The sequence below is a fragment of the Peribacillus sp. S4 genome (assembly GCF_046715815.1).
In the GTDB taxonomy this organism is placed as follows: Bacteria; Bacillota; Bacilli; order Bacillales; family DSM-1321; genus Peribacillus; species Peribacillus frigoritolerans.
Map to the genome: position 1 here is coordinate 3,702,618 of NZ_CP175708.1, position 57,671 is coordinate 3,760,288.

At 42.0% G+C, this 57,671-nt stretch carries 60 protein-coding genes and 1 other annotated feature (2 of these 61 cut by a window edge); of the genes, 10 read left to right on the forward strand and 50 right to left on the reverse strand.

Going from position 1 to position 57,671, the window contains the following annotated elements; all coding sequences use genetic code 11:
* From pstA to ACJ9PY_RS17595, 5 genes are all read right to left on the reverse strand, one after another.
* A protein-coding gene (gene pstA, locus ACJ9PY_RS17575) for a phosphate ABC transporter permease PstA (protein WP_411738645.1) crosses the window boundary here: on the reverse strand, positions 1-155 show its beginning. It extends 724 nt beyond the left edge of the window; 155 of the gene's 879 nt are visible here — the first part of the coding sequence; it begins with the start codon at positions 153-155; its stop codon lies beyond the left edge, outside the window.
* A gap of 3 nt (positions 156-158) precedes the next feature.
* Positions 159-1,058: a phosphate ABC transporter permease subunit PstC gene (gene pstC, locus ACJ9PY_RS17580; RefSeq protein ID WP_063577668.1), complete on the reverse strand. Its 900-nt coding sequence runs from the start codon at positions 1,056-1,058 to the stop codon at positions 159-161.
* A gap of 138 nt (positions 1,059-1,196) precedes the next feature.
* The gene (locus tag ACJ9PY_RS17585; protein ID WP_411738646.1) at positions 1,197-2,162 is read right to left on the reverse strand and encodes a PstS family phosphate ABC transporter substrate-binding protein; all 966 of its coding nucleotides are present in this window, start codon (positions 2,160-2,162) and stop codon (positions 1,197-1,199) included.
* 209 nt (positions 2,163-2,371) lie between these two features.
* On the reverse strand, positions 2,372-4,540 hold the full coding sequence (locus ACJ9PY_RS17590; RefSeq protein WP_411738647.1) for a peptidoglycan D,D-transpeptidase FtsI family protein: 2,169 nt from the start codon (positions 4,538-4,540) through the stop codon (positions 2,372-2,374).
* 194 nt (positions 4,541-4,734) lie between these two features.
* Positions 4,735-5,955, reverse strand: a complete 1,221-nt coding sequence (locus ACJ9PY_RS17595; RefSeq protein WP_411738648.1) for an MFS transporter — start codon at positions 5,953-5,955, stop codon at positions 4,735-4,737.
* A 1,420-nt stretch (positions 5,956-7,375) separates the two neighbouring features.
* Here ACJ9PY_RS17595 and ACJ9PY_RS17600 point away from each other — a divergent pair.
* Positions 7,376-7,777, forward strand: a complete 402-nt coding sequence (locus tag ACJ9PY_RS17600; RefSeq protein ID WP_411738649.1) for a hypothetical protein — start codon at positions 7,376-7,378, stop codon at positions 7,775-7,777.
* A gap of 7 nt (positions 7,778-7,784) precedes the next feature.
* Here the strand turns inward: ACJ9PY_RS17600 and sodA are convergent, their stop codons facing one another.
* Both sodA and ACJ9PY_RS17610 read right to left on the reverse strand, forming a co-directional pair.
* Positions 7,785-8,393, reverse strand: coding sequence for a superoxide dismutase SodA (gene sodA / locus ACJ9PY_RS17605; RefSeq protein ID WP_034308436.1), 609 nt, complete (start codon positions 8,391-8,393; stop codon positions 7,785-7,787).
* Positions 8,394-8,536: 143 nt separating this feature from the next.
* Positions 8,537-9,022 carry a DUF456 domain-containing protein gene (locus tag ACJ9PY_RS17610; RefSeq protein ID WP_048677991.1) on the reverse strand — a complete coding sequence of 162 codons (486 nt, stop codon included), beginning with the start codon at positions 9,020-9,022 and terminating at the stop codon, positions 8,537-8,539.
* Between the two features lie 162 nt (positions 9,023-9,184).
* On the opposite strand from ACJ9PY_RS17610, the gene ACJ9PY_RS17615 reads away from it, so the two are divergent.
* The 4 genes from ACJ9PY_RS17615 (at position 9,185) to ispG (ending at position 12,040) form a co-directional block, all read left to right on the forward strand.
* On the forward strand, positions 9,185-9,952 hold the full coding sequence (locus tag ACJ9PY_RS17615; protein WP_063575668.1) for a DUF1189 domain-containing protein: 768 nt from the start codon (positions 9,185-9,187) through the stop codon (positions 9,950-9,952).
* A 182-nt stretch (positions 9,953-10,134) separates the two neighbouring features.
* Positions 10,135-10,269, forward strand: a complete 135-nt coding sequence (locus ACJ9PY_RS17620; RefSeq protein ID WP_223255837.1) for an anti-repressor SinI family protein — start codon at positions 10,135-10,137, stop codon at positions 10,267-10,269.
* 113 nt (positions 10,270-10,382) lie between these two features.
* Positions 10,383-10,715, forward strand: a complete 333-nt coding sequence (locus tag ACJ9PY_RS17625) for a hypothetical protein (RefSeq protein WP_057278832.1) — start codon at positions 10,383-10,385, stop codon at positions 10,713-10,715.
* Between the two features lie 212 nt (positions 10,716-10,927).
* A complete protein-coding gene (ispG, locus tag ACJ9PY_RS17630; RefSeq protein WP_187050875.1) occupies positions 10,928-12,040 on the forward strand; it encodes a flavodoxin-dependent (E)-4-hydroxy-3-methylbut-2-enyl-diphosphate synthase in 1,113 nt (370 codons plus the stop codon).
* A 94-nt stretch (positions 12,041-12,134) separates the two neighbouring features.
* Here ispG and ACJ9PY_RS17635 read toward each other — a convergent pair whose 3' ends face one another.
* Complete coding sequence (locus ACJ9PY_RS17635) at positions 12,135-12,605, reverse strand: DUF4190 domain-containing protein (RefSeq protein WP_411738650.1); 471 nt, start codon at positions 12,603-12,605, stop codon at positions 12,135-12,137.
* 168 nt (positions 12,606-12,773) lie between these two features.
* Here ACJ9PY_RS17635 and ACJ9PY_RS17640 point away from each other — a divergent pair, with 168 nt between their 5' ends.
* Positions 12,774-13,358: a 5' nucleotidase, NT5C type gene (locus tag ACJ9PY_RS17640; RefSeq protein WP_063575665.1), complete on the forward strand. Its 585-nt coding sequence runs from the start codon at positions 12,774-12,776 to the stop codon at positions 13,356-13,358.
* A 36-nt stretch (positions 13,359-13,394) separates the two neighbouring features.
* On the opposite strand, the gene ACJ9PY_RS17645 is transcribed toward ACJ9PY_RS17640, so the two are convergent.
* From ACJ9PY_RS17645 to ACJ9PY_RS17655, 3 genes are read right to left on the reverse strand one after another with little or no spacing between them, the layout of a single operon-like run.
* Complete coding sequence (locus ACJ9PY_RS17645) at positions 13,395-13,820, reverse strand: Fur family transcriptional regulator (protein ID WP_034308449.1); 426 nt, start codon at positions 13,818-13,820, stop codon at positions 13,395-13,397.
* A 15-nt stretch (positions 13,821-13,835) separates the two neighbouring features.
* Entirely contained in the window at positions 13,836-14,669 is an 834-nt protein-coding gene (locus tag ACJ9PY_RS17650; RefSeq protein ID WP_034308452.1) for a metal ABC transporter permease, read from the reverse strand.
* 21 nt (positions 14,670-14,690) lie between these two features.
* Positions 14,691-15,455 carry a metal ABC transporter ATP-binding protein gene (locus tag ACJ9PY_RS17655; protein ID WP_034308454.1) on the reverse strand — a complete coding sequence of 255 codons (765 nt, stop codon included), beginning with the start codon at positions 15,453-15,455 and terminating at the stop codon, positions 14,691-14,693.
* 211 nt (positions 15,456-15,666) lie between these two features.
* Between ACJ9PY_RS17655 and ACJ9PY_RS17660 the strand changes: the two genes are divergently transcribed.
* Entirely contained in the window at positions 15,667-15,927 is a 261-nt protein-coding gene (locus ACJ9PY_RS17660; RefSeq protein ID WP_034308456.1) for a DUF2624 family protein, read from the forward strand.
* 109 nt (positions 15,928-16,036) lie between these two features.
* On the opposite strand, the gene ACJ9PY_RS17665 is transcribed toward ACJ9PY_RS17660, so the two are convergent.
* Both ACJ9PY_RS17665 and ACJ9PY_RS17670 read right to left on the reverse strand, forming a co-directional pair.
* A complete protein-coding gene (locus ACJ9PY_RS17665) occupies positions 16,037-16,930 on the reverse strand; it encodes a deoxyribonuclease IV (RefSeq protein WP_411738651.1) in 894 nt (297 codons plus the stop codon).
* A gap of 12 nt (positions 16,931-16,942) precedes the next feature.
* Positions 16,943-18,256 carry a DEAD/DEAH box helicase gene (locus tag ACJ9PY_RS17670; RefSeq protein ID WP_411738652.1) on the reverse strand — a complete coding sequence of 438 codons (1,314 nt, stop codon included), beginning with the start codon at positions 18,254-18,256 and terminating at the stop codon, positions 16,943-16,945.
* A gap of 399 nt (positions 18,257-18,655) precedes the next feature.
* Between ACJ9PY_RS17670 and vrrA the strand changes: the two genes are divergently transcribed.
* Positions 18,656-19,342, forward strand: coding sequence for a VrrA/YqfQ family protein (vrrA, locus tag ACJ9PY_RS17675; protein ID WP_400448339.1), 687 nt, complete (start codon positions 18,656-18,658; stop codon positions 19,340-19,342).
* Between the two features lie 126 nt (positions 19,343-19,468).
* Entirely contained in the window at positions 19,469-20,413 is a 945-nt protein-coding gene (locus tag ACJ9PY_RS17680) for a 4-hydroxy-3-methylbut-2-enyl diphosphate reductase (protein ID WP_411738653.1), read from the forward strand.
* 46 nt (positions 20,414-20,459) lie between these two features.
* Here ACJ9PY_RS17680 and ACJ9PY_RS17685 read toward each other — a convergent pair whose 3' ends face one another.
* The 27 genes from ACJ9PY_RS17685 to rpsU all read right to left on the reverse strand — a co-directional run bounded on the left by ACJ9PY_RS17685 (position 20,460) and on the right by rpsU (position 44,687).
* Entirely contained in the window at positions 20,460-21,578 is a 1,119-nt protein-coding gene (locus tag ACJ9PY_RS17685) for a Nif3-like dinuclear metal center hexameric protein (RefSeq protein ID WP_411738654.1), read from the reverse strand.
* The gene (locus ACJ9PY_RS17690) at positions 21,575-22,282 is read right to left on the reverse strand and encodes a tRNA (adenine(22)-N(1))-methyltransferase (RefSeq protein WP_057278884.1); all 708 of its coding nucleotides are present in this window, start codon (positions 22,280-22,282) and stop codon (positions 21,575-21,577) included. The genes ACJ9PY_RS17685 and ACJ9PY_RS17690 overlap by 4 nt, the downstream gene beginning before the upstream one ends.
* A gap of 216 nt (positions 22,283-22,498) precedes the next feature.
* Positions 22,499-22,867: a cytochrome c550 gene (gene cccA, locus ACJ9PY_RS17695; protein WP_063575660.1), complete on the reverse strand. Its 369-nt coding sequence runs from the start codon at positions 22,865-22,867 to the stop codon at positions 22,499-22,501.
* 235 nt (positions 22,868-23,102) lie between these two features.
* On the reverse strand, positions 23,103-23,384 hold the full coding sequence (locus tag ACJ9PY_RS17700; RefSeq protein ID WP_328145142.1) for a hypothetical protein: 282 nt from the start codon (positions 23,382-23,384) through the stop codon (positions 23,103-23,105).
* 71 nt (positions 23,385-23,455) lie between these two features.
* Positions 23,456-23,632, reverse strand: coding sequence for a hypothetical protein (locus ACJ9PY_RS17705; protein WP_411738655.1), 177 nt, complete (start codon positions 23,630-23,632; stop codon positions 23,456-23,458).
* A gap of 179 nt (positions 23,633-23,811) precedes the next feature.
* The gene (gene rpoD, locus ACJ9PY_RS17710) at positions 23,812-24,945 is read right to left on the reverse strand and encodes an RNA polymerase sigma factor RpoD (protein WP_034308477.1); all 1,134 of its coding nucleotides are present in this window, start codon (positions 24,943-24,945) and stop codon (positions 23,812-23,814) included.
* Between the two features lie 35 nt (positions 24,946-24,980).
* A complete protein-coding gene (gene dnaG / locus ACJ9PY_RS17715) occupies positions 24,981-26,786 on the reverse strand; it encodes a DNA primase (RefSeq protein ID WP_095389827.1) in 1,806 nt (601 codons plus the stop codon).
* Between the two features lie 51 nt (positions 26,787-26,837).
* Positions 26,838-27,293 (reverse strand): YaiI/YqxD family protein, encoded by a 456-nt coding sequence (locus tag ACJ9PY_RS17720; RefSeq protein ID WP_411740294.1) that lies wholly within the window; start codon positions 27,291-27,293, stop codon positions 26,838-26,840.
* A gap of 511 nt (positions 27,294-27,804) precedes the next feature.
* Positions 27,805-28,614, reverse strand: coding sequence for a pyruvate, water dikinase regulatory protein (locus ACJ9PY_RS17725; protein WP_034311346.1), 810 nt, complete (start codon positions 28,612-28,614; stop codon positions 27,805-27,807).
* A 28-nt stretch (positions 28,615-28,642) separates the two neighbouring features.
* Positions 28,643-29,281, reverse strand: a complete 639-nt coding sequence (locus tag ACJ9PY_RS17730; RefSeq protein WP_034308483.1) for a helix-turn-helix transcriptional regulator — start codon at positions 29,279-29,281, stop codon at positions 28,643-28,645.
* 161 nt (positions 29,282-29,442) lie between these two features.
* A complete protein-coding gene (glyS, locus tag ACJ9PY_RS17735; RefSeq protein ID WP_145504662.1) occupies positions 29,443-31,512 on the reverse strand; it encodes a glycine--tRNA ligase subunit beta in 2,070 nt (689 codons plus the stop codon).
* Positions 31,499-32,395: a glycine--tRNA ligase subunit alpha gene (gene glyQ, locus ACJ9PY_RS17740; RefSeq protein WP_054400193.1), complete on the reverse strand. Its 897-nt coding sequence runs from the start codon at positions 32,393-32,395 to the stop codon at positions 31,499-31,501. Before glyQ ends, glyS begins: the two co-directional genes overlap by 14 nt.
* Positions 32,396-32,490: 95 nt before the next feature.
* Positions 32,491-32,667, reverse strand: a binding site (T-box leader).
* Between the two features lie 58 nt (positions 32,668-32,725).
* The gene (gene recO / locus ACJ9PY_RS17745) at positions 32,726-33,478 is read right to left on the reverse strand and encodes a DNA repair protein RecO (protein WP_034308490.1); all 753 of its coding nucleotides are present in this window, start codon (positions 33,476-33,478) and stop codon (positions 32,726-32,728) included.
* Positions 33,479-33,511: 33 nt separating this feature from the next.
* Complete coding sequence (locus ACJ9PY_RS17750) at positions 33,512-33,655, reverse strand: YqzL family protein (RefSeq protein WP_065310843.1); 144 nt, start codon at positions 33,653-33,655, stop codon at positions 33,512-33,514.
* Between the two features lie 99 nt (positions 33,656-33,754).
* Positions 33,755-34,684 carry a GTPase Era gene (gene era / locus ACJ9PY_RS17755; RefSeq protein ID WP_034308493.1) on the reverse strand — a complete coding sequence of 310 codons (930 nt, stop codon included), beginning with the start codon at positions 34,682-34,684 and terminating at the stop codon, positions 33,755-33,757.
* Entirely contained in the window at positions 34,677-35,075 is a 399-nt protein-coding gene (locus tag ACJ9PY_RS17760) for a cytidine deaminase (RefSeq protein ID WP_048685709.1), read from the reverse strand. Before ACJ9PY_RS17760 ends, era begins: the two co-directional genes overlap by 8 nt.
* 39 nt (positions 35,076-35,114) lie before the next feature.
* Positions 35,115-35,492, reverse strand: a complete 378-nt coding sequence (locus ACJ9PY_RS17765; protein WP_034308499.1) for a diacylglycerol kinase family protein — start codon at positions 35,490-35,492, stop codon at positions 35,115-35,117.
* Entirely contained in the window at positions 35,470-35,946 is a 477-nt protein-coding gene (gene ybeY / locus ACJ9PY_RS17770; RefSeq protein WP_034308501.1) for an rRNA maturation RNase YbeY, read from the reverse strand. Before ybeY ends, ACJ9PY_RS17765 begins: the two co-directional genes overlap by 23 nt.
* Positions 35,943-38,108 carry an HD family phosphohydrolase gene (locus ACJ9PY_RS17775; RefSeq protein ID WP_098185692.1) on the reverse strand — a complete coding sequence of 722 codons (2,166 nt, stop codon included), beginning with the start codon at positions 38,106-38,108 and terminating at the stop codon, positions 35,943-35,945. The genes ybeY and ACJ9PY_RS17775 overlap by 4 nt, the downstream gene beginning before the upstream one ends.
* A 189-nt stretch (positions 38,109-38,297) precedes the next feature.
* The gene (locus ACJ9PY_RS17780; protein WP_034308506.1) at positions 38,298-39,260 is read right to left on the reverse strand and encodes a PhoH family protein; all 963 of its coding nucleotides are present in this window, start codon (positions 39,258-39,260) and stop codon (positions 38,298-38,300) included.
* A gap of 3 nt (positions 39,261-39,263) precedes the next feature.
* Positions 39,264-40,451, reverse strand: a complete 1,188-nt coding sequence (gene yqfD, locus ACJ9PY_RS17785; RefSeq protein WP_034308509.1) for a sporulation protein YqfD — start codon at positions 40,449-40,451, stop codon at positions 39,264-39,266.
* Between the two features lie 15 nt (positions 40,452-40,466).
* Positions 40,467-40,751, reverse strand: a complete 285-nt coding sequence (yqfC, locus tag ACJ9PY_RS17790; RefSeq protein WP_034308511.1) for a sporulation protein YqfC — start codon at positions 40,749-40,751, stop codon at positions 40,467-40,469.
* 127 nt (positions 40,752-40,878) lie between these two features.
* Positions 40,879-41,373 (reverse strand): hypothetical protein, encoded by a 495-nt coding sequence (locus ACJ9PY_RS17795; protein ID WP_411738656.1) that lies wholly within the window; start codon positions 41,371-41,373, stop codon positions 40,879-40,881.
* 22 nt (positions 41,374-41,395) lie between these two features.
* Positions 41,396-42,379, reverse strand: a complete 984-nt coding sequence (gene floA, locus ACJ9PY_RS17800; RefSeq protein ID WP_370023731.1) for a flotillin-like protein FloA — start codon at positions 42,377-42,379, stop codon at positions 41,396-41,398.
* Positions 42,380-42,435: 56 nt separating this feature from the next.
* On the reverse strand, positions 42,436-43,755 hold the full coding sequence (locus ACJ9PY_RS17805) for an NfeD family protein (RefSeq protein ID WP_411740295.1): 1,320 nt from the start codon (positions 43,753-43,755) through the stop codon (positions 42,436-42,438).
* Positions 43,756-44,055: 300 nt separating this feature from the next.
* Positions 44,056-44,499 carry a GatB/YqeY domain-containing protein gene (locus ACJ9PY_RS17810; protein ID WP_034308521.1) on the reverse strand — a complete coding sequence of 148 codons (444 nt, stop codon included), beginning with the start codon at positions 44,497-44,499 and terminating at the stop codon, positions 44,056-44,058.
* A gap of 14 nt (positions 44,500-44,513) precedes the next feature.
* Positions 44,514-44,687 carry a 30S ribosomal protein S21 gene (gene rpsU, locus ACJ9PY_RS17815; RefSeq protein WP_028391853.1) on the reverse strand — a complete coding sequence of 58 codons (174 nt, stop codon included), beginning with the start codon at positions 44,685-44,687 and terminating at the stop codon, positions 44,514-44,516.
* A 236-nt stretch (positions 44,688-44,923) separates the two neighbouring features.
* On the opposite strand from rpsU, the gene ACJ9PY_RS17820 reads away from it, so the two are divergent.
* Positions 44,924-45,856, forward strand: a complete 933-nt coding sequence (locus ACJ9PY_RS17820) for a Na/Pi symporter (protein ID WP_098865766.1) — start codon at positions 44,924-44,926, stop codon at positions 45,854-45,856.
* A 539-nt stretch (positions 45,857-46,395) separates the two neighbouring features.
* Here the strand turns inward: ACJ9PY_RS17820 and deoC are convergent.
* The 10 genes from deoC to lepA form a co-directional block, all read right to left on the reverse strand.
* Positions 46,396-47,067, reverse strand: a complete 672-nt coding sequence (deoC, locus tag ACJ9PY_RS17825) for a deoxyribose-phosphate aldolase (RefSeq protein ID WP_048682875.1) — start codon at positions 47,065-47,067, stop codon at positions 46,396-46,398.
* Positions 47,068-47,226: 159 nt separating this feature from the next.
* Positions 47,227-48,564, reverse strand: coding sequence for a tRNA (N(6)-L-threonylcarbamoyladenosine(37)-C(2))-methylthiotransferase MtaB (mtaB, locus tag ACJ9PY_RS17830; protein WP_411738657.1), 1,338 nt, complete (start codon positions 48,562-48,564; stop codon positions 47,227-47,229).
* Positions 48,565-48,570: 6 nt separating this feature from the next.
* Positions 48,571-49,323 carry a 16S rRNA (uracil(1498)-N(3))-methyltransferase gene (locus tag ACJ9PY_RS17835; protein ID WP_034308528.1) on the reverse strand — a complete coding sequence of 251 codons (753 nt, stop codon included), beginning with the start codon at positions 49,321-49,323 and terminating at the stop codon, positions 48,571-48,573.
* A 138-nt stretch (positions 49,324-49,461) separates the two neighbouring features.
* Positions 49,462-50,403, reverse strand: a complete 942-nt coding sequence (gene prmA / locus ACJ9PY_RS17840; protein WP_098185694.1) for a 50S ribosomal protein L11 methyltransferase — start codon at positions 50,401-50,403, stop codon at positions 49,462-49,464.
* A gap of 37 nt (positions 50,404-50,440) precedes the next feature.
* Entirely contained in the window at positions 50,441-51,556 is a 1,116-nt protein-coding gene (gene dnaJ, locus ACJ9PY_RS17845) for a molecular chaperone DnaJ (RefSeq protein ID WP_057278850.1), read from the reverse strand.
* Between the two features lie 287 nt (positions 51,557-51,843).
* Positions 51,844-53,676: a molecular chaperone DnaK gene (dnaK, locus tag ACJ9PY_RS17850; RefSeq protein WP_034308533.1), complete on the reverse strand. Its 1,833-nt coding sequence runs from the start codon at positions 53,674-53,676 to the stop codon at positions 51,844-51,846.
* A gap of 37 nt (positions 53,677-53,713) precedes the next feature.
* A complete protein-coding gene (gene grpE / locus ACJ9PY_RS17855; protein WP_063575648.1) occupies positions 53,714-54,307 on the reverse strand; it encodes a nucleotide exchange factor GrpE in 594 nt (197 codons plus the stop codon).
* A gap of 99 nt (positions 54,308-54,406) precedes the next feature.
* Positions 54,407-55,435 (reverse strand): heat-inducible transcriptional repressor HrcA, encoded by a 1,029-nt coding sequence (hrcA, locus tag ACJ9PY_RS17860; RefSeq protein ID WP_048682856.1) that lies wholly within the window; start codon positions 55,433-55,435, stop codon positions 54,407-54,409.
* A 124-nt stretch (positions 55,436-55,559) separates the two neighbouring features.
* Positions 55,560-56,711: a radical SAM family heme chaperone HemW gene (gene hemW, locus ACJ9PY_RS17865; RefSeq protein ID WP_034308541.1), complete on the reverse strand. Its 1,152-nt coding sequence runs from the start codon at positions 56,709-56,711 to the stop codon at positions 55,560-55,562.
* Between the two features lie 89 nt (positions 56,712-56,800).
* Positions 56,801-57,671: the 3' end of a translation elongation factor 4 gene (gene lepA / locus ACJ9PY_RS17870; RefSeq protein ID WP_057278852.1), read on the reverse strand. It continues 965 nt past the right edge of the window; 871 of the gene's 1,836 nt are visible here — the last part of the coding sequence; the start codon falls outside the window, past its right edge; the stop codon is at positions 56,801-56,803.

The following is a 57,671-nucleotide window of genomic DNA, read 5'->3' on the forward strand; positions in this document are numbered from 1 at the left end:
CTACCAATTCCTTGAGTGAATATCCGATAAAATAAGATGGCCAATACGAGGAGGCCAACCAATGTTGCCAAGAAGAATAATCCTTTAAAAATCGTGTTAACAGCAAGCCTAGCAGGCATTTTTTTTGCAACATGACTTTTGTTTATCAGTTTCATGACTTAATATTCCTCCCTGAACTTGCGAGAGATGAACTGCGCCAGTAAATTCATGACAAGCGTAAAGACGAACAGTGTCATTCCAACCGCATATATACTGTAGTAAATCGTTGTCCCATACCCTGCATCCCCCGAACTGACCTGAACGATATAAGCGGTCATCGTTTGAATCGATGAAGTGACATCCATGCTCATATTTGGGGTCGAGCCACCGGCAACACTCACAATCATGGTTTCCCCGATCGCTCTGGATAAAGCAAGAACGATGGATGCCACAATTCCAGAAATGGCTGCTGGCAATACCACTTTAATTGTCGTTTCAAGTTTCGTTGCTCCTAAAGCATACGCACCTTCGCGAATCGACTTCGGCACTGATACCAGGGCATCTTCCGACAAAGAAGCTATCATCGGCATGATCATGATACCTACGACGATTCCGGGACTCAGGGCATTGAACATGTCAAGGGAAGGAAATAAATCCCGCAAAACCGGTGTTACAAAAGTTAAGGCAAAAAAGCCATAAACGATAGTAGGAATCCCAGCTAAAACTTCTAAAATCGGCTTGATGATTCTCCGTGTTTTCTCTGATGCATATTCACTCAAGAAAATGGCTGTTGCAAGTCCTACTGGAACTGCAACCACCGCTGCTATGACTGTTATCTTCAACGTTCCAACAATAAGGGGCATAATCCCATAGGAAGGTGCAGATGCAAATGGCAGCCATTTAGCTTCCGTAAAAAATTCGACGATGGATACTCTGTCAAAAAAGATGAATGTTTCAAATATAAGGGTCAGGATGATCCCGATTGTAGTAAAAACGGAAATTGCCGCCGTAAGGAACAAAAGTTTAGGCATGACTTTTTCCAAATTGATTTTTTTCTTACTTTTCTTTTCCAGAATCATTTGCTGTACAGAATAGGTTTCTGTTTTTCTAAGTTCCAACTTGCATCCTCCATTTCAGACACGCAATATTTGGATTTACAAGCTGTTACCCCCGCCTCAATCGAGTCAAGGCGGGATTTCAATAGCCTGTAATATCGTTTATTTTTCCAATTCTTTTAATTTATCAAGATCTTTCTGGTACTCTTCTTCCGGCAGGCTGATATAACCCACTTCTTCTGAAAGCTCTCCTGCATTTTCAATGACGAATTGAGTATAATCTGCAACTTGTTCTTTTTCAGCTACCGACTTATTAGCTACATATGTGTAAAGTGGACGTGACAATGGTGCATACTCCCCACTTTTAATCGTTTCATGCGTTGGCTCTACAGCACCTTTGCCGTTGTCGATGGAAATGATCTTTAACTTATCTTTATTTTCAGAGTAGTAGGCATAACCGAAGAATCCAATCGCATTTTTATCGCCTTCTACACCTTGTACAAGAACGTTATCGTCTTCTGAAAGCGTAGCATTTTCCACCATTGGTTTTTCTTCAAGGATCACTTCATTGAAATAATCATATGTTCCCGAATCTGTTCCCGGAGAGTAGAATTTAATTTCTTCGTTCGGCCATTCAGGGCGTATATCAGACCATTTCTTCACCTTTCCATTATCAATCCACAGTTTTTGAAGTTCTTCAACTGTTAGTGAATCGATGAAATCATTATCTTTATTGGCGACGATTGAAATACCGTCAAATGCCAGTTTCAATTCTGTATATTTAACACCCTTTTCATCAAGTAAGGCACTTTCTTCTTCTTTCACTGGGCGGGATGCATTGGCTAGGTCCGTATCACCAGCGATGAATTTCTTGAATCCCCCACCTGTTCCTGATGATCCCACTGAAACCTTCACATCAGGCTGTGTAGCCATATATTCTTCTGCAACTGCCTCCATGATCGGAAAGACCGTTGAAGAACCATCCGTAATAACTTCGCCCTTGAGTTGATTTGAAGCCGCTTCATTTCCTTTACCGCTGTTTGAAGTATCATTAGATCCACATCCAGCTGCCACTGCGATTACTCCACCCATTACTGCGGTCATAGCCATAAATTTGAAACGTCTCATTTGTAAATCCCCCTAAGAATTTTATATGAATATTTTGTCCTACTCTCACATCATACTTTCAGACTGTAAATTCCGTTTAAAGCATTTGTAAATATTCAGTAAATAATTGTGTGCTTATTGTAAAGATGTAAGAACAGTGCTGATCTCTTTCTTAAAATGCAAAAAAACACGTTTCCGGTTTTACCCAAAAACGTGTTTTTAACCTTTTATTATTCATTTTCCTGGCTTTTTCTAACTTCAGCCTGGTCCTTTTGAACGTCTTTACCATTCTCCACCTTCAAATCGGTCGAGGTTTCGGTATTTTCCTTCTTAGCCCGTTCTTTTTTCAGTTCGAAATAAGTATCCATGATTTCTTCACCTATCTCTTTACTCATGCTGTGGCCTGAATGTCCTTGGTATGCCCACGGAACAACGACCGCAAAAGCGACCTCAGGATTTTTGGCTGGGGCATAGCCAACCAACGTGATATTCATCGTATCTTGAGGTTCGCTATAATCCGCTCGGTTCGGACCATCATAGAACGCTTGCGCCGTTCCGGTTTTAGCCGCTACCGTATATGACTTATTCCCAAAGTAAGTATAAGCTGTTCCTCCTTGTTCCATCGAAACTTTCTCGAAACCGCTCTGCACACGTTCTATCCATTCTTCCTTCATCTCAAGACGATTAAGGACAGTTGGTGAAACGTCTTCGGCAACAGGACCCAATTCCTCATTATTATCAACAGGATCACGGATTTCCTTAACCATATGCGGCTTCATGCGGTTACCACCATTTGCAATGGCTGAAACATACTGCACAAGCTGCATCGGTGTGTACGTATCGTACTGTCCGATAGCGAGGTCAAGCAGCTTACCTGGTGACGTTTCCGAACCTTTGAATCCACTCATTTCATTCGGGAGATCAATCCCCGTGCGGACACCCAAGCCAAACTGGGCAAATGAATTCCGCATGGTCGAAAAGGCGCTAGAACTAATATTCAATGGCTCATTCGGCACATAATGCGCACCTGCAATATTAATTGCCGTTCTGAACATATAAACGTTCGAGGATACTTTTAAGGCAGTCAAATCATTAATGTTCCCGAAGTTACTATATGAGCCTTTTTCCTTTGTACCCTTAATCTTCAGCTTCGTATCATAAAAGTATGTACCTGGCTGAATGGCTCCTTGCTGATAACCAGTCAAAACAGTTGCGCCTTTTACTGAGGAGCCCATTGTATAGGAAGTCGTAATATTCCCTAATGCAAAGTCCTCTATGGAAGATTTCCCTGTTTTTGAATCCTTCTCATATTTCTTGCCCGCCATCGTTAAAATTTCCCCTGTATTAGGATCCATCATAACGACAAAAGCTCTATCCAAGAACTTAGTGTTGCCCATTTTTTTCTTGGCAATCAATTGCTTTTCAATGATTTCCTCTGTTGCAAGCTGTAAATCCATATCAACTGTCAATATAAGATCTTTTCCTCGCGAACCTTCAGTAATCACTTCGGAATCGACAACATTTCCTGATTTATCGGTCACATTCCTTACTTTCGCTTTCTGCCCTTGGAGGATATCTTCATATTGCGCCTCGATATAGCTCTTTCCTACTCGGTCATTCCGGCTGTAATCACGTGCAAGGTAGTAGTTCAGGCTTTCACTAGGTAACCCTTCTTCAGATGAGGAAACTTTACCCAATACAGATTTAAGTGTTTTATTATATGTATAAAAACGATCCCAATCTGTAGATATATCGACTCCTGGGAGCGAATCAAGGTTTTCACTCACCTTGGCGAACTCTTCTTTTGTTACTTTCTTGTTTTTCACAATTTGCGGGGTAAGGGCATATCCGCTTGCAAATTCCCTGTAGATGGCAAGGACTTCCAGATCATTTTCCGAAAGCTTTGTTTCTTCATCAGTAATCCGATCAAGCTGAAGCTTATACAAATCACTTTCTTCCATCTCGCCCTCTTCCACTTTTTTGCGCTCTTTATCGGTAATCTTTTTTTCGGCCAGCTTCGGATTCTTCAAAATCCAAAAATCCTTTTTATCGCGTTCAGTCACTTTGTCTGTTTCCTTTTCGATCAACTTCGCGAGTTTCTCAGCCGTTTCCACCATTTCTGTTTGTTTCGTACCTTGCTTTCGTGTATATGTAATTGCATCCAGTGGTTGGTTATCGACCATCAGTTTTAAATTACGGTCATACATTTTCCCACGGGGCACCGAATTATTCACGGTCACTTCCTCTGTTCTTTCAATCTCACGCCGGTAATCATCACCATAAACAATCTGTACAACACCCAAGCGTAAAATTAAAGCGGAAAACAAAACAAACACTAAAAAGAAAAGAATATTCAATCTGAAAGGCACATGCGTCTTTTTCTTTTTCTTTTTATTCACACTAAGCCACACATCCTTTTTACATAGTCATAATAGGTCCTATACCATTCTATAGAACATTTGTCTTTTTTTCTACCTTAGTGTTCTAGAAATATTAAACATCTAACGAACTTTACATAAAAAGTGACTTACGGCTCATAGATCCTAAAACCGTAAGTCCTGATATTGGAAAAGAGGCCTCTAAGGCCTCTTTTTCAATCTTGGTCAATGATATCGATTTTCCGTATAAACCAATATATCACGGTATGCCCTGCCCCGACGATTAACAGATAGATCGGCAGTACTTCCTTTAGGTCGAATAACATGACGGAAAGTATGAATCCTGATATCGATACGATCCTTCCAAGATGAACGAACAGTTCCCGGACAACGATATATTCAATCCTCATTTCCGCTGCCTTCCAAGCACGGCCTATAATGTCATACGTCAACGATATATAAGGGACCAAAAGAATAGGATAAGCGGTAGCGACAATTGCCCCATAAATAAGAAGCTTCCCGAATGTGATATCAAATGCAATCAATAAGACCCCTGCATACAACAGGATTCCTCCAATAAGAATGGCCTTTTTTCGCATCGGCTGTTTTATATATCGTGAAGCAAAAAAATACGCAACGAATGAAATGGCCGAATTTAACAGACCATAGCTCCCTAAGGCAAGTTCACTATCCGTCTGAATGAAAACGTTAATCGAAATGATGAACATGAAGGTGCCCTCTCGTATCCCTTGAAAAAAGTGAGCACGTGTGATCAATAGCCAATTCCGATTATTTTTCCGTTCCTGCAATATCCGAAGGAAACAGTATCTGCCATGTGCTGGACGTCTTTTTAACGAAAAGCTAAGAAACACCGCAACGGAAAACAATAGCAAAGACAATCCGAATACAATGGAATATCCCGTGAATTTTTCAAGCCTCGAAATGATGAACCCTGAAAGAATCGGACCGACCATTCCCCCAAGGGATGATAAAATCCCTAAAAAACCATTGAAGAAATCCCTTGTATCCGGTTCAGTTATCTCAAAAGTCAAGACATTATAGGCAAGCCAATAAAACCCATAACCGATTCCTAACAGTCCACCAAGCAACCAAAGGAAATCCGTTGCCCGTGTGCCGACCAATAGGACTGATAAATAAAATAGGGCCAAAAAGATAACACCCAGACGCAAAACAATGATTCGATCCACTTTTTTCGCCAGCCTGCCAGCAAAGACAAAGGTAAGCGGTTGAAAAAGCACCACGGTTAGATTATATACGGCAATATCAACAATTTGACCGGATTGTTTCCACAAGTACACATTAACGAATGTATTGGATAAAGCAATACTTAGGCTGTACAGCCCGCCAATAAACAAAAGGAGGTGCAAATCCTTCTTCCCGCCCGCTTCACCCAACCATCTCTCTAAAATACCCATTGTTTTAACTCTCCTTTAAATTCCACTCTAGTGTTTGAAAAAACAAAAGAATTTATGTAAAAAAAGGTAAAGAAAACTCTTCGATTGGCGATGACAGAGAAGTAGTTGCCCTTATACTGTTTTCCTTAAAAGCTCTTTCAAATAAAACCAAGAACAGTGTAAAGAAAACTCTTCGATTGGCGAGCCAGAATGGCGATGACAGAGAAGTAGTTGCCCTTATACTGTTTTCCTTAAAATCTTTTCCCTTTAAATCAAGAACAGTATAAAGAAAACTCTTCGACTGGCGAGCCAGGATGGCGACGACAGAGAAGTAGTTGCCCTTATACTGTTTTCCTTAAAATCTTTTCCCTATAAATCAAGAACAGTATAAAGAAAACTCTTCGATTGGCGAGCCAGGATGGCGATGACAGAGAAGTAGTTGCCCTTATACTGTTTTCCTTCTGTACTTGAACAGTAACAGTATAAAGAGAACTCTTCGACTGGCGAGCCAGGATGGCGATGACAGAGAAGTAGTTGCACTTATACTGTTTTCCTTAAAATCTTTTCCCTTTACATCAAGAACAGTATAAAGAAAACTCTTCGATTGGCGAGCCAGGATGGCGATGACAGAGAAGTAGTTGCCCTTATACTGTTTTCCTTCTGTACTTGAACAGTAACAGTATAAAGAAAACTCTTCGACTGGCGAGCCAGGATGGCGACGACAGAGAAGTAGTTGCCCTTATACTGTTTTCCTTAAAAGCTCTCTCAAATAAAATCAAGAACAGTATAAAGAAAACTCTTCGACTGGCGAGCCAGGATGGCGATGACAAAGAAGTAGTTGCCCTTATACTGTTTTCCTTAAAAGCTCTTTCAAATAAAATCAAGAACAGTGTAAAGAAAACTCTTCGACTGGCGAGCCAGGATGGCGATGACAGAGAAGTAGTTGCCCTTATACTGTTTTCCTTAAAAGCTCTCTCAAATAAAATTAAGAACAGTATAAAGAAAACTCTTCGATTGGCGAGCCAGGATGGCGACGACAGAGAAGTAGTTGCCCTTATACTGTTTTCATTCTGAACTTGAACAGTAACAGTATAAAGAAAACTCTTCGACTGGCGAGCCAGGATGGCGATGACAAAGAAGTAGTTGCCCTTATACTGTTTTCCTTAAAAGCTTTTCCCTTTAAATCAAGAACAGTATAAAGAAAACTCTCGACTGGCGAGCAAGGATGGCGATGACAGAAAAGTAGTTGCCCTTATACTGTTTTCCTTAAAAGCTCTCTCAAATAAAATTAAGAACAGTATAAAGAAAACTCTTCGATTGGGAGACGAAGGGGATGTTCATGAATTTGGGGTGTTCACTCGTGAATTCGGACTTTTACTCGTGTATTTCGAGTTTTCACTCATGAATTGGGGTGTTTACTCGTAAATCGATGCTTTTATTCGTGAATTTTGAGCTTTTACTCAGGAAATGGAGTGTTACTCGTGAATTTCGGGCTTTTACTCGTGAGTTTTGGGCTTTTACTCGTGAATTTCGGGCTTTTACTCGTGAGTTTTGGGCTTTTACTCGTGAATTTGAAGATTTTACTCGTGAATTTATGCGTTCTCGTGAATTTGAAGATTTTACTCGTGAATTTATGCGTTCTCGTGAATTTGAAGATTTTACTCGTGAATTTATGCGTTCTCGTAAATTCGGAGCTTTTACTTGTGAATTTCTTTCATTTCTTTTGGGCGAAACAAGCAATACGAGTTGCCTTTATTTGTTTTTCTTTAATATTCCGGTTCGGATAAAAGAAACCAAAAAAAGACGGGATTCCTTTTTACAAAAGGAATCCCGTCTTTTTTAATTACAAATTATTTTGCAGCGCTGTAACGTTTTGCAACTTCATCCCAGTTTACAACATTCCAGAAAGAATTGATGTATTCAGGACGGCGGTTTTGGTAGTTTAAGTAGTAAGCATGCTCCCAAACGTCCAATCCAAGTAGCGGTGTTTTACCTTCTGATAATGGATTGTCTTGGTTAGGTGTACTTGTTACTTCCAACTCGCCATTGTTGACTGCAAGCCAAGCCCAGCCAGATCCGAAACGAGTAGTAGCCGCTTTAGCGAACTCTTCTTTAAAGCTGTCAAAGCTTCCGAATTTTGAAGTGATGGCATCCGCTAATTCACCAGTTGGTTGTCCGCCGCCGTTAGGTGAAAGGATTTCCCAGAATAAAGTGTGGTTAGCGTGTCCGCCACCATTGTTGCGTACAGCTGTACGAACAGCTTCAGGTACTGCGTCAAGGTTAGCGACGATTTCTTCTACGCTTTTGCTTAGAAGTTCTTGGTTGCCTTCAAGCGCATTGTTCAGGTTTGTCACATATGTGTTGTGATGTTTAGTGTGGTGAATGTTCATTGTTTCTTTGTCGATGTGTGGTTCTAATGCATCATATGCATACGGTAATTGTGGAAGTTCAAAAGCCATAATAAAATTCCTCCCTATGTAAGCTGTTTTTTTGAGGGCTTCAGTTCTCGAAAGATACCTAAAGCTCGCTAGCAATAGAGTATCAAATTTTTGTAACCGTTTCAAACCATATGCCTCAATTTTTCATTTTTCGATTATTTTTCCTATGAGAATACCACGAATATAAAATATCCTATCATCAGAAGCTGAATGATGCCTTTTGTGATTACGCTGCTTATAAAGCCTACAACGGAACCTAGGCCGATTTTGGAAGCAGTAACAGGGTCTTGTTTATGTACCAGGATCTCTGCCAGGAATGCCCCGATGAATGGACCTATCAGAATTCCGACGAATGGAATCACGAATGGCCCGACCAGGAGCCCAATCGTACTGCCCCATATTCCCGCTTTCGTGCCGCCATACTTTTTGACCCCGACCATGTTGGCAATATAATCGGCTGCGAATAAAAGGATGACGAATAAAATTTGGACCGTCCAGAAAAACCATCCAAAAGGTTCAAAAGAATAAAAAAGTCCATATAACAATATTCCGCCAAAAATGAACAAAACACTTGGGATGATTGGAAAAATCAGACCGACAAACCCCATTATGAACATGAGGGTGATTATTATCCAAAATAGTGTGTCCATATCTCAAAAGCCCCTTTCTCATTTAATTTATAATTTGATTTATCTCTCCATAATTACCTCATTACTGTTGTTTGAAACCAATGAAGCTGAATACAGGTTGTTTTATTTTTCCCATATAGTTAAAATTGGTTAGGAATCTTATATAGATAGGTGCTGAAAACATTGAACATATTCAAACAACTATGGGTTAGCATATTTTCCCCTAAAGATATCGCTTCCTTTCAAAACCAAGGTATCGGGAAAACGATTTTATACGTTTTCTTTATAAGTCTCATCGCCTTTCTCCCTTCAGCTTTTTATTTCGGTACAATGATAGTTGACGGGATAGATGCCATGCACGAAACAGTATCCGAAGACTTACCGGCATTTGAAATCAAAAATGGCACGTTGACGACTGAAGAAGATGAGCCATTTAGCCTGAATAAAAACGGATATCAAATTTTTGTGGATGGCACGGGAGCCTTGACCCCGGAAAAGGTAGCTGCAGAAGCTGATGAGGCTGTCGCACTTTTGAAGTCTGACCTGGTTTTCGTATCCGGAGGCAATGTGCAATCCTCTCCTTATTCAGTTCTGGAGGGAAATAATCAGGAAATATCCACTTGGCTTGATTCAGTTGAATCTGTGCTGCCGATCATCATTCCATTGCTTCTACTCATATTATACCTGTTTACTGCTAGCGGAATCTTCATTAAAGTGACAATCATTGCTGCTTTTGGTCTTTTTTTCAAAAACGCTCTTGGCCGTCCACTTTCCTACAGGCATCTTTGGAGAATTAGTGCATACAGCATAACTCTTGCCACCATTTTCTTCACCATCATGGATGCTTTTCAAGCAGTTGTACCATTCGCTTCCATCATTAGCTGGTTTGTGACCTTGATGATGTTATATTTATCCATTAAAGAAACATCAGCCAATAAGATGGGAAATTGAGGTTAAATAAGATCCGGACCCACCTCGGTCCGGATCTTTTTGCTTTTGCACAAAACCGGGCAATCCTTGCCATTCCCTTGTATGACTACAGTCATCATTTTTTATATCTACTTAATTCGACAAGATACTCACCCAGTTATTACTATACTTATGATTGAAATAGGATTTAAGAAGGGATAGACGTGAAGGAGAGTCATATTGATGTACAGTGGTTGTTACTCATATTGGAGGCAAAAAAGAGTGGGCTGACCCAAAAGGAAATTCGCTCCTTTCTCAGCAATCATTCAACTATTAAGGATGTTACTCAACTGAAATAGACAATTTGAATGGCCACTCTCACATTCCATTTGAAAAATCGCCCATTTTTAGGCATATTTTTTGCCCCCTCCAAGTATAGATAAATTAAAGACAAGCTTGGGAGGATGGAAAATTGAAACGGCTACTGCTTTTTATCTCATTCTGTTTCACTTTATTTATTATATATTTTGATTTGACTACGGGTACCCTGCCGGCTTCCCATCCACCTGCCTCTACAGGCGAACCGGCCGTGCCTGCCAGCCAGCCTGCATCCGCACCATCTGCCGCTTATAAAGAAATCACCATGCAACCCGGGGATACCTTACTCTCCATCGTTGAAAAGGAAAAAGGCAAATCCAATCACCCAATCGAAACGATCATCTCTGACTTTCAAAGTTTGAATGAGGGATTGAAGCCCGAAAATATGCAGATTGGCAAAACTTATAAAATTCCCGTTTATAAATAACTTTCATATGGGAATTAGTGCCTTCACAAACACAATTAAGGGGATTTCCAAACACCAAAAACTCCCTTAAATAGGAAATGTCACTTATTGAAAAAAGATTATGCGTCCTATTTCCTTGTCAAGCGGTAAGTACATTGATACAATATTTCAGAGAAACAAATTAAAAATCAAAACTGATTTTTTCCTAAAGGAGAGAATTCCACTTGAGTGAAATCATACATCGCACCAAAACGCGGCCAATTAAAGTCGGAAACTTAACGATTGGCGGCAATAATGAAGTTATAGTACAAAGCATGACAACAACAAAAACACATGATGTTGAAGCAACGGTTGCAGAAATCCTTCGTCTTGAAGAGGCGGGATGTCAAATCGTACGCGTCGCCTGTCCGGATGAAAGGGCAGCTGACGCAATCTCTGAGATAAAAAAACGGATAAACATCCCTCTTGTAGTCGATATTCATTTCGATTACAAACTTGCTCTGAAGGCAATCGAAGGCGGAGCGGATAAAATCAGGATAAACCCTGGTAATATCGGACGCCGTGAAAAGGTTGAAGCAGTCGTGAAAGCTGCGAAGGCCAAAGGAATACCAATCCGCATCGGTGTCAATGCTGGTTCTCTAGAGAAGAAAATCCTCGAGAAATATGGCTACCCGACTGCTGATGGAATGGTGGAAAGTGCTTTACACCATATCAAGATCCTAGAAGATCTGGATTTTCATGATATTATCGTTTCGATGAAAGCTTCCGATGTGAATTTAGCAATCGAGGCATATGAAAAAGCTTCAAAAGCATTCGATTATCCTTTACATCTTGGGATCACGGAATCAGGTACACTGTTCTCCGGAACCGTAAAAAGCGCCGCCGGACTAGGTGCCATCCTAAGTCAGGGTATCGGAAGCACGATTCGTGTTTCCTTAAGTGCCGATCCCGTCGAAGAGGTGAAGGTGGCAAGGGAACTCCTAAAAGTATTCGGCCTTGCTTCTAACATGGCCACTTTAATTTCCTGCCCAACTTGCGGTCGAATCGAGATTGATTTGATTTCCATCGCCAATGAAGTTGAGGAGTACATCCAGACGGTTAAAGCACCAATCAAGGTATCAGTGCTTGGTTGTGCGGTAAACGGCCCTGGAGAAGCCCGTGAGGCTGATATCGGCATAGCCGGTGCCCGCGGTGAAGGTTTACTGTTTAGAAAAGGTCAAATCGTACGTAAAGTGCCTGAGGAGACGATGGTCGAGGAACTGAAAAAGGAAATTGACAAAATCGCTGAAGAGTACTATGAAAAACAAAGAGCCGAAGCTGCTGCAGCAGCATTACTAAATAAATAAAACAAAGAATCCCGAATTTTCATTATCGGGATTTTTTGTTTTTTATCATTTGAAAAACCCTTTGATGTAAATGACATCAAAGGGTTTAACGATGCTAAAAGAACGGGGCGATAAATATGCCAACGATGATGGAGACAACACCTATGCCGATGGCCCAAGTACCCAGGTTCGATCCCCGGCTTCTTGCCACTATACCTACAATGATACCCACAATCCCTAAAATGAAAGGCATCATGAATAACGATAAAATGGAGATGATCAATGCTATGACACCAATCGCTTTTCCTCTTGATGCCACATTCCCCAAACCATTCTCCTCTGCGTTCTCATCATTTTTATATGACCTGATTCGCTGAGGCGGTGTTGAAATCTCGGCAGACGTTTCTTCCTGATAACGGTTATCCATATTGGTTATGGTCTCACCGCTCTCATATCGTCTGTCATCTTCAGGTTTATCTTCATTATAATACCGCTCATGATGCTGATCATCCACAAAGGATGGTTCACTGCCCTCTTTCGTCAATTGCATTTCATCGTCAATACTGGAGTATTGATCTTTTTCCATTCGTGCATCCCTCACTTTCGTTTGTGAAGCATTTATAGTGTATGTAAAAATCGCAGGAACCCATCGTGAAAATGGTTTCATGTCTTGGAAATAAATACGGGTTTTTACCAAAGCTATGATGGGATATGTTACACTATTACAAGTATTGAAAATGAGGAGAGATTCATCATGAAAAAACGTTTTGGCATCGATATAGACGGGACTGTCACAAGACCTGATTCCATGGTTCCCTTTTTAAATAAAGCATTTCAACTGAATTTAGCATATGAAGACATAACCGAATATGACTTATTGCCTTTCGTGAATGTTCCAAAAGAGGATTTCACTAAATGGTTCATCGAGACCGAGCCGCTCATCTATTCCGAATCATTATTGGCTGAAGGTGCGAAAGATGTATTGGAAAAATGGACAGAACAAGCCAACCTTTATTTCATCAGTGCCAGGAGCTCCCGTTTATTGGATGTAACGAAGAATTGGTTCACGAGTAATCAAGTCCTATATGATCATATAGAGCTTGTAGGTTCACACGATAAGATTGCTGCAGCCAAAAAATTCGAAGTCGATCTCTTTTTGGAGGACAAGCACGATAATGCAGTGGCGATTTCAGAAGAGTGTAAAATACCCGTGATTTTATTTAATACCCCTTACAACCAAGATCCCGTGCCTGAAAGGGTGATTCGGGTCAACAATTGGCAAGAAGCCTCTGTCTGGGTGAATCAATGGATGTCAGGGGAACCGGCAACTATAAAATGAGACAAGAAAAAACCATTGACTTGAGGTCAATGGTTTTTATGCTTCCAAAGATACGCTGCATGCAGGACAGCGTCCGTAAATTTCAAATTTATGCCCCGAAACATCGTAGTCCTTCAAGCTTTCCTGAAGTTCCTGCATCGGGCACAATTCAATTTCTTTCGTTTTTCCACAGTTCAAACAGATGAAGTGGTGATGGTGGGAAGAATGACCGCATGTAAAACGAAAACGCTTTTCCCCTTCCAACTCGGTCGCTTCAAAGATGCCCAGTTCGACAAATAATGAAAGATTTCTGTAAATCGTATCGAAGCTTAAACCTGGATAATCCTGTTTCATATTCTCCAATACATCTTTGGCCGTTAAATATTTATCGCTGGAAGAGAAAAGCTGAAGCATTTCTTCCCTCTTTCCTGTATGCTTAAAACCTTTATCTTTTAAAAGTTGCATGGCAGTAGTTACGTTCAAAATACATCACCCCATCTATCGATTTTTCCACTTATCAAACAAAATTGACAAGATGAGAATTAGTACAGCTATTATTACAATGGTCCCGCCTGGAGCGAGGTCAAGGTTGTATGATAAGAATAATCCGCCTATGACGGAAACTTCACCGAATAATACCGAATAACCAATCATCTGCTTAAAGCCCTTGGCAAAGCGGAGACTGGCTGCTACCGGGAGCGTCATGAGCGAAGAAACAAGTAATATGCCAATGATTTTCATGGAAGCGGCAATAACCAATGCGACCATGACGATAAAAATAAAATGAATCGCTTTATAAGGGATTCCAGACGCTTTGGCATGCTCTTCATCAAATGATAGCAGAAATAATTCTTTATACAATAAAGTGAGCATCAAGGCTACGACTAGCCCCACTGCCAAAATGACGTACAAGTCCGCCCGGCTGACGGCACTGACACTGCCGAATAAATAACCATATAAATCCGTATTGAAACCATCAGCAATGGATATGAAGATGACACTAAGACCCATGCCGCCGGACATAATGATCGGGATTGCAAGCTCTTGGTAATGCTTGTACACCCCTCTTAATTTTTCAATGAATAATGAACCACCTACAGAAAACGCCATTCCAATATAAAGTGGATTCAATCCTGCTAAAGATAGAAAGCTCTTCTGCAGCAATAAACTGAACGCTATACCAGCAAGCGCTACATGACTGAGCGCATCGGAAATCATCGACATCCGCCTTACCACGACAAAAACGCCCACTAATGGCGCAATCGCTCCGATGATGATTCCGGTCAAGAATGCGTTCTGCAAAAATTCAAATTGCAATATCCCCGATATCATTGGGCTATCCTCCAAAACATATTAATGATCATGATTTAAAAATTGGACTCCATGTCCATAAATGGACGAGAGTTCACCTTCATCCAACTCATTATATTCACAGGCATCCCCATGAAAATGAAGCTTTTTATTCAAGCAGGCGACATGTGTGACTTTATCGGTCACAGTACCAACATCATGGGTTACTAAAATCAGGGTTATTCCTAATTTTTTATTCAACATCTCAAGCATTTCATAAAATTGGTGGACGTTTTTTGAATCAACGCCAACAGTGGGCTCATCCAATATCATCAATTCCGGCTCGCTGACCAGTGAACGGGCAATGAATACCCTCTGCTGCTGGCCTCCGGACAATTCCCCGATATTGCGGTTTTGATATTCCAGCATGTCCACTGATTCCAGAGCCTTCTTCACCTTTTGCTTATCCTCTTTGCCAGCGAACTTAAATAAGCCTATTTTTTTGGTCAAACCGCTCTGAACCACCTCAAATACAGTGGCAGGGAATCCTGAGTTGAAGGAATTCGCCTTTTGGGAAACGAACCCGACCTTTTGCCAATCTTTAAAGCGCCGAATGTCTTCACCGAATATTTCAATTTTCCCCTTTTGGAGCTTGAACACACCAAGCAGCAATTTCAAAAGCGTTGATTTACCGGATCCATTCGGCCCGACGATAGCTAGGAATGCCCCTCTGGGAATTTCAAGCGAAACATGTTCCAGCACCAGATCTTTTGTATATTTGTAAGATATATCTTCAAATTTAACTATGGGGTTTACTACATTATCCAAAGAGATCACCTATTTTTTAAGAATCATTACGATTAACAATCGTTAGTATAAATCAAAGAAGTCCAGATGTAAAGAATCCGGTCCTCCGAACAAGTGCCGATATGCTTTGAATCACAAAAAAATGTTATCTGAACCAATTTCGTAATCAAACAAAGTTTCATGTTCACATACATCCACTTCCTTCATATGTTTTAACAAAGGAGGAGATCGTTTGAAATTATTTGAAATGATGGTCAATCATAAAATCAACAGTATACGCCCAGATGAACTGCTTTCCCTTGCTAAACAGCATAAGGTTTCACTCACTCAAAAACAAGCACAGGATATTACTGCACTTCTAGCCGGTAAAAATATTAACATTTTTGATATACGTCAAAGACAGAACGTACTTGGTCAAATTACAAAAGTTGCCGGAGCAAGCACGGCCAGGGAAATAGAATCCCTCTTCAACAACCTTACATCCAATTTTTAAAGATTCCAAGCCTGCTGACGACAGTCTTTATTTGAGCATACTTAATCCAAATGCAAAATGAAAGGACGATTCATCTTCATATCGATGAATCGTCCCTTTCTATTTGTGATTATTGGAATCTGATCTTTTCCAATAAATCTTCTTCAAATTGTTTATTCTTGAACATATCAATTTCGAATTTATATGGGGCCTTTTTGTCTTTTTTGTCTTCCCCTACATAAGGTGTTTCCAGGATTTTAGGAACAGAGCTTAATTGCGGATGGTGGACAATATCATTCAAAGCCTTAAAACCAATATGGCCGAAACCAATGTTTTCATGGCGGTCCTTACGCGTGCCGCGTTCGTTTTTGCTATCGTTTATGTGAAGAACCTTGATTCGGTCAACACCGACCACTTTATCAAATTCATTCAGTACTCCATCGAAATCCTCGATGATATTATATCCGGCATCGTGAGTATGGCAAGTATCGAAGCAAACCGATAATTTTTCATTATGGGTCACACCATCAATGATCATCGCCAGCTCTTCGAAAGACCTGCCACATTCGGAACCCTTACCCGCCATCGTTTCAAGGGCAATCTGAACTTTATCATCGGCAGTCAGCACTTCATTCAAACCTTCGATGATTCTCTTGATTCCCAGTTCGCTTCCAGCACCGACATGCGCACCTGGATGAAGTACGATCTGCCTTGCGCCAATCACTTCGGTCCGATCGATTTCACTGCGTAAGAAGTTGACTCCAAGTTCGTATGTGGCTGGATTCGTGGTATTTCCTATATTAATGATATACGGAGCATGGACGACGATATCACTGATTCCATTTTCCTCCATATGCAATCTTCCGGCTTCGATATTTAAATCCTCGATTTTTTTACGTCTTGTGTTTTGAGGGGCCCCTGTATAGATCATGAATGTATTGGAGCCATACGAAGCCGCTTCCTGACTCGCAGCAAGAAGCATGCCTTTCCCGCTCATTGAAACATGCGATCCAATCTTCAGCATCTGATTTCTCCCCTATTTCTTTCTCTGTATACGACGTTCGCGTTTTTTAAAGTTTTCCACATCTCGTTGAATTTTCTTCTTGTATCCTGGCTTGACTTTAGTTGGCTTCTTAATGTGCCTGCTCGCTTTAACATCGATATCAGATTTTTGTTTTTTACGGTTTTTCCGTTTATTACGCTCGTCGATATCAACCCAATCACCGTTTTGGATATCGGTATCACGGAACTCGATGCCCATTTTTTCAAGGCGGTTCAATGCATCTTCATCGGAAGTATCGTAAATGGTAGTGGCAATGCCTGAATATCCTGCACGAGCCGTCCTGCCCGTCCTATGGATATAAAAATCCAAATCTGAAGGCAATTCATAGTTAATGATATGACTTACACCTTCAATATCGATTCCACGGGAAGCCAGATCAGTCGCAACAATGAATTGATACTCCAATTCATTGATTTGCTTCATCATTTTTTTACGCTCACGAGGCGTTAAATCCCCATGAATTCGGCCGACATTCAACCCTTTTTCGATCAAGGAATTAGCCACATGGTCCGCCATTTTCTTTGTGTTCGTGAAAATGATCGCCAAATATGGATTATAACGAACGATGATGTCATGAAGTAACTGCTCTTTGTTCCGGTGGCGAAGCGGTACGAGAACATGTTCGATTTTCGAAGCGGTCGCCTGCTTGGGATTCACCTGAACATACTTTGGATTCTCCATATATTTATTCAAAAACGGCTTCAATTTTTCTGGGATGGTTGCCGAAAAGACAAGCATTTGAATTTTTTCAGCCATACGTGATGCAAATAAATCGACATCTTCTATGAATCCCATATCAAGCATAAGATCCGCTTCATCGACTACAAGCATTTTTGCTGTATACACCTGTAATGCCTGGGCTTCAACCAAGTCCTTGATCCGGCCCGGCGTACCAATTACCAATTGCGGCTGTGTCTTCAATTTATCGATCATTCGCTGTTTATCAGTACCACCGATGAAACAACGGACTTGAATCTGCTCATCCTCAGGGAAATGGTCAGCAATTTTCAAAGCTTCTTTGTAGATTTGGTTCGCTAACTCACGGGTTGGTGCGGAAATAATCGCTTGAACCTCATTTTTACCAGCATCAAGCCTGTTCATGATCGGCAGCAAATAGGAATGTGTCTTTCCTGTACCTGTCTGCGACTGTCCAATTAAGCTACTTCCCTTTAAAAGCGACGGAAGCACGCGCTCTTGAATTTCCGTCGGCTTATCGAACCCTAAAGTACGAACCGCATCTAGAATGTAGCTTTTCAAATTAAATCGTTCAAATTGATTTTGTTTCATCAAAAAACCCCTTTATCCTGTCAGTCATAAGACATGTCCTGTTATTATAATAAATTTTACACAAAAAGCGCAAGCGCCTGGGTTGCTCGTGAAGAAAATAGGGATTGTCCCATAACGGGCAGGTCATCCACCTTTTTCAATATACCCCCATTCTAATCACAAAAGCGCATGCGCTGAGGTTAGTTCTCTTAAAATGGACTCTTGCAAACGAAAAGCCCCTGTCCTGGTCATAGCGTATCCCCCGCAGACATGGAGCTAAAAGACTACCGTTACCATCTTACCTTCTTTCCGGTTACTTCACAACTGCCCAGTCACTCTTTCCTCAAACCTTTTTTGTCGAGTTGCATAATTTATATAGAAGATTACACCAGCATATAATATTCTTAGGAGGTGAAACCTATGTTCCCAAATAGAAATCGTCAACCCGGACCCGCTTTTCCGCCACCCAATGGCCGAAGGAGGCAGCAGCCCCCTGCTCCATTCAGGCAGTCACCGCAAATCCCCCATCCTTATCAGCAGATGCAGCGTCCGATGATTCCAAACAGACCGCAGGTACCACAGGGACCTCAAGGTTTCCACGGCCCATTCAACCAACAGCAGCGGCAGGAAATGCCGCCAGCAAAGAAAGAAGGGTTATTGTCAAAGATACTCGGTAAGTCGAAACAAAAAGCAGCTTCTCCGAATTTGTTTGCGCCAGCGGGTTCCACTAACCAAAGTTCTTCAAGAAGCAGCGGAGGCGGTATCTTAGAAACATTAAAAAACCCCGATTCCCTTAATAATATGCTTTCCAACACGCAAAAGGTGTTGCAAGCGGCGGAACAATTCACGCCTATGGTGGAACAATACGGTCCAGTGATTAAAAACCTGCCTTCCATGTGGAAAGTTTTCCGAAGCATATCATCAGCCGATGAGACCAAGGACGACGGAGCTTCCGTTGAAAGCGGGCCCGCGGTTGGGGCACAAGAAAACAGTGAGGTAAAAACGGTTTCAAAGAAAAAAGAAAAAGCTATAGAAGCTAACCCCACTGCGCCAGTTCGTCCCGAAACCAAAAGGAAGAGATCTTCAGGTCCCAAGCTTTATATTTAAAGGCTACAAAAAAATTACCAATAACTGATTTTATGTAAATATGATGTTTTGTAATATCATCTATGGTCTTATATAATAGAAAGGTATAAAAAGTGAGAGTTTCTTGCCTTGAAGGAGGACACATAGATGAAAGTGATTAAAATTTCCCCGCGCGGCTATTGTTATGGCGTTGTCGATGCCATGGTCATCGCCCGAAATGCGGCTTTAGATAAAACCTTGCCACGTCCCATTTACATTTTAGGAATGATCGTGCATAACAAACATGTGACGGATGCGTTTGAAGAAGAAGGCATCATCACGTTGGACGGCAGCAACCGCAACGATATCATCGAACAGGTGGACAGCGGAACCGTCATCTTTACTGCTCACGGAGTTTCGCCTGAGATCAGGAAGATCGCTGAGAAAAAAGGGCTTGTGACGCTTGATGCAACATGTCCCGATGTTACCGCAACACATGACTTAATTCGGGAAAAACAAGCGGAAGGCTATCAAATCATTTATATTGGAAAAAAAGGCCATCCGGAACCTGAGGGTGCTGTCGGAGTTGCTCCCGATGTCGTTCACCTGGTTCAAAAGGATGAAGATGTGGAAGCCTTGACTTTGAAAAGTGATAAGATCATCGTCACCAATCAAACAACGATGAGCCAATGGGATGTTTTGGATATCATGGATAAGGTCAAGGAAAAGTTCCCACATGCCGAAGTCCATAAGGAAATTTGCTTAGCCACACAGGTTCGCCAAGAAGCCGTTGCCGAGCAAGCTGGCGAAGCTGATGTTTTAATCGTTGTCGGAGATCCTAAGAGTAATAATTCAAACCGTCTTGCACAAGTGTCCCAAGAGATTGCCGGGACGAGAGCTTATCGAATCGCTGACATTTCCGAGCTGAACCTTGAATGGCTAAAAGATGCAGAAACGGTTGCCGTCACTTCGGGGGCTTCTACACCAACTCCGATCACGAAGGAAGTTATCGCATTTCTAGAACAATATGAAGCAAATGATGAATCCACTTGGAATACCGAAAAGAAAACGCCATTGCATAAAATTTTACCTAAAATTAAAGTGAAGAAATGATTGCACAAATACAAAGGCAGCCACTAAGGCTGCCTTTTTCGTGTTATCAAATGAAGCGGAATGGGTCTGTATTCAGCCTGGATGGAATGAATTCCACATCGAAGTTCTTTTCACGGCACGTTTTTTCAAGGAATCGTGCCACCCCTTTTTTCATCACCTTTTCAACATTGTGGCCGGGATCGACGATATTCAGTCCAATCATCATCGCGTCATGGGCTGTATGGTAATACATATCACCTGTAACGTAAACATCGGCACCCTTGAATTTTGCTGTCGTAAAGTATTTATTGCCGTCTCCGCCCAAAACGGCAACTTTTTTTATCGGACTTTGCAGATCTCCCACGACACGCACCTTTTCAACATCGAGTGTCCGTTTCACATGTTCGGAAAATTGTTCAAGCGTCATTTCTTCGGCAAGTACACCAATCTTTCCTAAGCCAAGTGACTCCCCTTTATTCTCCAGCTTATATATATCGTGAGCAACCTCTTCATATGGATGGGCTTTAATCATCGCAGCTAGTACTTTCTTCTCGATATTTTCCGGGAATATCGTTTCAATCCGCATTTCAGCTACTTCTTCAAGCCTTCCTTCAGAGCCGATAACCGGTTCACTGCCTTCACCTGGCAAGAAGCGTCCGGTACCTTCCCCCGAAAACGAACAATTGCTGTAGTTCCCGATCGCTCCGGCCCCCGCCTTGCCCAGGGCTTCCCTCACCTTTTGTTCGTCGGTCTTTGGAACATATACGACCAATTTCTTAAGAGCTGTCTCATAGGTTGGAATCAATACCTCTGTGTCCTGCAATTGAAGCGCTTCGGCAAGTAAATCATTCACTCCGCCCTTAGCAACATCCAAATTGGTATGTGCAGCGTAAACAGCGATATCATGTTTGATCAGCTTTTTGATGATGCGGCCTCCAGCTGTGTTTGTATCGATCCTTTTCAATGGTCGGTAAATTAACGGATGGTGGGCAATGATCAATTCCACGCCATGTTCGATCGCTTCGTCTACAACCTCTTCCAGCACATCAAGGGCAATCAGCACTTTAGTAACCGGCTTATTTAGCTGCCCGACATGCAGCCCGATTGGATCTCCCTCCATTGCATAATGCTTTGGGGAGAATTGTTCAAACATCTCAATGATTTTGTGACCATTCACTGTCTTCAACCTTTAAGCACCTCCTCGATTACCGAAATTTGGGATTTCAATTCATTGCGCTTCGTTTCCAGTCCGCTTCTTCCGCTTTCATCCAATTGTTCAATGATTCTCTCCAAATGTTTTTTCTCAAGCTGCCATTTTTTTATGAAAATATCACTGAATTGCTCTCTTAAGAATGGACCGAAAGTGAGGCCCGTTTGCTTGTTTACACCATAAGGGCGGAGCGGGTCTCCTTTTTTGGCAATTAAGATCTCATAGATCTTCCCATCTTCCTCAAGGATCTCCTCTCCGCAAAGCTCCCAGCCGTTTTCGATCAGCCAGCTGCGAACATTCGCTGCACCGACATTAGGCTGAAGGATTAGCCTTTCTGCCTTGCCGAGTTTCGCTTTTCCGCTTTCCAATATACTTGATATTAAAGTCCCTCCCATGCCTGCAATCGTAATGCATGTCGCTTCATCGGGATTCAATACTTCAAGCCCATCTCCTTTACGGACCTCTATCTTGTCTCCAAGACCCGTCATTGCCACTTGCTTGCGTGCTGACTGATAGGGTCCTTCTACAACCTCACCTGCTATGGCGCTGGCACACAAGCCGTTAGTCACCGCATAGCACGGCAAGTAAGCATGGTCTGATCCTATGTCTGCCAGGATGCTTCCTTTTGGTATATGTATGGCAACACGTTCTAATCTCATCGATAGTTTTTCATGATTCATATTTATCAACTCTCTTAATTCAAATAATGTCTTGCTATAATTACTTTCCCATTCGATTATACCAAGTTCAATCGAAAAATTACAGAAAGGAGGAATAGGATTCTTTCTATACATGGGCAAAAGAAAAACTGCTATCTGGAATCTTCCTTCTCCGAAAAATGAAAAACTGACTCAAAAAGTTCGCTTTCCAACGATTTCTTGAGTCAGTTTCATGACTTATTTCAGTCCATGAATATATTTGGCCATGGCGTCAATGTTCTGTTCTTCGACTAAACCTGATGGCATTGCACCTCGTCCATTAGTGATTACGTTTTTAACCTCGTCCACCGAAAGGCGATCGCCAACTCCTTTTAGAGCAGGCCCGACACCGCCTTGATAGGCGTCACCATGACAAGAGATACAGTTTTGCTTATAAATGTCCTCAGGTGATGCTGAGGCACTTTCTGTTTCTTCTGTCTTTCCGCCGCCCTCTTTTTCCTTGGCAAGATCTTTGGCATCACCCAAACCTTTAAACGAAAGTAAAAACATAAGTCCAATACCAAAAACCATGATAATAATAAAAGGCATTACTGGATTGCGCTTCATAGTATTTCCTCCCCTATGTAGAACCTAAACTTACCATATTTAATATTATATACAAACAGCTATATATTATTTTACTTGAAAAGAGTTTCAAGTAAAAGCCCAAAAATAGAAGATATTATATAATTTCTTAAAATTGTCAAAAACTTATGTATATTTCCAAACAATTTTACTTTTTCTTACATATGTTTCATAATACCCAAAAATCATTATTTAAAACCGCTGGAGTGTCCTTGAATTATATTATTAAAAAGTAAAGAGTGACCAGTGCTCCAAGGCTTCCCGCTATGGAAAAATGGAGCAGCTTCAGCTTATAGCCCAATAAAATCCAGAGTCCGCAATTAATGAATAAGAAAATATAAAGGATACCCGCTTTGCCGGGTGCCATGAATTCCGCCAAACTGACAGTTAATAAAAGCAATGATAGTACCATCCCCATCAACGCCATCTGAAAAATGATTTTCCTGCCTTTTAAGCGGCGGACTGCCAGCCCAAAGACAAGTATTGAAATTGTTGTCATAAGCATTTGCATTCTTATGGTTATTTCAGTAAAATAATTCAAAAATACAATAAATGCAAAAAAAGTTCCATTCAACACCCAAAAAGATGTCGTTTTTTTTTGCTCGCGGTTTCATTCGATTTTGATGGCGGAATTTCGCCTTGACCGTATAATGCAAGCAGGTAATTACAATATTGCTCCGGAAGCATACGACTTTCCTTCCAGGAGTTTATTTCTTGAATGATGATTTTCTTTCTCATTTCATCCATGAATCTCACATCCTCATGATGATCTTCTTTTTAACGGCTAAGCTTTTAAATCTTTTTCCTTTATACGGAAATACAGATAACCATTGTTCTGATTAGGATATTTTTACATCGGAATTGAAAAAAAAGAGCCGCTCCCGAACGCTGGGCATTCAAAGAGGGCTCTGTTAAGGGCATATATTCTATTCAAGGAAATCTTTCAATCGTTTGCTTCGGCTTGGATGTCTCAGTTTACGCAGCGCCTTCGCTTCGATTTGACGGATACGCTCGCGGGTGACCCCAAACACTTTACCTACCTCTTCAAGAGTACGGGTACGGCCATCATCAAGTCCAAAGCGGAGTCTCAAGACGTTCTCTTCACGGTCAGTAAGAGTATCCAATACGTCTTCAAGCTGTTCTTTCAATAGTTCATATGCTGCATGCTCCGATGGGGAAGTCGCATCCTGATCTTCAATGAAATCACCTAAATGTGAATCGTCTTCTTCACCTATTGGCGTTTCCAATGAAACAGGCTCCTGAGCTATTTTCAAGATTTCACGAACTTTTTCGGGAGTCAGGTCCATATCCTCCGCAATTTCTTCCGGTGAAGGTTCACGTCCTAAATCCTGAAGAAGCTGTCTTTGGACACGAATCAATTTATTGATGGTTTCCACCATATGCACCGGTATCCGGATCGTTCTTGCTTGGTCGGCAATGGCACGGGTTATCGCTTGGCGAATCCACCATGTTGCATACGTACTGAATTTGAATCCCTTGCGGTAATCAAATTTTTCCACAGCTTTGATAAGTCCCATATTACCTTCCTGAATCAAATCAAGGAAAAGCATTCCGCGTCCGACATAACGCTTGGCGATACTGACAACAAGACGTAGATTAGCTTCTGCCAAACGGCGTTTCGCTTCTTCATCTCCATCTTCAATTCTCGTCGCCAAAGAGATTTCCTCTTCTGCAGATAAAAGGTCGACCCGGCCAATTTCCTTTAAATACATGCGTACTGGGTCATTAATTTTCACGCCAGGAGGAACACTTAAATCATTTAAGTCAAACTCTTCTTCTTTTGCAAGTTTCTTCTCATCTGGATCATCTTCATCTTCGTCTTCCTCACCATCAGTGAGTATTTCGACGCCGTTTTCTGCTAACACCTCATAGAACTCATCCATTTGATCGGAATCCAACTCAAAACCGCCAATCATTTCAGCGATTTTTTCTAAAGTCAAAGAGCCTCGTTTTTTACCTAGCTCTAGTAGTTTTTCTTTCACCTGTTCAAGGCTAAATTCATTATCAACTTGTTTGGAACGTGCTGGTTTTTCAGCCATTAGTTCCCCTCCTTCCAGGACTTACACCTAAACGACTACAACATTTTACGCAATTTAATGATTTCCATGGCAATTTGTGCAGCAGTGACATAATCACTTCGTCTAACTGCATCTTTTTCTTCAACTTGTTTTTCTTTTATCTTTAACAACTTTTCATATTTCAACACTTGATTTATACAATCGGTCAGTTCTTTATCTGTAACTTCCTCATTCACTGACATCATTTCTATTTCCGAAACGATCCTTCTCAAGTTTGGATCCGGTAAATAAGTAAGGAAAAAGCTTGTATCCGGTTCGTGTCCATCTTCATAGAACGCATATAAATAGGTGATGATTGCCTGATGTTCATCTACATGAAAGACCGTTTGCCCAAGCAACTGCTGAATTTTGAAAGTCATATCCCTGCTTTTCAGCATATGGGCAATCAACTTCGTTTCAGCATTATGGTGAGCAGGTTTTAACTTATGCTCATATTGCAGGGCCATTTTCTTTTGGGCTGCTGGCTGCGGCAATGTCCCCTTCTTGCGTTCCGTAAAGAACACCTGACGCTGCTGCTGTTCCAGCGCATCCAATGAAAGGGAAAATTCAGAGGATAGCTGCCGGAGATAATGATCCCTCTCCACTGCATTGGGCAATCGCGAAATTTCTTTAAGGACTTCTTCGATATATTGAATTCGATCTCCTTCATTATTTACATTTTTCCCTCGACGCAAATAATGCATTTTGAATGCCATGTAGGTTAAACTGGCCCCTATTACTTCAGAAACAAAGCTTTTTTCACCGAATTCCTTTATGTAGTCATCGGGGTCCAGGTTATCAGGCATGAGAGCGACTTTCACGGAAAACTCATGGTCCTGTAGCATATTGACTGCACGATTGGCAGCGTTCAATCCCGCTGAGTCCGAATCGTAGCAAATAAGTATCTGGTCAGTATTTCTTTTTAAAAGCTGGATATGTTGGTCCGTCAGGGCAGTGCCCATTGTAGCGACCGCATTCTCCACACCTGCGCCAACTGCTGAAATGCAATCGGCAAAGCCTTCAAAAATGACTGCTTGTTCTTTCTTTCGTATGTGTGGTCTTGCATGATGGAAATTATATAAAGTTTTACTTTTATTAAAGATTGGCGTTTCAGGACTATTCAAATATTTGGGCTCATCGTCCCCCATTGCTCTTCCTGAAAACGCAATCGTATTTCCTTGATGATCCATAATTGGAAACATGACTCTATTTCTGAAACGGTCAAAATATGACTCGTCTTTTTCCCTGAAAATAATAAGCCCTGCCTGCTCCATGTATTCCGCTGGAAACCCGCGTTTTAAAAGAAACTTGGACACGAAGTCCCATGAATCCAAGGAGTAGCCAATTTGGAACTTTTCTATCGTCTCTTCAGTAAACCCTCGTTTAAGTAAATATTCGAGAGCATCCTGCCCCTCTTTCGTATTAACGAGGAGATGATGATAAAACTTCCTCAGCAGGTCATGGGCTTCAACCATTTGCTGAGCGCCTGCCGGCATGTTGGAACGCTTGGAATCCTTATTGATTTCAACTTCCAAAGGAACATTTCCTTTTTCAGCTAAAACTTTTGCAGATTCCACAAAGCTGTAGCCTTCTATATCCATTAAGAAGGTAAAAATATTTCCGCCTGCCCCGCAACCGAAACAGTGAAAGATTTGTTTTTCCGTTGAAACGGAAAACGAGGGAGAGTTTTCACCATGAAAAGGACATAGGCCAAAGTAATTGCGCCCCTGCTTCTTCAGCTGGACATACTCCCCAATTAAATCAACAATGTCAACAGCTTCACGAATTTGATTAATTTTCTCATCTTCTATACGGCCATTTATCATTTTTCCACCTTGCAATATTGGTGATAGTTTCTTATTCGATACTGTTTCCTAATTCCCTGCAAAGTTCGACAATGTTTTCATAAGTTTATTTGTAAAACATGCACGATCTTCCTTTGTGAATGCTTTCGGCCCTTTCGTATGCTTACCCTGCCTGCGGAGTTTCGCCGACTGATAACGCATATCCAAAAGCATGAAAATATTCTCTTCCGTGTATTCTTTTCCCCTTGGCGAAAGGACATAAACGTTTTTAGGAAGCAGTGTCCCAGCCAAACCAATATCTGCAGTAACGACAATATCACCCTTTTTTACTGAGTTTATTATATAAAGATCTGCCGCTTCTTTGTCTGCATCGACATATACCCATTTACCTTCAGGGTTATTCATCATATTTTTATATGATGCAACAAAACAGACTTCAATTTCGTGCAAACTTGCACAATGAAGGATTTCGTCTTTCACCGGGCATGCATCGGCATCGACGTGTATCGTAGGTTTATTATTCATACCTTCTAATTCTACATCTTTCTGCATAATCCTTTTTCTCCCCTAAACTTTATGAAGATATGGTGAATTTCCAGCATGATTCAAAGCGTTCCCTCTAAAAGAGCAAACATTATCCTTCAAAGAATACCTGTTTATGCAAGTGAAAGCACCTCATTTGCCTTGAAAAAGACCAGCCCTTCCTGAATTATACGGAACATGTCGAATTATTTTTATGATAAAAACCTTGACATCTCATTAACCTTTAGTTTATTCCTTATTAATTAAGTCTAAACCTTAAGATTACTTTTTTCTCACAATTTTTTATTATAGTCTATTTGATTAGAAGATGCCAACATTTAAATCCCGAATGTGTTTTCATGCAAATCAATGGATTTGCACGAGGAAACTAAGAGGAATTTTATGTAATTATTTTGAATTTATTCTTATTAATCCCTTATTTGACCTTGGCATTAAAATGTGAGCTGACACATAGAGTGTCTAGCTCACATTTTGATTTGCCTTAATTTAAGGATCAACGGTTTTTGTTTTGAAGGATATTGATGATTAAATTGGCTGTTTCTTCAACAGCTTTATTGGTTACATCAATGATAGGACAATTCAGCCTTGATATGATTTTATCAAAGTATGTCAATTCTTCTTTTATGCGCTCCACATTTGCGTAAATGGCATGATCATTGAGCCCAAGTGACTTTAATCGTTCTTTTCGAATATGGTTCAGCTTTTCCGGGCTGATCTTTAAACCAATGCATTTTTCAGGAGGTACCAGGAACAGCTCTTCTGGCGGTTCCACTTCAGGCACTAAAGGTACGTTCGCCACTTTATAGCGTTTGTGGGCTAAATATTGTGATAATGGCGTTTTGGAAGTGCGTGAAACACCCACAAGGACGATATCTGCACGTAAAATGCCGCGAGGGTCACGTCCATCATCATATTTTACAGCAAATTCAATGGCTTCCACACGCTTGAAATAGTCATCATCCAGCTTTCTTACCAGACCAGGTTCATTAAGCGGCCCTTTTGGGGCCCTTTCCTGAAGGATGTCCATGAGCGGCCCTAAAATGTCATAAGCAGCCAGGTTTTCTTTCTCGACCTGTGCTTTCATATACGCTCTAATTGCTGGCTTCACCAGAGTATAAGCAATGATCGCCCCATCCAACTTAGCCAGTGATATCACTTCATCCACGTTTTGTTCATCTTCAATATACGGAATTCTCTTTATGGAAAAAGCAGATCCCGAGAACTGGCTTGCAGCGGCTTTTGTGACCAATTCCGCTGTTTCCCCTACTGAATCCGATACAACATATATAATAGAACCGTTCATATTCTCCGTCATTCCTTTTGCAAGCCCCCTAATAGCCTTCATCAGCCAAAGCTACGAATGCTTTCGTAATATTGGTTTTTGTAATCCTTCCAATTACTTCATAGCCCTTTTCTGTGTCTTTGACGACCGGTAATGAGTCGATTTGTTTATCAATCAGTTTTTTTGCAACATCAATCAAAAGGTCTTCTTTTGAACACATTGTAATATTGGGCATCCTAGTCATGATGATATTGACTGGAATGGAGTTAAGCTCTTGTTTCCCAATACTCGCACGCAATAAGTCTTTCCTTGATAAGACACCAACAAGCAATGCATGCTTATCGACGACGAACATTGTTCCGACATCTTCTAAAAACATCATGACGATTGCATCGTATACGGAAATGCCCTCGTCAACGACGACAGGTATCGATTGGTAGTCCCGTACATAAAGATGGTTAAGGCTATCTGTCAAAAGCTGTGTCCCTGACCTGCCTGTATAAAAATACCCCACTCTGGGCCGGGCATCAAGAAAACCTGCCATCGTTAAAATCGCTAAATCCGGGCGAAGTGTCGCCCTGGTAAGGTTCAATCTATCCGCAATATGTTCTCCAGTAATCGGTCCGTTTTCTTTTACAATTTGTAAAATTTGTTCCTGACGCTTATTCAATTGGATTATAATCACCACCCCACTGCTTTCGCAGAGTAAAGTAACAAAAGTTATTCATTTAATAATTATATACTAAATAATTTAATTAGGGCATTTTTGTCCTATTTATTGATCATTTATCTTTTTAAGAAATCGGAAACCCATATTCAAAGGGTTTCCGATTCCATACATCCTTTCGATCATGTAAGGATGATTTTATTCATGGCAGCAAAACCTGCAACCAAATCACTGATTTCCTTCATTAAGGATAAACGGTTGTTGCGGATTGCTTCATCCTCTGCCATGACCATTGTATTCTCGAAATATGACTCTATTTCCGATTGAAGCGAAACAAGCTCTTCAAACCGCTCATTCTCATCTTTAGATTCCATATAACGCATTGCCACTTTTTGATATTTTACATATAACGCATTTTCTTGATCATTTTCAAAGGCAGCAGGGTCGACTGTCACCTGATTGTCACATTTTACGGCAATGTTCATGACCCGGCTTAAAGCTTCCAGGCTTTCCTTAAAGCCTGCTTCTTCTTTTTTCGCATCCAATACATGTGCACGTTCCACGATTGAGTGGATATAACCGATCTCATTGAACAAAACTGCGTCAATCAAATCGTAACGGATTTGCTGTTCTTGAAGCATGTGTTTGACACGTGCTTTAAAGAATGTGAACATATCCGCTTTAACTTCTTCAAGATCACGTTTTAAGATACCTTTTGATTCCGGTCCTTTAAGACCTAAAACAATAAGCTCCTCTAATGAAATATTCCATTTCTTCTCAGCTAGAATTTGGACGACACCGCTCGCCTGCCTTCTTAATGCGTAAGGATCCTGGGAACCTGTCGGGATGACGCCAATAGCGAAGAACGAAGACAATGTATCAATTTTTTCAGCCAAACTCACAACCGCGCCAATGACTGAAGGCGGTACAGCATCATCCGCATGCCTTGGCATATAATGTTCATTGATAGCCGCGGCCACTTCTTTGGCCTCCCCTTTTAAGAGAGCATATTTTTCACCCATATACCCTTGCAATTCAGGGAATTCATAAACCATATTACTTACCAAATCGAACTTGGCAATTGCCGCTGTACGAAGCGCCATTTCTTTTTCCGCCTTTAAATTCAAAGCATCCGCAAGAGCACCGGTCACTTCAGTTACCCGGGCAGTTTTCTCGGCCAATGTACCGATTTCTTCATGATAAACGATGCTGTCAAGCTTTTTCAAAGCATCCGAAATCTCTTTTTTCTGATCTTCTTTATAGAAAAATGCTGCATCCGATAAGCGGGCACGCAATACTTTTTCATTACCTTTAGAAACCTTATCCAAATGGCGGTCATCGCCGTTGCGCACGGTTACAAAGTAAGCAAGCAGGTTCCCTTCTTGATCTTTAACAGGGAAATAACGTTGGTGTTCCTTCATTGATGTGATAAGTACCTCAGCAGGAAGCTCAAGGAATTCTTCTTCAAAATGTCCAAATAACACCGTTGGATACTCTACCAAATTATTTACCTCTTCAAGCAGATCTTCATCGACAGGGATGATCCAGCCTTTCTCCTGCTCAAGCTCTTTAATCTGATCCAATATAACTTGCCGGCGTTTATCTGGATCTGCCATTACAAATTGTTCTGTCAGCGTATCTTCGTACCGTTCCGGCTGCTCGATGATGGCGCTATTGCCTAAGAAACGATGTCCTTTTGTTTCACGGCCCGTTTCCACATCAGCAATGCTGAATGGCACTATTTCATTGCCAAATAAGGCAATCAGCCATTTAATCGGACGGACGAAGCGGAGCTCCTGATTGGCCCAGCGCATATTTTTCGGGAACGTCATGCCGCTGATGATTTCAGCAAGCTCAGATAAAAGCTGAACGGTCTGCTGTCCTTTTATGAATTTATTCACATGGACATATTCAACACCCTTGAGTTCTTTAAAATATATGTCCTCTGAAGTCATGCCTTGACCCCTGACGAATCCCAATGCTGCTTTAGACCAGTTGCCTTCGCTGTCCAACGCGATTTTTTTGGCCGGACCTTTTGCCTCTTCTTCGATATCCTTTTGGGATTCTTCCACGTCCTTCACCAATACGGCCAAACGTCTTGGTGTGGAAAAAGCTTCAACCGACCCGAATTCTATCGCTTTTTCCGTAAGCCATCGCTGTACTTTATCTGACAACTGTTTCATTGATGCTGTCACAAAACGGGCAGGCAGCTCTTCCAATCCAATCTCCAATAACAAATCACGCTTGCTCATTTGTATTCTCCCCTTTCACTTTCAGGATCGGGAAGCCTAATTTTTCCCGCTCTTCATAGAAGGTTTTTGCAACCTTACGCGCTAAGTTACGGCACCGGGCAATATAACCCGTTCTTTCCGTCACCGAGATGGCACCTTTGGCATCCAAAAGGTTAAATGTATGGGAACATTTCAAAACATAATCATATGCAGGATGTACAAGTCCTTCTTCCATTTGTCGATGCGCTTCCTTTTCATACATCGTGAAAAGCTGAAACAGCATGTCAAGGTCGGAGGTTTCGAACGTATATTTCGAATGTTCGTATTCCGGCTGACCAAATATATCGCGAACAGTGAATCCATTTGTCCATTCCAGGTCAAATACGTTTTCCTTATCTTGAATGTAAGAGGCGAGACGTTCGATCCCGTATGTAATTTCCACGGAAACCGGTTTACACTCAAGGCCGCCCACTTGTTGGAAATATGTAAATTGCGTGATTTCCATTCCATCAAGCCACACTTCCCAACCGAGTCCGGCACACCCTAGGGATGGATTTTCCCAATTGTCCTCCACAAAGCGAATATCATGCTCGAGCGGATTTATCCCTAAAGCACGTAATGAATCCAAATACAACTCTTGGATATTGTCAGGCGACGGCTTCATGATCACTTGGAACTGATGATGCTGATACAGTCGATTAGGGTTCTCACCATAACGACCGTCAGCAGGACGGCGGGAAGGCTCTACGTAAGCCACGCTCCAAGGCTCCGGTCCAATGGCTCTCAGGAACGTGTATGGGCTCATCGTACCTGCCCCTTTCTCGACATCATAAGCATTCATCAATATGCAGCCTTGCTCAGACCAATGCTTTTGTAACGTTAAAATCATATTTTGAATATTCATCGTACACCTCCAGGTTATTTAAACGGCTTTTAGATTATAGGTCGGATACCCATTACATTTTGGCAAACAAAAAACTCCCGTCCCTATGCGAAATGCATAGGGACGAGAGTTTACCCGCGGTTCCACCCTAATTGCCGTTTACAAAACGGCCTCTTTTCAAAGCAACATGCTCCGGAAACGCCCTTCCCTGTAAATCCATATCCCGGCTTCCACCGTCCCGGGTTCGCTTTTTATGGAGAATGACAGATACTCTTTTCCATCAACGCAATCTTCTTATTTTGATGATTAGAATTTTATACAAACTAGCATGGAATGTCAATAGGTCAGAACCTAAAACATATCTTTCATCGTATCAATCTGTTTCAGGAACTTTTTTGATTTCAAAAGCAGACCGGAATATTCCTCATAATATGCATCGATGATCTTCCGCAGTTCTTTTTTCGTTTCAGGCTTGACGGAAATGTTTCCGAGCCTCGATAAATCTAAATAATAAAAAATCCGAAGCAATTTGACGGCTGCAGGTGAAATTTTAAAATGATAAGGGTCTTTCCCCAGACAGCGGTGACAAATAAAGCCCGCTTCCCGAAGCGAGAAGGAGAATTCCCCTTCCGTTTCACCACATACGGCACACTGATTCAGCACTGGGTTAATCCCATTGACGGGCAGCATCTTCATTTCAAAAATGAATGTCAAAACCTCCGCGTCATATTCCTCGTTTATGTAATGCAAGGTTTGCGAAAGCAATTCATACAAATATGGATTCGGTTTCTTATCCTCGACGCTTTTATCAAGCAATTCAACAATATATGAAGCATAAGCGGTGGCAAAAAGATCCTCCCTTATGAAACGGAGTGAATCGACCATTTCGCCTTGCTGAAGACTGCCGAGTCCGGTTGATGTGGTTACAAGAAAATACCCGGAGCAAAAAAGCTGTGTGACGGCAGAAAGCCTGCTGTTAGGTTTACTGGCCCCTCTCGCCATGACGCCAATTTTCCCTAGCTCACGGGTATATATAGTAATGATTTTGTTATTTTCTCCATATGCAGTTCGCCTTATGACAATGCCCTCACATTTTTGGAGCATACCAAGACACCACCCATGCTCGCCAAGGCTAACCTATGAAACAGGAAAATCAATTTCTGCTAGCTCATCATTCAATCCCAAGTGTCTTTCCTGTCTCTCGACTTCTATCTCCTTAAACAGCAAATAGGTGTCCACATTACCTGTTTCAGTGAATAATTCCCAGGTAAAATCCAACATATAAAGCCCACCTTTCATTTTTAACTAGCAATATGAATATCCGACCATATGATTAGCTTGACCGTTTTCCTAACTTTCATGACGCGTAAATTTTGTTAATTAATACTCGCTTTCATTGAAGCCGTAATCGCGAAGCTGGCTTGCTTTGTTACGCCAATCCTTCTGTACCTTCACCCACAGTTCCAAGAAAACTTTAGAGCCCAATAGGTTTTCGATATCCACCCTGGCACGGCTGCCGACTTCTTTAAGCATTTTCCCTTGCTTTCCGATGACAATGCCCTTTTGTGAATCCCGTTCGACAACGATAGTCGCCATGACATTGATGGTGTCGCTATTGTCCATCTTTTTAATTGAATCGATGACAACAGCCACTGAATGTGGAATTTCTTCCCGTGTCAGGTGCAGTACCTTCTCGCGGACCAATTCGGAAATGATAAAACGTTCCGGGTGGTCGGTCACTTGGTCAGCTGGGTAGAACTGGGGACCTTCAGGCAGATGCTCTTTGATTTGTTCAAGCAGTGTATCCACATTATTTCCTTCAAGCGCAGAAATCGGAACGACTGCCGCAAAAGGGTAAAGCTGTTGATATTTTTCAATGATCGGAAGTAAATCATCTGGATGCATCGCATCGATTTTGTTTACGACCAGGAAAACAGGCGTTTTTACGGATTGAAGTTTTTCGATGATGAACTCGTCACCGCGTCCGTATCCTTCAGTCGCATTGATCATGAAGAGAATCAAATCGACTTCCTTCAATGTATTCGTTGCCACTTTCATCATGAAGTCGCCAAGCTTATGCTTTGGTTTATGAATGCCGGGTGTATCGATGAAAATCATTTGTGAATCGTTTTGCGTAAGTACACCCTGGACCTTATTTCTTGTAGTTTGCGGTTTATCACTCATAATGGCGATTTTCTGGCCGATGACCCGATTCAGAAATGTACTTTTTCCAACATTAGGTCGTCCAATTATTGAAATGAAACCTGATTTGTAACCTTTTACTTGTGTATCGTCAAATAGTTTATCCATTTAAATCCTCCGGTGAAAAAGCTCCTGGAAGCAATTCCTGTACTGTTAGTTCTTTTATATCCCCATGTAAGTTGGTCAAAACGACCGGCATATCCTTTTCGCACAGTTCTGAAATAACCTGCCTGCATGCCCCGCATGGAGCGACGGGACCATCGGTATCCGCCACGACTGCAAGTTTGGTGAATTTTTTATCGTCATGGGCATAAGCGCTGAATAAAGCTGTCCTTTCGGCGCAATTACACATGCTGTATGCAGCATTTTCTATATTACAACCATGATAGACCTTTCCATCAGCGGTTAAAAGGGCTGCCCCCACCTTAAACTTGGAGTAAGGCACATAAGCTTTATCCCTTGCTTTTTTAGCTTCCTCAATCAATTCTTTTGTATTCAATTCACATCTTCCTTTCAAATTGAGTGCCATTTCGGCAACCTACAGGCCAACCTTAGGCAAAAAGATAATCAATCCAACTATTATAGAAAATATAGCATATATGAATACAGCTCCGGCTGCAATATCTTTTGCCTGCTTGGCAAGCGGATGGATTTGGTCCGTTACCAGGTCCACTACCCTTTCAATCGCGGAATTAACGAGCTCCAACGTAATCGTACCGGCTATGGCCGCCAAAATGAAAAGCCACTCCATCCCATTCAATGAGAAGTGCCAACCAAAGAATACGACGATTGCCGTTAACGCGAAATGGATCTTGATATTGCGTTCAGTCCGAACAGCCTCCAAAATTCCCTGACAGGCGAAAGAGAAACTTTTTAATAAAGGATACTTTTTTTTATCCTTCTCTTGAAAGTCCATATTCTTCCAAGATCTCCTTTTGTTTTGTGAACATCACTTTTTCATCTTCTTCATTCATGTGGTCGAATCCCAATAAATGAAGAAAACCATGCAGTGCTAAAAATCCAAGTTCCCGGTCAAATGAATGACCATATTCTTCAGCTTGTTCTTTCGTGCGTTCAATGGAAATGATGATATCACCTAACATGCGGGGCATTTCCGCTCCGACAATTTCCACTTCATCTTCCCCCATTTCTTCAAGCGCAAAAGAAATGACATCTGTAGCTGAATCTTTATGACGATATTCTTTATTGATTTCCCGAATCCTATCATTGTCTACAAATGTAACAGACAGCTCGGTGTCTTTTTCAATGTTTTCTTTTCTTGCCGCAAATTGAAGAATGCTTTCAACAAGCTGCTGAGCTTCCTCCGTTACTTCATTCGTTTCATCCATTAAATCGATAGCTAAAATCATTCTTTCACCTTCTGTCCTAATTTATCCGGCTCCGGATATTCAATCCTGGAGTGGAAGATACCATTCAGCGATTCACATAAGGAATGCTTCACGATACTTAATTCTCTCATAGTAATGTCACATTCATCAAATTGTCCATCAGAAATCCTGTCCTGAATGATGAAACTTACCAGCTCTTCAATCTTCTCCGGAGTTGGGTGCTTCATCGACCTCACTGCAGCTTCCACACTGTCGGCTATGCCGATGACGGCCACTTCCTTCATTATCGCCCTCGGCCCGGGATATCGGTAGGCCGCCTCGAGTGTGGACTCATCCTGTTTTTTTGCCTTATGGTAGAAAAATTTCAATAATGTGGTTCCATGATGCTGCTCTGCAATATCCACAATCTCTTTCGGGAATTTGTGACTGCGCAGCATCTCCCCGCCATCTAAGGCATGGGCAATGATGACATCCCTGCTCGTTTCCGGCTGCAGCCGATCATGCGGGTTCTCTTCACTCATCTGATTTTCGATGAAGAAGTGCGGCCGCTTCGTTTTACCGATATCATGATAATAACTGCCGACCCTTGCCAGCAAGCCATTCGAGCCGATGGCTTCACAAGCCGATTCCGCCAAATTGGCGACCATTACACTATGATGATATGTACCCGGAGCCTCAATCAAGATCTTCCGCAATAACGGATGATTGGGATTCGCGAGCTCGATAAGCTTAATCGATGATAAAATCCCGAAACCAGCCTCGAAAAACGGTAACAGGCCCATTGTCAAAACGGCTGCACCCACTCCAGAACCTATGGCAGCAGAAGCATAATACAAGTACTCCATTCTAGTATAATGGCTGTCCATAATAAAGATGAGCGAAAAAACAAATGCCATATTGATTAAAGACAACAACAGCCCCGCTACCAGCACCTTTGATTTGAAATTGGGCCTGGATAGGATGATGATTGCCGTCAATCCCCCGAAAATGATATAAAGCCCCATCGAGAAATCCAGATTTCCAGGTGTATCACCATTAAATATAATCGTACCATACGAACCTAACAATATGATCATTGCTACCGCTAACCTATCATTCAATAATATCTTGATGAGCATCGCCGCCATGGCACCCGGAAAAATGTATTCCAAGTTCGAGTTTTTCAGGTCTGCCAGAATGCTGACCGTTTTCATGGTAGCCATTGAAAGGATAAAGACAAGACTGAAGATCAATAACTGATTGTACTTGTTATCCTTTTTGGAAACGGAATAGTAGAAATAATAATAAAAAGCCGCAAAAGTCAGGAATATGAATAACAGCAGGCCGATATACGGGTAAATGGTGGACTCCGTATTTAAGAAGCCTGCCAGTTCAAGCTGCCTATATACATCCCTGTCCACTAACTGATTTTCTTCAACGATGATCTGGCCTTGAAGGATCCTGATCGGCTCCACGCTTTCAACCGCTTTCCTTCGCTGTTCCTCGGTTTTGTCCTTATCGAAAAATACATTCTGAATGATTGCCGTACGCGCAAGGGAAGTGGAGGCTTTTTTCATATCGCCACTAATGCTCATATAACCCAATTCCTCTACAACCTTTTTCTTGGCATTTTCGACGTCACTTGCAGCGATTCGGGAGCTCATCACATTATTCACTGCCGTAATGGTCGAATCCTTCGCTATTTTCAACTCATCTTCATCCGCCTGCACTAATGCTAGGAAAACGGATTCCTCGATATTTTTATTCACTTCATCAGTCAATTTTTCTTTTAATATCGAAACTTTTTGAGCATCCGTCTTTACGGTCTCTTTTTTATCCTCATCTTCTTTATGATCTTCATCGGGGTCCGTTTCTTTATTCACCTCAATCGCTGAATCGAAAATGGATGAAATCAGATCGACTTTATTTTTGGCATATTCTTTTTTTAAAGAATAAACATCCGCCACCTGTTTTGAAATCTCTTCTTTTTCCTGTTCCGTCTTATAGGTATCTTCCACAGTCTTGGTTGATCGGATCGTTTGTTCCGCAGGCTTAAAAAGCTCTACCTGAACCCTTTCCGGCTTCACATTGGAGAACATTAAACCATACGCAAACAAACCAAGTATGATGAACAAAAGCACTTGAAAAAAACGATGGACCAACAGCCCTTTTATTTGAGTGAAAAATTTCTGGATACGATTCAAGGAAGGTCCTCCTAAAAAAATGATGTTTATTATTCTAGATATGTAAAATCATAACAGTTTTCATATGAATTTTCACCTTCGTATTGATAAATGTAAAGGTTCTGTCATTTCATATCCACTTTTCCACCATAAAGTTCGTCATTTAGACACATCACGAAAAATCCGCCGATTGAAATGGCGGATTTTTTCTTATGACTTCGCCTGCTCGTAAGCAGTAATGATTTTAGCGACAAGCGGATGCCTTACTACATCACTTTGTTCAAAATAAACAAAGGAAAGGCCTTTAACATTCTTCAATATCTCTTCTACCCGGACAAGACCTGACTTCATGCCTTTTGGAAGGTCAATCTGGGTCCGGTCTCCCGTAATGACCATTTTCGATCCGAAACCAAGCCTGGTCAAGAACATCTTCATTTGGGCTTCCGTCGTATTCTGGGCTTCATCCAATATGACAAAGGCATCTTCAAGCGTACGACCCCTCATATAAGCCAGGGGAGCTATTTCGATCGTTCCGCGCTCTATCATCCTTTGCGTCTGTTCCATCCCCAGGAGGTCATGGAGAGCGTCATACAGCGGTCTTAGATAAGGATCTACCTTTTCCTTCAGATCACCAGGCAGGAAACCTAGGCTCTCCCCTGCTTCGACGGCAGGCCGTGTCAGGATGATCCGTTTAACATGTCCATTTTTCAAAGCATTGATGGCCATCACTACAGCAAGATAGGTCTTCCCGGTTCCGGCAGGCCCAATTCCAAATACAAGATCCTGTTTCTTTATTGCCTGGATATAGTATCTCTGCCCGATTGTTTTGACTTTAATGGATTTCCCCTTAGCCGTTTTAGCGATTTCCTCATCATATAATTCACCGAAATACTCCAATGTGCCTTTTCTTGCCAATTCAATTGCATAAAGCACATCTCTGGAACTGATTGCAATTCCTTTTCTGACTACAGTCAATAATGCCTTGAGGATTTCCTCCCCCATCGTTACCCGCTCGATATCCCCGGCAACACTCACCGCTTCACCTCGGGTTATGACGGAAATGCCAAGTTCCTCTTCGAGCACTTTTACATTTGAATCTCCATTGCCCAATAACGCGATCGCTTCATTGGGTGATTCGATTTCGAGCTTAATTACTTTCACATCATCTGCCATTCGTTAGTCTCCTTGAATGATTGGCTGTCCAATCGCTATATCTTCAATAACTTGGTAATGTATAGACAATTTAACTTTACCATTCTCCATGCTTTCGTGCAAAATTTTTTCTTCGACGATTTCATCTTCCTCGTCTAAATGTTTTTTTAATTCCGCTTTGGCCATTTTCCGGCCTTCCTCCACCGCTTCTTTCTCCGTATAGCTTCGTACAATATCTTCCTTGCTCCTTAAGGTCACTTGTTTATAAGAAATCGGCAGCTCCCATTGAAGAAAGTGAAAAGGCCTCACTGTCGTTTCCTTTTCCTGTTTTTCATATCCCGGATCCTTGAAGCCCCATACCGGAAGGGAAAAGCCCCCCATTTTCAAAAAGTGCTTGCTCGTTTCATCTCCGTTAAAAACAGAAAACTTGGTTTTTAACGGAACTTCCACTTTAGCTTTATACCACGTTTTCCCTTTTATTACTCCCTTTGCGGATACAATTTCCTGTTTATCCTCTTTACCAATCAATCCTGAAACAAGAAGTTGTCCTTTTCCTACATAATCATTCACATTAACAATAGATTGTCCTTTTTCAACGAACATATCAGCGATGATCGCTTTTTTTGATGCTACCAAATTCTGTGGAGATGTTTTCTCGACCTCTTTGGGCTGCCGTTTTTCCACAACCCGAAAATGATATGTCGTTCCCTTTAGCTCGACCCCCACCCATGTCAATGCACCGATCCGGTCCGACAGCTTACGCTGAATCGTATCCACATCATCAACAAAGAATTGCACTTTACCGATCTTCACGCCCATCTTGTCCAATTCTTTCCGGATGGCATGCTCGGTTGCCGGTTTGGCATCTTGAACCTCGATGCCCCATACCATATTGGAAAGTACAAATATACATAGCAGGAAAGCGATCATCCCCGCTAAAAACCCGCTGTTTTTCATGACTCTCTTCATCAGGAAAGGGAAACCCTTTCCCTGCATGAACTTTACTTTACAATCACTCTTACGCATGACCTGACGTAGTTTGGGGATATCCCTGATATCCATATGGAAAATCAGGGCTTCACTTCCGACACGCTTCACATCCCAGATATGAAGCCCCCTTCTCGTCAGCATATTAATTAACCGTTCTGCACCTTTTCCATAAGCCTTCACCTTTACATAGCCTGTATAATAGTTTGTCCATTGGTTTTTCATGGAGACCTCCCGGGATCATTCATTGATAAAATAAACCTTGTCAATTTTGCCTTCGAGCATGATTTCTTCCGGCAAAATCGTCTTTATGACAAAGGCATTTCCCTTTATCAGCAACTGCCCATTTTTCAGCATCAATCGTACTTCGCTGTCTGTAAAAGCCAATAAGCCACGATGGTTTTCAATATAAATATGTAATTGTCCGATCATTGTAATTCGCGGCAGGTCCATCATGACATCTTGCGGAAGGTCCATTGTTTTGGTCATAAGCTGTTTCACTTTTTTTCCCCAATTGCGTGCCATAAAAAAGAACCCCCTTTCATCTCAATGTATGAAATGAAAGAGGGTTCTAGCACAAAATTATAAGTGAATGAAAGTCTATTTTTTCATGCTCATTTAATGAAGGTCTAAAAAAGCCCGGGGCTCCGAATCACCTTCTGGACCTTTGAAGACTTCTCTTCGCCCTTGGCGGTCCCAGCACTTCTGACATGATGATGCCATCAATCAGCTGCTTTTTGCCAAAAGACGGTCCTTTGCGATAGACCGGACTGTTATTATCAGCAATCGTTGAAGTGAGTTGATCTGCCTTCGCTTTTTGATACAAACGCTCTTGATCGTACTTCTGCTGTAGCCGTCTAAGCTCCGCAATCCTTTTGTTCGATTCGTTCGTCGTCTCATCGATCACTTCTGCAGCCTGTGCTGCCTGCTGTTCGACTTTCCTTACGGGAGCAGGTGCAGGTCTTTGCTGCTGATTCCCTTGCTGCATTTCACCTTGAAGCTCCTGCATGACCTCCTGCCATTTCTTTTTCGGAGGGGTGTTAGGATCTTGAGGCTGTTTTTTCTTTCCTAACATGGACGTTAAAATACCGATCAAGACAATGATAAGGAATGGGTTCTTGAGAAAGAAATCAATAAAATCTCCCATTTAAAGACCTTCCTTCCCTGACCTAATTATTATTATGGTTATTGTTGTTATCTTTTGGATTTTCGGAAATTTTACTGATGGAACCGCGCATATCCGTATCGGCCGTGATATTTTGGATATTCATATAATCCATCACTCCAAGGTTTCCGCTTTTCAGTGCATCGGCCATGGCCAGCGGAACTTCCGCTTCGGATTGAACAACCTTCGCTCTCATTTCCTGAACACGGGCAACCATTTCCTGTTCAAGTGCAACAGCCATCGCACGTCGTTCTTCGGCCTTTGCCTGGGCTATTTTCTTATCCGCTTCGGCTTGGTCCGTCTGTAATATGGCCCCGATATTTTTGCCGATATCCACTTCAGCAATATCAATGGAAAGAATTTCGAATGCCGTCCCCGAATCCAACCCTTTCGATAAAACCGTTCTTGAAATCAAATCGGGATGTTCCAGTACATCCGTATGCATTTGCGAAGCACCGATCGTCGATACGATCCCTTCCCCTACACGGGCAATGATCGTCTCTTCACCGGCACCACCGACCAGGCGTTCAATATTGGCCCGGACCGTGATCCTTGCCTTCGCTTTCACTTCAATACCATTCATCGCCACACCTGAGATGAATGGAGTTTCGATCACTTTCGGGTTAACGCTCATTTGAACGGCTTGCAGTACATCACGACCGGCCAGGTCAATGGCTGCACCCCGTTCGAAAGGTAACGTGATATTGGCGCGTTCTGCAGCAATTAATGCATTCACCACTCGATCGACATTACCGCCTGCAAGGTAATGGCTCTCCAATTGATTCGTCGAAACATTGATTCCAGCCTTATGGGCCTTGATAAGGGGATTGACGACCCTGCTTGGTATAACACGGCGAAGCCTCATCCCAACTAATGTAAATATACTGATTTTGACTCCTGCCGCTAAAGCGGAAATCCATAACATGACTGGTACGAATGTGAAAAACACTGCCAATACGATGATAGCAGCAATCACTGCCAGTACAATAAATACCGTTCCTGAAGTTATCACTTAATGATTCATCCTTCCTGTATCCTTTAATTTTAATTTGAATCCGGAATTTCCCGGACGACTACCCTTGACCCTTCAACTTTAACGATAATGATTGTCGAACCTTTGGAAATAAAGCTCCCTTCGGTCACGACATCCACTCTTTCTTCTTTGACCAAAGCTGTTCCTGAAGGCCTCAAATCTGTTAGGGCCTTCCCTTCTGCACCTAATAAATCCAAACGATTCGGATTGCTGACATATCCTTGTTCCGTTTTTGTTGCATCGGTTAATATCATTTTCCTGAAAAATTTCATCTGTTTTCCAAACACCTTTACAAGTAGGATGAATACCAAAATGGATACGGTGACCGCAATTAGCAAGGAGATCGTCATATGGACCGGATCACCTGTCGCAAGGAATAGACTCCCCACTACCGCTGTAAACCCGAGCAGCCCGATAATCCCCCCTGGGATAAAAAATTCAATTAGTACGAGAATGACCCCGATGATGAACATCGCTAACGATTCGTATCCGGTGATACCGGCGACAAGATGACCATAGAAGAATAAGACAAGACTGGTGAACCCAATTACGCCCGGAATTCCAAAACCGGGTGAAAACAATTCCATCACAATCCCGATTCCCGCTATCGTTAATAAAATGGGAACGACGATCGGGTTGGTCAAAAAGCGGGCTAGTTTCTCAGGAAAGCTTTCTTCGATTGTCCGAATATCAGCATCTTCAACTCCAAGTATACTATACAGCTCCGCTTTTCCAGAGACGGTGCCTTCACTATACCCAGCCTTTTTTGCCTGTTCGGCTGTAAATGTCAGCAGCTTCCCTTTTTCCGCTCCATATTCGGGTAGATCGATGTCAACATCCGCCATCGCCTGGGCGTATATGGGATCACGTCCATTTTGTTCAGCAGCGGTCTTCATGGCAGCCAACCAATAAGATTGCGCTTTCTTACTTGCAGCGTTCCCTGTTGAATCAATCACAGCTGCAGATCCCATGGTGGCACTCGGAACCATATAGATCTCATCCGCACTTAAAGAAATGTATGCCCCTGCAGATAAAGCCCTGTTATTGACATAGGCAACTGTCTTTATTGGTGAATCCGCCAGTAACTTTGCAATTTCCCCCGCTGCATCCACAGCACCTCCAGGGGTATTCACCTCGAAAACGACAAGATCTGCATCTGCTGCTTCAGCAGTGGTCAGTGCTCGTTCCAAAAAGGCAGAGAGTCCCTTTTCCACCGTTTCTTCAATGGGTACATGGTAAACGATCTTCTCGTTTGCAGATACCGTCGCTCCACCAAAGGAAGACATGGTGAACAGCAATCCAAATAGGAGAACAGATAAATAACGCCAAATTTTCAACGGAACGCCCCCTTTCCCGTATTAAACGCGGTAAGTGTCCCATTATCCAGGAACTTACCAGTAAATTCAGCCCGCAACTAAAATTCGAATAAGGAGCAATTGAAGCAACCCTTTACCCTGTTCTTTAGTTATTACGTATGTATATGAAAAAGGTTTCAAAAAAAAGCAAATAAAATTAAAAGTGCCACAATTATCTTGGGCTTCGTTTCAATAATATACGCATAAAATTCATGAAATACACAAAAACCACAGGCAATTTGCCTGCGGTTAGGTTTCGAGTTTTAAGTTTAGAGTTTAAGATAGATGTTGTTGTACTAATTTGTTAACTAGAGAACCATCCGCTTTACCTTTAACTTTAGGCATTAAAGCTCCCATAACTCGGCCCATATCTGCTTTGGATGTTGCATTGACTTCTAAAATCGTTTCGTTAACGATTTTAGAAATGTCTTCTTCTGAAAGTTGCTGAGGCATATATGCCTCTACGTATACTAGTTCGGTGCGGACTTTATCCACGAGATCTGAACGACCTGCGTTTTCAAACTCCTGGAGGGAGTCTTTGCGTTGTTTTAATTCGCGAGAGAGCACTGTCAATTCTTCATCATCTGTTAAATCTTGTCTCTGCTTCAAGGCTTCGTTTTGAATAGAAGCTTTCAGCATCCGAATAACAGATAGTTTGTCCTTTTCCTTGTTCTTCATCGCTTGTTTCATATCATTATTTAAACGCTCGAGAAGACTCATCTTTCCACCCTCTCTTAGAATTTACGTTTTCTTGCAGCTTCAGACTTTTTCTTACGTTTTACGCTTGGTTTTTCATAAAATTCACGCTTCCTAGCTTCCTGAAGCGATCCTGCTTTAGATACAGTACGTTTGAAACGACGAAGAGCATCTTCAAGCGATTCGTTTTTACGAACGACGGTTTTAGACATCTCTTTCCCTCCCTCCGAAAACAACACACTAACTCAAGTTGTCAACATGTTATACATGTACTAAACAATTATAATATATCATCTTTAACAGGTCAACCAATAAAATCAAACTTATTTTGAATATAATCGTGTTATTATCATAATTTTTCACTAAGCGATGATTCAACTTGCATGAAATTCCAATTTATAGCATGTCCCCCGTTAATGGGCCATAAGCTTACTATGAGGTGACAGTCATGCATGAGCTATTTTTATTCATTTTATTCATAGCGATATTTCTGGCAGGTATGTCGGTTTTACGAATCGGACTGTTCAATATGTCCGGTGCAGCATTAAAAACATTTCTCTCAAAGGTGACGGATAAGCCATGGAAAGGCTTCTTGGCCGGAACCATCTTTACCGGGATCCTGCAGAGCAGCTCGGCGGTCATGGTCATGACGGTCGGCCTCGTTTCCGCAGGAAGCTTAACATTCCCGCAAACAATCGGGATCATTCTTGGAACGAATATCGGATCCACCTTTACAGCAGAGTTCATGACTTTCTCTTTGGATCGCTGGATCATTCCCGGTGTCGTAAGCGGCGCTTTCCTTTGCTTCATGCCAAAAGCATTCCCGAGAAGCCTAGGAATGTCCCTGATCGGAATCTCGGCCATCTTCGCGGCGATGAGCGGTTTTAAAACGCTTTCGACACCGATTGCAGCCTATCCATCCATACAAACGCTTATCCAGTACATAGAGAGCCATATGAGTTATGCCCTGATTGCCGGGTTATTATTGACGGCACTCATTCACTCCAGTTCTGCAACCATCGGGATAGCCATGAGTTTTTTGATGAATGGGGAGTTATCCGTGTCCTCGGCAATCATCATCATGCTCGGATCGAATATCGGCACTTGCATCACCGGATACATGGCCAGCATCGGTTCTGGCAGACAAGCTGCCTTCACAGCTTATGCACATATTTGGCTGAACATCATCGGGGTTGCCGCATTCCTGCCTTTTGTGGACATCCTGGAAAGTACGGCTGCCTATTTCACCGAAAACAAAGGGACACAGCTCGCGCATGCCAGTGTCATTTTCAATATCTTGACTTCTTTGGCCGTCTTGCCATTCGCACGGCGATTCTCCAACCTCATTCTTTGGGTGCATCGGCCACACTTAAAAAAATAAGAGCTGTCCAAAAGTCATTGGCAACTGACTATGGGACAGCCATAAATAAGATTAACCTAAACGCATAGATAATAAGGATGGTAATCGATTTCAGCTAACCTTTTATAATTAGTTTTATGGTTCAATAAGCTCAAACCACTCAATAATACAACAGCTACTATCAAAATCAGCAAACTTTCATTAGAGAATGATGTTAGATAAAAGCAGTTACTGCCATTATAAATAAAACGGTTATTGAATGGTAAAATTTCACCATGCATTTTACCATTCAAAATGAAAAACCAATTTAATATAAGCATGTTTACTCCCTAATTGATACCTCCTTATATCTATGTAAATCCACAATAAACTTATTTTTGAATGTATGGGTTCCATAAATGATACAGGTCCTCTTTTTTTATGGAAGAAATAGGCCAATATACGGGCAAGAGAAATTGCCAGTTGAATTATTTTTGGAATCAATAAAAAACAGGCGGAGAAAAAATAATTCATTTTTCTCCGCCTGCTTTATTTTAGGGAATTATACGGTCCTTACAAAATCAATAATCGGAATCAGCCGTTAAGCCCTTCACGATGGAGACACCTGCACTCGCTCCAATTCTTGTTGCACCAGCTTCTATCACATTCTGGGCATCGCTCGTGTTGCGGACCCCGCCTGAAGCTTTGACACCGATATTCGGGCCAACCGTTTTTCTCATAAGCGCGATATCTTCAACTGTCGCTCCGCCGGTCGAAAAACCAGTTGATGTTTTCACATAATCCGTTCCGGCTTTTACGGCCAATTCACATGCACGGACTTTTTCTTCATCGGTCAATAAAGAAGTTTCAATAATCACTTTTGAAAGAGCCTTACCAGTGGATGCCGCTACCACAGCACGAATATCCCGCTCTACCAACTCATCATCCTTGTCCTTCAATGCGCCGATGTTGATCACCATATCGACTTCGTGAGCACCATTGGCGATGGCATCTTTCGTTTCAAAAGCTTTGGTTTCCGGTGTGGTTGCACCTAGAGGGAAGCCGATTACCGTACAAACTTTCACTTCTGAACCTTCCAAAAGTTCACTTGCATATTTCACCCAAGTCGGGTTTACGCATACGGAAGCAAAGTTATACTCTCTCGCTTCTTCGCATAATACCTTTATTTGCTCTTTGGTTGCATCTGCTTTTAATAACGTGTGGTCAATTAAACCTGCTACATTTTGTGACATTAATAAATCCTCCTCAAAAACAATCTATACCTAGTTGTACGTACCTCTCATGATACCATAGTTTATCCATTTTGACGATATATATAGTCTTTACCCGAAAGCGCCAATAAAACACATCTAAAAAAGGATAATAAAAAAAGACAGCGGTTAACCGCTGTCTTAGATATTGGATGCTTGTTGCAAAGGAAAATCCTTCACGACCGTCACGAACTGACCTTCACTAAATGGATAGCCAGATTTTGTGATTTTAACTTTGACGATTTCACCGACCATTTCTTCCGATGCCGGGAAGACGACTTTCATGTAATTATCTGAGTAGCCCTCATAAAAGCCATTTTCCAACTTCGTTTCAGGAATGACTTCCAGAACTTCCCCCTCGAATCGGGAGGCATACTCTTTTGCCAACTGATCCGACAACGTAATAAGGCGGTGGACTCGTTCATTTTTGATATCTTCATCCACTTGATCTCCCATACGGGCAGCCGGAGTCCCTGTCCGTTTTGAATAAGGGAAAACATGAAGTTCGGAGAATTTATATTTTTCTATAAAGTTATATGTCTCCATGAATTCTTCTTCAGTTTCACCAGGGAAACCTACGATGACATCAGAGGTAACAGCAAGGCCCGGAAGTGCAATTTTCAGCTTTTCGATTCGATCACCGAAGAAATCCATCGTATATTTACGTCTCATCCGTTTTAGAACGGTATCGGAACCCGATTGGATTGGTATATGCAAATGACGTACCACTTTTTTCGAATTCGTCAGCACTTCAATAATCTCATCTGTAATTTGGCTGGCTTCAATGGATGAAATACGGATACGCTTCAGCCCATCGACTTTCTCCAAGTCACGCAGCAGCATCGCCAAATTATAGTCTTTCAAATCGTCTCCGTAGCCGCCCGTATGGATTCCGGTAAGGACTAGCTCCTTATAGCCTGCCTCAACAAGCTGTTCAGCCTGGTGAACGACTTCTTTTGGGTCGCGGGAACGCATCAAGCCACGTGCCCAAGGAATGATGCAGAAAGTGCAGAAATTATTGCAGCCTTCCTGAATCTTCAGTGAAGCGCGTGTACGGTCTGTAAAAGCAGGTACATCCAACTCTTCGTAGACACGGTTTTTCATGATATTACCTACGGCATTGATTGGTTCACGCTCAACCTTGAATTGCTCAATGTAATCAAGCAGTTTAACCCTGTCTTGTGTTCCTACAACAATATCCACACCTGGTATGGCCATGATTTCTGCCGGCGATGTCTGTGCGTAACATCCCGTTACCGCTATGACGGCATTCGGATTCTTACGAATGGCACGACGGATGACCTGACGGCTTTTCTTATCGCCAGTGTTTGTCACCGTGCATGTGTTGATGACATATACATCTGATGTATTTTCAAACTCAACACGATCATATCCCCCAGTTTTGAATAATTGCCATATAGCCTCTGTTTCATAATGATTCACTTTACAGCCTAATGTATGGAAAGCGACCGTTGCCATTTTTCATCACCTCAAAAGTTCTACATGATAAGAAACAGCGGAAAGTGCATATAAAGGTGCTGTTTCAGTTCTTAATATTCTTGGTCCAAGACCGCAAGCCATAAAACCGGCATCAGTCAGTTTTTCAATTTCCTTATCTGCCAAACCACCTTCAGGCCCAAAAACGAATAGGATGGATTGCCCAGCAGTAATATCTTTCAAGACAGAAGCGAGTACAGAAGTTTCCCCCCGTTTTGCCTCTTCTTCAAAAGCGATTAATTTATGATCGAAACCGGAAGCATACCCAGCTAGCTGATCTGCCGTCATCGGTTCCTTGATGGCAGGGATAACCGTGCGGTGAGATTGCTCAGCCGCCTCTTTTGAAATCTTCTGGAGCCTCTCCAATTTCTTGCCTACCTTTTTGTGGTCCCATTTTACCACCGAACGAGCAGCAATAAAAGGGATAAATTCAACGGCACCCAGTTCAGTGCCCTTTTGAACGATATATTCCAATTTATCCCCTTTAGGCAGACCGCTCGCAATCACTACCCTTACAGGAAGTTCCTTTTCTTCATTCTTCCATTCAGTTACCGTACCTATTACAGCATCATCAGTAATTTCCGAAATTTCCGCGATTGCTGTCATGCCATTACCTTTCACCGTGATGATCCGCTCACCTGGTCCCATTCTCATCACTCTGGCGATATGGTGAAAATCATCACCTGATATCGTCACCATGTTTCCATTGATATCTGCTTCGTTAAGAAAATACCGTTGCACACTGCCACCTACTTCGTCTAGTCTAAATAACTCACAGGCTAACAGTCGGGAATCCAGAATGCAAGCCGTGCAAAGATTCAAGCTAAAAAAAGGTACTCTGACTATCAAAAAAACCGATAATCAGAGTAACTTTTCCAATTAAGCATTTCTTTTTGCGATTATTGCCACCCAATCTTCCATCAAGATCGTTTCCTCAACGGTGAAACCAGATGCTATAATCGCTTCCTTCACATCTTGTTTCTTAGTTTGAATGATTCCGGAAGCGATGAAAAATCCGCCAGGTTTAACGACTTTCGCTACATCATCCGTAAAACGCATGATCACTTCGGCAAGAATATTAGCCACGACAATATCCGCTTGTTCATTTACTCCATCCAATAAGTTGCCTTGTGACACGGACACTTTATCCTGCACGTTATTTAGTTCAACGTTTTGCTTGGCTGACTGTACTGCCACTTCATCCAAATCAAGTGACTGGATTCGCTTTGCATCCAATAATGCAGCTGCAATGCTTAGAACACCAGAACCAGTTCCTACATCAACGACTAAATCACCAGGCGTTACTGTTCGTTCCAGCGCTTGGATGCACATGACCGTCGTCGGGTGTGTTCCCGTTCCGAAGGCCATGCCTGGATCAAGTTCAATGATCAATTCGTCACTGCTTACCGGAGTATAGTCTTCCCACGTTGGCACGATGGTAAAACGTTCGGATATCTTGACGGGGTTATAATATTTTTTCCAAGCCGTCGCCCACTCTTCTTCATTCACTTCACTAATTGAAACAACATTTTTCCCAAGGTCAATATCAAAAAGTTGGAGATTATTGATTGATTCCTTAATAGCATCAATGGTATCGCCAAGGAAGCTGTTTACGGGCAGATAAGCCTTAATGACTACACCTTCATCCGGATAATCATCGGGGTTTAAGTGGTAGATTTCGCCAAAAACATTTTCACGTTCCTTGACTAATTCTAGAGGATCCTCAATGACAACACCGCTCGCACCTGCCTCATGAAGAATATTCGAAACAGGTTCAACCGCTTCATTCGTTGTTTGGATTGCAAATTCAGACCACTTCATAATCTACCAACTCCCAATTTGTTCTTTTTACTTTTATTCACCTATCTTTGAAAGCCCGCTTCACTTTTGAGAAAAAGCCATCATCTTGTTCATCTACACCTTGTCCGCTGATATCACTGAACTCACGAAGCAATTCCTTTTGTTTTTCCGTTAATTTCTTAGGCGTGACAACCAATACGACCACATGCTGATCTCCTTGGCCATATCCTCTGACATTCGGAACTCCTTTGCCCTTTAAACGGAAACGAGTGCTAGTTTGTGTACCTGCTGGAATCTTCAGCTTCACTTTTCCATGCAGCGTCGGAACTTCTATTTCATCGCCTAATGCTGCCTGGGCAAAAGTAACCGGCATTTCACAATAAATATCATCGCCATCCCGTTCAAAGAATTCATGGCTGCGCACATGGAAGACTACATACAGGTCTCCTGCGGGGCCGCCATTGATTCCAGGCTCGCCTTGGCCTGTTACGCGCAACTGCTGGCCATCATCAATTCCTGCTGGCACCTTGACTTGGATTTTTTTACGTTTTTGGACTTTTCCGTCGCCGCCGCATGTTGAACATTTATTAGGAATGATTTTTCCTGTTCCTTGACAATGGTGACATGCTCTCCGGTTCACAATCCTTCCGAAAGCTGTGTTTTGTTCAACATTCAATTGACCGGTTCCATGACAATGTGAACAGTTTTCCACCTTTGTACCTGGTTTGGCACCGGATCCTTTACATGTACCGCAATCCTCTTCACGCGGAATTTCGATCTCAGTATCTTTTCCGAATGCAGCCTCTTCAAACGAAAGCGTCATCGTATACTGTAAATCCGCTCCTTGACGCGGTGCATTAGGATCTCTCCTGCGTCCGCCGCCACCAAAGAAGCTACTGAAAATATCTTCAAAACCGCCGAAACCGCCAAAGTCCTGACCGCCAAAGCCTTGATTGGGATCTGTATGTCCGAATTGGTCATAATGGGCTTTTTTCTGTTCGTCACTCAATACTTCGTAAGCTTCCTTGATTTCCTTGAATTTATCCGCAGCATCGTCCGCTTTATTAATATCAGGGTGATATTGTTTGGAGAGCTTTCGATACGCTTTTTTGATTTCATCCTTCGAAGCACTTTTCGAAAGGCCTAACACCTCATAATAATCGCGTTTACTCATATCTAAAATCCACTCCCGATTCGATTCACATAAAGGTAATATTATCACTGAACGAAGATAATAATCAACTAGAAAAGTACAAACGGCTTTAACACATTTTTGCAAATGGCATTGCCAGCCCCAATTTGCACACATTTTCCTCTAAAATCCCACGATTCCCCATCAGTGATTGCAACAATGTTTCCATTCACTGTAAAAAAAGCCAAAGTCAAGATAACCTGACTTTGACTTTTTTACAATGGGGCAGAATACTGCCCGATATATCAGTGTCCCGATTGGGGCACTTTTTATTTTTTCTCTTCTTCGTTTACTTCAGTGTATTCAGCATCAACGACATTATCGTCTTGAGCTGACTCGCCAGCACCCGCTTCGCCAGCTTGCTGAGCTTTTGCCGCTTCTTCATAAAGCTTCATTGTCAAAGCTTGAACGATTTCGTTAAGTGCATCTTTTTTCACGCGGATTTCTTCAAGCTCATTTTTCTCGATTGCAGCTTTCAGTTCATCCTTCGCTTCATTCGCTTTTGTCACTTCCGCTTCGTCCACTTTACCTTCTAGATCTTTAAGCGTTTTTTCCGTTTGGAAAACTAATTGATCTGCTTCGTTACGAAGTTCAACTTCTTCTTTGCGTTGTTTATCGCTATCGGCATTTTCTTCCGCTTCACGTACCATGCGTTCGATCTCTTCATCAGAAAGGCCTGAAGATGATTTGATGGTGATTGCTTGTTCTTTGTTCGTACCAAGATCTTTTGCACGAACGTTCACGATACCGTTTTTATCGATATCGAATGTCACTTCAACTTGCGGAACTCCACGCGGTGCCGGTGGAATGTCACTCAATTGGAAACGACCAAGAGTTTTGTTATCCGCTGACATTGGACGCTCACCTTGAAGGACATGGATATCAACTGCCGTTTGATTATCAGCCGCTGTCGAGAATACTTGTGATTTACTTGTCGGAATCGTAGTATTACGGTCGATCAGTTTCGTGAATACTCCGCCCATCGTTTCAATTCCAAGTGAAAGTGGAGTTACATCAAGAAGGACAACGTCTTTAACATCACCTGTCAATACGCCACCTTGAATTGCAGCACCCATAGCCACCACTTCATCAGGGTTTACACCTTTGCTTGGTTCTTGACCGATTTCCTTTTTGATCGCTTCAACGACAGCAGGAATACGTGTAGATCCACCAACAAGGATTACTTTGTCGATTTCAGATGCTGAAAGACCGGCATCTTTCAATGCTTGACGAGTAGGTCCCATCGTACGTTCCACAAGACCTGTGGAAAGCTCATCGAATTTAGCTCTAGTCATCGTTACATCCAAGTGAAGCGGGCCAGCTTCTCCAGCAGTGATGAACGGTAAAGAAATTTGAGTTGACGTTACGCCGGAAAGATCTTTCTTCGCTTTTTCAGCTGCATCTTTCAAACGTTGAACCGCCATTTTATCTTTTGAAAGGTCGATTCCGTTTTCTTTCTTGAATGCTTCAACCAGGTAATCGATGATGACTTGGTCGAAATCATCCCCACCTAGACGGTTGTCGCCTGCTGTGGACTTAACTTCGAAAACGCCGTCTCCAAGTTCCATGATCGATACGTCAAATGTACCGCCGCCAAGGTCGAATACAAGGATCGTTTGATCTTCTTCCGTTTTATCCAAACCGTATGCAAGTGCTGCAGCTGTCGGTTCGTTGATGATACGTTCCACTTCAAGGCCGGCAATTTGACCAGCATCCTTGGTTGCTTGACGTTCTGCATCATTGAAGTAAGCAGGTACAGTGATAACCGCTTTAGTGACTTTTTCGCCAAGATACTCTTCAGCGTATGATTTCAAGTATTGAAGGATGATTGCAGAAACTTCTTGAGGTGAGTATTCTTTTCCTTCAATTACTTCTTTATGGTTGGTACCCATATGGCGTTTAATGGAAATGATCGTGTTAGGGTTTGTAATCGCTTGGCGTTTTGCCACTTCCCCAACTTGCCTTTCTCCATTTTTGAATGCCACTACGGATGGTGTTGTACGGTTTCCTTCCGGATTCGGGATTACTTTTGGTTCCCCGCCTTCAAGTACAGATACACAAGAGTTTGTTGTACCTAAGTCAATACCAATAATCTTGCTCATAGTTTCACTACCTCCCAATTATTTATATGTAAAAATCCTATTCGTTCACTTTTACCATTGCAGGTCGAATCACACGGTCTTTAAGAAGGTATCCTTTTTGGAATTCCTCGACGACGATGTTCGAACCGAAGTTTTCATCTTGAACTTGCATGACCGCTTGATGCAAACGCGGATCGAACTCTTCGCCAACCGAACTGATCGGTTCGATGCCTTCTTTAGCCAATGCACCAGTAATCGCTTTATAGACCATTTCCATGCCGGATAGCAAGGATTTCGTCTGTTCATTTTCCGCTTCGATTTTTGTTGCTCTTTCAAAATTATCAAGAGCCTCCACTAAATCACTAGCAATACTTTGAACTCTATATTTTTGAGCCGCCTCCATATCAAGCTTGGCACGGCGTCTTGAATTATCAAAATCGGCCTGCAGACGAAGATAACGGTTATCCATTTCTTCGATTTTCGCCTCAAGTTCGGCAATTTTTTCTTGAGCCAATTGAAGTTCATCTTTTTCAACAGGACCATCGTTTTCTTCCGCTGCTGGAATTTCTCCTTCAGCGAAAACTGCTTCTGCAGCGCTTTCCTCGATTGTTTCATTTTCCAATGTTTGTTCTTCGTTTTTATTTTCTGTCACAATCTCACCTCCCTAAAAGGGTTATACAATTTATGCTAAAGTAATATGCCAGGCCGCGGAATACACTCCTCCGCCACCTTAACAATATTACCTTTGCTACTATTTTTGATACAGTTTTGTCATCAGGGCCGTTAAATCTTTCGAGAAAAACGAAAGCAAACTGATCACTCTCGAATATTCCATTCTCGTTGGACCCAATATGGCCAATGTGCCAACTTGCTCCTGCCCGATTGAGTAGGTTGCCGTAATCAAACTGCAGTCATCGAGCACTGTGTTTTGATTTTCACGGCCGATCTTGACGTGGATGCCCGATGGATTTTGAGTAATTAGTTCATAAAATCCCTGTTCCTGCTCAATCATCGATAAAAGCGTGCTTACTTTCGCAATATCATGGAACTCCGGCTGCCTCAGCATATTCGTTTTCCCGCCGAAAAATATTTTTTCGGGCTTTGTGTCCGTCAGGGTCTCCGCAAGGACCGAGACCATCGATCCATAGTTATGAATGTGGCGGCTCAATAGAACGGCCACTTCCTTATAGATCTTATCCTTTAGATCAACTAGCGGAACATCGACCAAACGGGAATTCAATATATTCACCATCTTTTCAATTTCATTTATATCAAAAGAAGGCGGTAAGGAAATCATTCGATTTTCCACATGACCTGTATCCGTAATAATGATGGCTATTGCCGTTTCAGGACTTAAGGGAATGATCTGGATTTTTTTCAGCTTATGCTCATTCACTTTTGGTCCGAGTACAATCGCCGTATAATTCGTCAGTTCCGAAAGTATTTTCGCTGACTTCTGAACGATCTTTTCCAATTCATAAATTCGTTCTACAAAAACGGATTTTAAAATCTTCACTTCATTCTTTTTCGGAGCTTGAGGAGAAAGTAAATGATCCACATAATATCTATACCCTTTTTCAGAAGGGATCCTACCGGAAGAAGTATGGGTTTTTTCTAAAAACCCCATTTCTTCAAGGTCAGACATTTCGTTGCGAATTGTGGCAGAGCTGAACGTGATTTCATCTTTCTTCGACAAGCTTCGTGACCCGACTGGCTGGGCAGAATGGATGAAATCCTCGATTATCACTTGTAGAATCAATAATTGACGATCAGTTAGCATGTATGATCACCTCTGTTAGCACTCTGTCTCATCGAGTGCTAATATACTAATAAATTATCAAATGCAGCTTATGATGTCAACAATGAAAACCGCTAATTCATCGTTAAAATAACATGGATTTCCTTCAGTCGGAATCAATAACGCCTAAAAATGTTTGGAACACTTCATTTCCAAGCAGTTTGCCCCGCTCAGTCAAGCGCACGAACCCGCCTTCCACCTTAAGCAAACCCTTTGCCGATCCTTCTTCGAGCGGTTTCCTGAAAATCTCCGTCATTTCTACAAAAAATTTATTCTTGAAGATTTCCAATGAAACCCCTTGCGTTTTCCGGAGACCCAAAAACATCTCCTCTTCCATCCGTTCATGAAGCGGTACTGGATGTTCTTCCAACACAGGCAGCTCGTTCGAAAGCAATGGAGTGATATATTTCTTCACTGGCCCATGATTGGCCACCCTTTTACCTCCAGTATAGCCATGTGCACCAGCACCAATCCCATAATACTCCACATTATCCCAATATGTCAGGTTGTGCCTGCTTTCAAACCCAGCCCGGGCAAAATTACTGATTTCATATTGATGCAGACCATGCTTCTCCATCTCTTCCATCAGCCTCTCATACATCGAAGCCTCGAGCTCCTGCGGCGGCAGGTTTAATTTACCTCTTCGCATCTGATTATAAAAAACCGTCTTCGGCTCAACGATCAATGAGTAGCTTGAGTAGTGCGGCAATTGAAGCGCGATCGCTTTATCCAGCGTATCCTTGAAATCTTCCATCGTTTGGCCCGGCAATCCATAAATCAAGTCGATGCTTATATTCGTAAAGCCAACTTCTTGAGCCAAATGGATCGTTTCATATACTTCTGAAGCCCGGTGAGTCCGGCCAATTCGTTTTAATAATTCATCATTGAAGCTTTGCACTCCAAAGCTAAGTCTATTGACCCCTGAATCATAAAGTATCTTGAGTTTTTCCCTTGAAAGATCCCCGGGATTGGCTTCAAAGGTATATTCAGCCTTCTTGGGATCAAAGGGCAGGGTTTCATTGATTGCTTCACATAAGAATGCAAGCTGCTTTTCATCCAGTGAGGTCGGTGTCCCTCCACCGACGAAAACCGTATCCAACCCTGCAGTCGGGTATTTGGAAAGCTGCATCACCATTTCCCTTTTCATCATCTGTAAATATTCGTCGACCGGCTGTCCCTGCAAAAATACTTTATTGAAATCACAATAGTGACAAATATGTTCACAAAATGGTATATGGAGGTAAGCGCTTTTGATCATTGTGTTCACAACCTTTTAATCGAATGAGTCGATAGAAAAAGAGGCTAGATCTCCTCTACCCTCTTTTTTCTAACTATCGTTTATTTTATTTATTTTTTGGGTGTCGTATCATCCATTTTCAAAACAGCCATGAAAGCTTCTTGCGGAACTTCAACGGAACCTACTTGTTTCATCCGCTTTTTACCTTCTTTCTGTTTTTCGAGCAACTTACGTTTACGGGAAATATCGCCGCCGTAACATTTAGCCAATACGTTTTTGCGCATTGCACTAATCGAAGAACGGGCGATGATTTTTTGCCCGATCGCCGCTTGGATCGGCACTTCGAATTGTTGCCTTGGAATCAATTTCTTCAATTTTTCAACAATGACTTTACCGCGTTCATAAGCAAAGTCCTTATGAACGATGAAACTTAAAGCATCGACAGTTTCAGCATTCAGTAAAATATCCATCTTCACAAGCTTGGACGGTTTGTAGCCGATCAGCTCATAATCGAATGAAGCATAGCCTCTTGTATTGGATTTCAATTGATCGAAGAAATCATACACGATTTCCGATAATGGAATTTCATAATGAATGCTCACACGAGTCTCATCGATATATGCCATATCAATGAAGTTACCGCGTTTATTTTGACAGATTTCCATGATCGCCCCGACAAACTCCGTCGGTGCCATCATCGTTGCTTTGACATATGGCTCCTCGACACGTTCGATCTTTTGAGCATCAGGCATATTGGACGGGTTATCCACTTTCAGGACCGTTCCGTCCGTTTGCACCACATCATAAATAACACTCGGTGCAGTGGTGATCAGATCGATTTTGAATTCACGTTCAATCCGTTCCTGGATGATTTCCATATGAAGGAGTCCAAGGAATCCGCAACGGAAACCGAAGCCCAATGCTTGCGATGATTCCGCTTCGAACTGAAGCGCTGAATCGTTCAATTCCAATTTCTCCAAT

Bases quoted from the DNA above. Each gene is read 5' to 3' on its own strand.
- ACJ9PY_RS17765 (WP_034308499.1), bottom strand. From the start codon at position 35,492: ATGGACTTTCAAGAGAAGGATAAAAAAAAGTATCCTTTATTAAAAAGT.
- sodA (WP_034308436.1), bottom strand. From the start codon at position 8,393: ATGGCTTTTGAACTTCCACAATTACCGTATGCATATGATGCATTAGAA.
- ACJ9PY_RS17640 (WP_063575665.1), top strand. From the start codon at position 12,774: ATGAAAAAACGTTTTGGCATCGATATAGACGGGACTGTCACAAGACCT.
- dnaJ (WP_057278850.1), bottom strand. From the start codon at position 51,556: ATGAGTAAACGCGATTATTATGAGGTGTTAGGCCTTTCGAAAAGTGCT.
- hrcA (WP_048682856.1), bottom strand. From the start codon at position 55,435: ATGCTAACTGATCGTCAATTATTGATTCTACAAGTGATAATCGAGGAT.
- ACJ9PY_RS17610 (WP_048677991.1), bottom strand. From the start codon at position 9,022: ATGGACACACTATTTTGGATAATAATCACCCTCATGTTCATAATGGGG.
- ACJ9PY_RS17795 (WP_411738656.1), bottom strand. From the start codon at position 41,373: ATGGGAGATTTTATTGATTTCTTTCTCAAGAACCCATTCCTTATCATT.
- ACJ9PY_RS17690 (WP_057278884.1), bottom strand. From the start codon at position 22,282: ATGAATCATGAAAAACTATCGATGAGATTAGAACGTGTTGCCATACAT.
- era (WP_034308493.1), bottom strand. From the start codon at position 34,684: ATGGATAAACTATTTGACGATACACAAGTAAAAGGTTACAAATCAGGT.
- glyS (WP_145504662.1), bottom strand. From the start codon at position 31,512: ATGAGCAAGCGTGATTTGTTATTGGAGATTGGATTGGAAGAGCTGCCT.
- ybeY (WP_034308501.1), bottom strand. From the start codon at position 35,946: ATGATTTTAGCTATCGATTTAATGGATGAAACGAATGAAGTAACGGAG.
- recO (WP_034308490.1), bottom strand. From the start codon at position 33,478: ATGCTCCAAAAATGTGAGGGCATTGTCATAAGGCGAACTGCATATGGA.
- pstC (WP_063577668.1), bottom strand. From the start codon at position 1,058: ATGATTCTGGAAAAGAAAAGTAAGAAAAAAATCAATTTGGAAAAAGTC.
- mtaB (WP_411738657.1), bottom strand. From the start codon at position 48,564: ATGGCAACGGTCGCTTTCCATACATTAGGCTGTAAAGTGAATCATTAT.
- dnaK (WP_034308533.1), bottom strand. From the start codon at position 53,676: ATGAGCAAGATTATTGGTATTGACTTAGGTACAACAAACTCTTGTGTA.
- ACJ9PY_RS17700 (WP_328145142.1), bottom strand. From the start codon at position 23,384: ATGACAACAATTTCAATACTTGTCTTTGGGCTGGCAGTCCGCCGCTTA.
- ACJ9PY_RS17725 (WP_034311346.1), bottom strand. From the start codon at position 28,614: ATGAACGGTTCTATTATATATGTTGTATCGGATTCAGTAGGGGAAACA.
- ACJ9PY_RS17680 (WP_411738653.1), top strand. From the start codon at position 19,469: ATGAAAGTGATTAAAATTTCCCCGCGCGGCTATTGTTATGGCGTTGTC.
- yqfC (WP_034308511.1), bottom strand. From the start codon at position 40,751: ATGGCACGCAATTGGGGAAAAAAAGTGAAACAGCTTATGACCAAAACA.
- vrrA (WP_400448339.1), top strand. From the start codon at position 18,656: ATGTTCCCAAATAGAAATCGTCAACCCGGACCCGCTTTTCCGCCACCC.
- ACJ9PY_RS17750 (WP_065310843.1), bottom strand. From the start codon at position 33,655: ATGTTGGATTTTACCTGGGAATTATTCACTGAAACAGGTAATGTGGAC.
- rpsU (WP_028391853.1), bottom strand. From the start codon at position 44,687: ATGTCTAAAACCGTCGTTCGTAAAAACGAATCGCTTGAAGATGCTCTT.
- ACJ9PY_RS17650 (WP_034308452.1), bottom strand. From the start codon at position 14,669: ATGATATCGGGGATATTGCAATTTGAATTTTTGCAGAACGCATTCTTG.
- ACJ9PY_RS17670 (WP_411738652.1), bottom strand. From the start codon at position 18,256: ATGAAACAAAATCAATTTGAACGATTTAATTTGAAAAGCTACATTCTA.
- deoC (WP_048682875.1), bottom strand. From the start codon at position 47,067: ATGTCACAAAATGTAGCAGGTTTAATTGACCACACGTTATTAAAAGCA.
- ACJ9PY_RS17585 (WP_411738646.1), bottom strand. From the start codon at position 2,162: ATGAGACGTTTCAAATTTATGGCTATGACCGCAGTAATGGGTGGAGTA.
- hemW (WP_034308541.1), bottom strand. From the start codon at position 56,711: ATGATCAAAAGCGCTTACCTCCATATACCATTTTGTGAACATATTTGT.
- ACJ9PY_RS17595 (WP_411738648.1), bottom strand. From the start codon at position 5,955: ATGGGTATTTTAGAGAGATGGTTGGGTGAAGCGGGCGGGAAGAAGGAT.
- ACJ9PY_RS17705 (WP_411738655.1), bottom strand. From the start codon at position 23,632: ATGGATGAAATGAGAAAGAAAATCATCATTCAAGAAATAAACTCCTGG.
- ACJ9PY_RS17820 (WP_098865766.1), top strand. From the start codon at position 44,924: ATGCATGAGCTATTTTTATTCATTTTATTCATAGCGATATTTCTGGCA.
- yqfD (WP_034308509.1), bottom strand. From the start codon at position 40,451: ATGAAAAACCAATGGACAAACTATTATACAGGCTATGTAAAGGTGAAG.
- ACJ9PY_RS17810 (WP_034308521.1), bottom strand. From the start codon at position 44,499: ATGAGTCTTCTCGAGCGTTTAAATAATGATATGAAACAAGCGATGAAG.
- ACJ9PY_RS17665 (WP_411738651.1), bottom strand. From the start codon at position 16,930: ATGCTGAAGATTGGATCGCATGTTTCAATGAGCGGGAAAGGCATGCTT.
- rpoD (WP_034308477.1), bottom strand. From the start codon at position 24,945: ATGGCTGAAAAACCAGCACGTTCCAAACAAGTTGATAATGAATTTAGC.
- cccA (WP_063575660.1), bottom strand. From the start codon at position 22,867: ATGAAGCGCAATCCAGTAATGCCTTTTATTATTATCATGGTTTTTGGT.
- glyQ (WP_054400193.1), bottom strand. From the start codon at position 32,395: ATGAATATTCAAAATATGATTTTAACGTTACAAAAGCATTGGTCTGAG.
- prmA (WP_098185694.1), bottom strand. From the start codon at position 50,403: ATGAAGTGGTCTGAATTTGCAATCCAAACAACGAATGAAGCGGTTGAA.
- ACJ9PY_RS17635 (WP_411738650.1), bottom strand. From the start codon at position 12,605: ATGGAAAAAGATCAATACTCCAGTATTGACGATGAAATGCAATTGACG.
- ACJ9PY_RS17780 (WP_034308506.1), bottom strand. From the start codon at position 39,260: ATGGCAGATGATGTGAAAGTAATTAAGCTCGAAATCGAATCACCCAAT.
- ACJ9PY_RS17720 (WP_411740294.1), bottom strand. From the start codon at position 27,293: ATGAATAATAAACCTACGATACACGTCGATGCCGATGCATGCCCGGTG.